Here is a 57,671-nt window from a genome sequence, read left to right as displayed (position 1 = left end):
TCAAAATTCTGATGTCCCGAGGAGAACCCCTTCACCCATCGTGCCGGAATTCCAATGGATCTGGCCATAACGACCATGGATGTTGAGAAATAATCACAGTACCCCTCTTTTATATCAAACAAAAAACCTTCCACCAGATCATCGTGCTTCTTTAATGACAAATCCGGTGTATTCGTATAATTAAAATTTACCTTGAGGTAGTCTTGAAGCAGCACCATCTTCTCATAGGGAGTCTTGCCTTCGGCGGTCACTTTTTTCGCCAGCTGTTTAACCCTGTCCGGAAACTCCGCGTTCAGCTGAGTATACTTGGCTAGATTAGCCCCTTGGTATAACGAGTCGTAGCTGGCTTTACTCAGCTCTTCAAGTGGGATGATGGGCATTTGGGAGACCACTTTGTAGGTCGTCGGATAGCCGTCGTGCTTCTGGGTTAGGCCGAATCCATTCCATGCCATAAATTCGTCGCGCCAATTCCATACGGCGTCTGGTCCCTTCTGACGTTCCTCTTCCTTTAACAGATTGATCTTGGAAATGGAATAGGCTCCAAAGAGAACCGGATACGTCCGTTTCCCCGCCATTACAAAGGTCTGCTCCACCCGCTCGGTCTTGACCTTCCTGCCCAGCTCGCTGCCCGGCTCGTTCACGCCTATGTTCTGGCCGAACTTATATCTTTGGTCATCTGGATTACTTGGGCTGAGCCACCCGGTACCGGTATAGAAGCTGCGGGTTTCGCCACGCCAGTAAGTCCTCTTGGGGGACGTTACCGTCATTACCGTACTGAAGTCAAAATTGAAGCCTCCGCCCAGCTTCGAATCATCCCTGCTGTAGCCTGAAGCTGAATCCTGAGGCTTGGATTCTGGCTCATCCTGCTTCTCATATTTGTTCCCCTGGATATTTTGCCAGGCTGAATAAGGATCGGTCAGAAGTGGCGACACTTCCGGCATACTGATCCCAAGCAGCAGGATACAGCAAAAAATAATCACAATATTCGTAACCACCCGGAACGGATACAGGCGCAAATGCCTCCAGCCTTGGGGGTATTTCATCTGGTACTTCCGGAAATGAAAGCAGACCAGCCAGCTCAAGCCAGCGAACACGGTCCAGGCCACCTGCGGCCACAGATAGTAAGAAGTAAATGAATCCAGAATGGCAAAAGCAAGAATATTCATTCCGGTAAAGAGCAGAATAAACCCGCGATAATCCGATAACCGGATAGCCAGCTCAAATAAACCCCAGGCGGGAAGCGAGAACCAAATATACGGCTCCACTTGACTTATGAACCGGATTATACCAACCGGCAGAAGCGGGCCATCTGAGGCAAGAACATTAAAGTTCTGCAGCACCCAATAGTGGATAAGAACCACCGCTGCTATTTTTACCCCCCACTTCAGCCATCTGCGGAAAGGAAGGACCACCTCAGCGGCCGCAGCAGCAATCAGGATATCCAGGACAAGGACAGAGGTCTCCTCATACCAAATCGGCTTCACAAAAGAAATCCATTGGGCAGACATAATAAGCACCCATACAATACAGCTGATGAAGTACCAGGAATATTGTATTTTACCGAACCGGCTATTCATTGCGTCCTCCTCTCATGGACACCGGGAGTTCCTGCAGGGAAGGAACTGCAACTCCCCTAAAGCCGTTGGAGCTCAATGCGGCCTGCCAGCCTCCATCCTTCGGCCTTTCACCAATAAGAATATGGTATGGAGTCATTCTTCTGCTTTTTGCCCACATCAGGGCTTCCAGCGAGTCCTTCCCCCGTCTCGGACTAATCAGCACGAAGAAGCTTCCAGGCGAGAAGAGAGCCTGTTGACCGCTAAGTCTGCTGGTAAGCTCTTCGTATCCGTCGGCTTTGATATCCACCAAATGCTGAAGCATCCGCTTGCGGTCCCCTATATGACTAGCGGGCATAAAATTCTCCACCGTAGCGCCAAGTGTGCAGAGACCGATGCTCATCCGCTCTCTTGTACTGTAATCCAACAGGGAGGCGGCTGTAGAGACAGCCAGCTCAAAAGCCGACGAGTCTGGATAGCCGCCCTGTCCGGCATCCAGGACCAAGATGGTCTTGGGAAGGGACTCATGCTCAAATTCCTTCGACTTCCAGCTCCCTGTCTTAGCGGTCGCATTCCAGTGAATCCGGGATAGACGATCGCCATATACATAGTCCCTTACCCCGTTAATCTGGGTGGTTTCCCGGCGGGACAAGGCCGGAGCATTCTCCGGCCCGGCAAACCTGGAATTCCGGTCAGCCAAATGCCAATAAGGAATGAACACCGTTCTTGGAAGGACGTAAAACTCCCCTTTGAAATCGAACAATCTTGTGTGCTTGATGAGACCGAAGATATCTTGGGCACTGCACTCCGTTTCCGCGAACGAGTAGCGTCCCCGTTCTAGAGGAGGAGTCTGGAATGAAATTTCCGCCCCGGATCTAAACCGGGGAATCATGCTTTCCTCAAAGGCCCAAGAGCCTCCGTTCTGTCTCTTCAGAATCTCCCGCACAATGATAAATGGATGGGGAACCCAGCCCCGCTGCTCCAGCCTGAGCTTGACATGAACCTGATCCCCGGCCTGCAATTGTCCCCCCTGCCCTCCTTCAATGGAGAGAGAGCGTGTTCCATGCATTTTTCTAAGACCAATCAAGCTGCATAACAGCCAGTACACCATTAATGCCGATACCATCATTAACAGCATGATCGAAGTCTTGCCGCCCTGGTAAACCACATACATCAGGCAAGCGATCCACAGCAGCGCCGGTCTCCAAAGCCTCTTCACGACTTTTCCCCCTCTTAAAGCCGACAAGCTATCCATCATAACCCTACCGCTCAACGGACACCGGAACATAGACCTGCCTAAGGATCGTCTGCAGCACGCCATCCGCATGCAGGCTGTCCAATCTCGCCTCAGGACGAAGCAGTATCCGATGACCGAGCACATAAGGGGCCAGCTGCTTAATATCATCCGGGAGCACATAATTCCGATCATTAATATATGCATACGCTTTCACCGCTTGTAGAAAAGCAAGTGATGCCCTTGGACTCGCTCCCAAAAGCACCCCTTCGTGCTCTCTTGTCCGGCGGACAATCTCCAGCAAATAATTCATCACCGCATCGCTAACATGAACCAGGCGGACTTCCTGCTGAATCCGCACAATCTCCTCCATACTGGTAACAGGCTTAAGGCTGTCCACCGGCTGGCCCTTCTGATGGGCGTGAAGCATCGTTCTCTCCGTCATCTCGTCAGGATAGCCGATCCGGATTTTCATCATGAACCGGTCAAGCTGTGCTTCGGGCAGCATATAAGTGCCTTCGAAATCAATCGGGTTCTGGGTTGCACACAGCATAAACGGATGCGGCAGGGCATAAGTCACCCCGTCTACCGTCACGTTTCTTTCCTCCATGACTTCCAGCAGCGCGGATTGAGTCTTGGTCGTTGCCCGGTTAATTTCATCCGCAAGCAAAATGTGGGTCATAACAGGACCCGGACGGAAGACAAACCGCTCCTCATGCGGATGAAACACCGACACTCCTGTAATGTCACTTGGAAGAATATCGGGGTTACACTGAATTCTGCGGTACTCCCCGTTCATGGACCGGGCCAGTGCCTTGATCAGTTGGGTCTTCCCGGTGCCCGGAACGTCTTCAATCAGCACGTGGCCTCCAGCCAGCAAAGTGGTCATTAAGAGCTTTATCTCAAAGGTTTTCCCCAGGATACATGATTCCAGATTAGTTCTGATTGTTGTGATCACTTGATCTGAATGTATTGTCACAAATGATTGCCTCCCCACAAAAAATAGTGCACTCATACAATATAAAATAAGAATGCATATATCTTCCTATTGTACATGATGGATCGGTCTGTCGTATACCTGTCTCACCTACCGAAAGTATTTGTATGAACCTCCAAGATTGCCCGGAAACATAATAAGGGGCCGCCTTCGATCATCCTTAGATGACCACAGGCAGCCCTTGAAGTTGGAGTGTACCATGTAGTTATGGGTAAATTGAGCATCAACCTTTTGGACGGACCAGCAAAGCGGCGAAGAATGAGAATATAATCGCAGAGGAAATTCCCGCACTCGTCACTTCAAATATCCCTGTAACGACGCCGATCCAGCCGTCCTTCTGAAGCTCGGTCAGCGCACCATGAACCAGCGAGTTGCCAAAACTTGTAATCGGAACAGAGGCTCCTGCACCCGCAAACTTAACAAGCGGCTCATACCAGCCAAAAGCGTCCATGATTGCGCCGATAACAACAAGTGTGCTCATGGTATGAGCCGGTGTAAGCTTGAGCACATCAAACATCAATTGGCCTACAACACAGAACAACCCCCCAATTATAAACGCCCATAGAAAAATCATATCGTTCACCTCCGGTTAAAATATCAATGCCTGCCGTTTAAACCGAATATGACATGCACCAATCCGACCAAAAAAGCCGCCACAACCCCGAATACGACAACTGAACCGGCGAGTTTGAACATCTTGGCACCTATCCCAAGCACCAGCCCTTCGGCCCGGTGTTCAATCGCGGAGGAACACATGGAATTGGCAAATCCGGTAACAGGAACAGCCGATCCGGCTCCCGCCCACTGGGCGATTTTATCGTAGACCCCAAGGCTGGTCAGGATCACGGAAATCAGAATCAGCACGGCAACCGTAGGGTTGCTGGCCTCCTGGGTATTCATATCAAACACCGAAATAAAAAACTGTTGAATAGCCTGTCCAATCAAGCAGATCAGGCCTCCAATCAAAAAAGCCTTTAAGCAGTTGCTCCAAATCCTTCTCGGGGGCTCGTGCTGCTTGGCAAGCTGCTTGTACTCTTCGCTGCTCATGGTGCCGGAAGATGAAGCAGCATTATCTCCTTGCCGGGGCTTCGCAGACAACATGAATTCCTCCTTCTCAAGCGTAGATCACATCTCATTCCCTTTCATTATTTGTAAGCGGGTGGGTTGTTATGATTGGTAAATCATCCATATGCGGAGCTGCAGACAGAAAAAAGCAGCTTCTGGTTATGAAGCTGCTCAAAATCGTCTAAGAATATGATATTCTTTTTCAAAAAAATAAAGCACAATCACAAGCAAAATAAAGAGCAGGAGCACAAGCAGCACCTTTTTCAACTGATCAACCGGCATCCATGTTCCTCCCCGATTCATTCTCCCCTTGCCCTTCTCATCGTATGCTAGCCGGTTGGCAAAGTGCGTGTTCCAAGGGAATAAATCATAAATGGGCACCTCGTTGGACAAGTAACAGCTTTGTAGTTCATACTAATAAATATGAAGAAAGGGGAGATACATAACATGAATCAAGCAACACTCGATTTGTTTCGCACATTGACCGAATTCCCTTCCGCTCCCGGTTTCGAGAGAGATTTGCGCGGCTTCGTGAAAGATCGTTTGTCTGCGTACACGAGTGAATTTGTGCAGGACCGTCTTGGCAGCCTGTTTGGAGTCCTAAGAGGGGATGAACAGGGGCCGAAGGTCATGGTAGCTGGACATATGGATGAAGTAGGCTTTATGGTTACGGGGATCAGCCCGAATGGCATGGTCTCCTTCCAGCCCCTGGGCGGCTGGTGGAGCCAGGCAGTTCTGGCTCAGCGCCTTCAGATTATTACTCCGAAGGGACGGATCGTTGGAGTAGTAGGCTCGATTCCCACCCACCTGCTGGATGAAGCCACCCGCAGCAAACCGGTGGATTTAAAGACCATGTACCTGGACATCGGGGCAGACAGCAAAGAAGAAGCTGAAAGTTTTGGCGTTCGACCAGGGCTGCAGATTGTGCCAATCTGTGAATTTACCCCAATGGCCAATCCTAAGAAAATCATGGCTAAAGCCTGGGATAACCGTTATGGCGTAGGCCTGGCTATTGAGCTTATGGAGGCTCTCCACAAGGAGAAGCTGCCTAACATCCTGTACTCCGGCGCGACCGTACAGGAAGAGCTGGGGCTTCGCGGCGCACGCACTTCGGCGAACCTGATCCAACCGGACATCTTCTTCGGTCTCGATGCAAGTGCGGCGAACGATATGACCGGGGATAAGAAGCAGTTCGGTCAGCTCGGTGAGGGTGCTCTGCTTCGTATACTTGACCCGACCATGCTGACCCATCGCGGGCTGGTCGAATATGTACAGGATACGGCGGATACGCACAAAATCAAATACCAGTATTTTGTATCCCCAGGAGGAACTGACGCCGGTCAGGTTCACTTAAGCGGCATCGGCGTTCCATCAACGGTTATCGGGGTCTGCTCCCGTTATATCCATACTTCTTCGTCCATCCTTCATACCGATGACTACGATGCGGCCAAAGAGCTGCTCATCAAGCTTGTACGCGGTCTGGATCGCACAACGCTGAACACGATCCTTGAACGCAGCTAGTCATTTTGCCGCCTGAACAAGTGAAGACCCGGCCATCTTCTAAGATAGCCGGGTCTTCTTATACACCCAGGGTTCTTCGTATTCTAAGGTTTCAACACAAAAGAATTCACCAGCTGACGGATCACATCGCCTCTGCTGATCACACCAACAATCTTCCGGTTCTCATCCACTACAGGAATCTTCTTGAAATGATGCTTTCCAAGAATTTCAATGGCTCTCTCCAATGGATCTTCCGGTGACACGGTGTACAAATTCTTATGCACCATTACGTGGTTAACTGTGGTTTGAAGTTTACTAATGACTGCAGTGTCCAGAGATTCTGTCTCGGTCTGGATCACATAAGTGAAGAAATCATACACTCGTCCAGTGCTTGGTTTGATGTATCGAATTACATCCCCGTCACTGATCATGCCGAGCAGTTTGCCCGACTCATCAACCACAGGGGCTCCGCCTATCCTCTTCTCTACCAGCTTCTGCAGGAGTTCCCTCAATGTCGTATCACTGGTAACCGTAACTGGGCTTGTAATCATAAAGTCTTTGACCTTCATACATGACCCTCCTATCAGTGTAGATACATGTTTATTATATTATATACCCTCTGTGTAAGCCTGTGCATTGGATCATAATCCCGGTAAGTATGAGTATGTCGCGGCTTTCTTATTCCTCCCCGCAAGGAAATTCATATTGGCGGACGAAGTTATACATAAGAAAGCAGGCAATTTATCGTAAAAGGAGGTTACCCGCATGGCCAAAGCTGATTACATGATGTCCATCCTCTGGATACTTCAGAATCGTACCATCATCACCGCTAAGGAACTGTCCGAGGAGCTCGAGATCAGTATCCGCTCCGTCTATCGGTATGTGGACGCATTATGTGCAAGCGGGGTACCGATCATTGCAGAGTCTGGACATAAGGGCGGCTACCGCCTGATGGAACGTTTTAAGGCGGCACCGTTAGTATTTGATCCTGATGAGCAAAGGACCTTGGCCCAAGCCGCACAGTTCGCACAGGAGGCCGGATATCCTTATCCGGACCACCTAAGCCGCGCGGTGTCCAAGCTCAAGACCTACATTGGACCAGAGCAGCTCGAGACGGTTCTCCTCCATGAAAAGCGCATGGGTGTTATCTTTCCTGAAGATCCTACCGCGCAGGAGCAGCTGCGCCAGCTCGACCACTCTGCTGCTGCAGGCATCACCATTCTAATGGAGTATTTGTCGGGTAAAGAAGCTAAGCCCAAAGAGCGCCGGCTGAATCCGTATGGCATTGTCCAGTGGAAGAACAATTGGTATGTGGTCGGCTACTGCCATGAACGTCAAGCGATCCGGAGCTTCCGCGTTGACCGGATTAAATCGCTCAGACTAACAGATGACACATTCGAGCAGCCCCCTTCTTTCTCCGCCGGAGCATTCTTCATGGACTCCCTTCTCCCAAGTTCTGCGGGGAACCTGCCCTCAGTGACTGTGCGGATTTCCGGACAGGAACAGGCCCTAAATGAGCTGTGCAGACACTGGATGTTCAGCCGTATGCTTGTCCACCGCTCAGATGGTGAGGCCGTCTTCAGCCTACCGGAAGATTCGGTCCGAACTTATGTGCCCTACTTCCTGCTGCCTTATGGCAAAGCAGTCTCTGTCCTGGAACCGCTCGAGCTGAAGCACAAAATGGTGGAAGTCCTCACCAGCTTGCTGGAGCATTACCGCCAATCTCTGGTTGACTGACAATCACTGTCAGTCAATGGACGTTATAGTGAGGGAGTACAGAATCCGTACATGATCTTCAATGACGCAAAGGAGGCAGCTGCCATGGATGAATTAAAGTATGAAATTTATATCGCAGGCTCTTTGGAGGAAGTATGGGGTGCCCTTACCGCCCCGCATCAAGTAGCAAAAATTTATTACGGGAGTGTCATCCACTCCACATTTAAAGAAGGCGATCCACTCGAATACATCGGACCTGGCAAGGATGGAGACCAGACCCTTCATGTCTATGGCACACTCTTGGAGTTCTCTCCGAACAGGGCATTCCGCTATACGCATAAGGTCGGCCCTTCCTATTTAGAGAATCCCAATGCAGACAGCCCAGAATCACGCATTTCCTGGCTGCTGGAGACCGTAGGCGGTTCAACCAAGCTTACTCTAATCCACGATGAGTGGAAACCGGGTGACCCCTCCTATAATGGAAGCAAGAGTGCATGGCCTATGATTATAAGCAACATCAAAACTCTGGTGGAGACGGGACGCACCTTAGACTTCAGCTGACAGGCCCAGTCGCGTGTGGTTCACACGCAATAAAGCTAGCCGCAGGGAAAGCCTCTTTCCACAATAATCACCGGATATCCTGATGTCTTGAGCTCACAAAATAAAAACCCGCAGGGCATAGGAACGCCTTGCGGGTCTTTGTTTATCTAAATTCTAGGTTGCTGGAGTATAGGTTACATTGTAGGTCAGTTCCGTCTTTTTCCCGAAGCTGTTCGTAGCCACGATTTTAAATGTGTTCAGACCTGGCTTGAGTGTGAGACGGGTACTATTGCTGTAAGAAATTTTCTCGTCATTAACATATACGGCGGGACTATAGTCATTCTCATCCTTAACGGACCAAGTCAGCGTGAATGAAGCAGAAGTTGTCGTCTCAGGTGCATACTCAAGCTTAAGATTAGGTGCCGGAGGGTCGAAGGTAATATTCTGGACAACCTGTGTCTCCTGACCAAGCTTGTTGACAGCCTTGACGGTAACCGTATTGGCTCCTTCTTTGAGCTGAACTTCAGTACTGCTGCTGTACGAGATTTTATTATTGTTAACGTAAACAACCGGGAAGCTGTCATTCTCATCAGTCACGGTCCAAGACACCGTAACCCTGCTTTTTGAAGTGGTCTCAGGAATGCTGCCCAGCTTCAACACCGGGCCATTGCTTACAAACTTAATCGTCTTGGTAACCACCGTGGATTTGCCAAGCTTGTTCACAGCCTTAACAACAATGGTGTTGGCTCCTTCTTTCAAGCTTACGGTGCGGCTGTTGCTGTACGAGATCTTTTCGTCATTAACATAGACCTGAGGGAATGAATCATTCTGGTCGGATACCGTCCAGCTGACCGTTACGGAATTCTTATTGGTGGTTTCCGGCAGGTCGCTTACCTTCAGTACCGGACCATTCGTCTGAAAGACAACATGCTTGGTGACCACAGCGGACTTTCCGAATCTATTCTCCGCTCTGACTGTAATGGTGTTGTCACCTTCTTTTAAATTTACAGTGGAGTTGCTGCCGTACGAAATTTTTTGGTCATTTACATAAATGACCGGATTCGGGTCATTCTCATCCTTCACCGTCCAGCCCACCGTCACACTCGACTTATCCGTAGACTCCGGAATACCTGTAACAGCTAAGCTAGGGGCGCCTTTTTCAAACTTGACCTGCTTGGTTACCGTCTGAGTCTTTCCACCAGGGAGTCTCGCGGATACGGTATACGTATAGGTCCCTTCCTCTTTCAGCTGAATAGCAACCCGGAATTTGCCTTGAACAACTTCAGCTTCCTTGTTATTAATAGACACACTTGCCCCTTTGGTAACATCGCCGGTGATGTAGAAGGTTGGGGTTGAAGTCGTCTCAGGAGCCTCCACATTTAGGCTCATCGAAGTCTGGCTTTCACTGGATGCGCTCTTAAGCACACGGTAGAGCAGCGAAGCAGCTTCCGCGCGGGTTACCGCCTTGTCCGGCTTGATCGTAAAATCCTCGTAGCCGGTCATCAGCTTTTTCTCAACGGCCAATGCCAGATATGTCCGCAAATTCGGTGAGACCTCATCCGAGTCTGAGTACCGTTCAAGGATATCCGCGTCTTTGAGGTCATCCGGCTGATAACCCAGGGTTTTTACCAGAGCTACAGCCACATCTTCCCGGGTGGCTTTGCCGGTCGGGTCGAAGAACGCTCTGCCATTGGGTGGATAATAACCGGTCAAGAAATCCTTGGAAGCTTCCACTGCGGCGAACGACCAGCGTGTCTTGGACACATCTCTATAGGTTTGTGTATCATCCGAAGGAATATCCAGGTAAAAGGCCAGGGTAATCAACTGAGCGAACTGCTCCCGGGTCACCGGGGATTCCGGTTTGAACGTCCGGTCTTCAAAGCCTTTCACCACACCAAGGCTAACCAGACTATCAATCGCATCTTTGGCCCAATAGGTTCCTTTTACATCGGTAAAAGACACGGTTTGTTCCGCGGCCGCAAAACCGGGGACTGACAGAAATACCGTGAGCAGAAGGGCCGAACACTTAACGATCCACTTTTTCATATGACTCTCCCTTGTTATGCAAATTTGACTAGAGAAGGTTGAATCTAGTACTCGATGAGCGATCTACCAAGCCATTCAGCCTATTCTCCTATCTGGGTACATTTTACTATGCATTTCGTAATTTGGCGATATGTGGAAGTGGGGAATCTTTGAAGATTTCTATGAAACTATATTCAGAGCATACGTCCTAAATTTTAAGGTCCTATATGTCGATATTTAACTAGCCGGGAAACAACAGCGCTTAAGTAGACTGGCATCAGTACACACATCAGGAGGGAATTTCAGACATGTCAATCAAAAAAGGAATGTCCGCACTGCTGGCTTTCACAATCCTGGCATCCGTTCAGCCTTGGACGCCTGCTCCGTCAGCACACGCCGAAGGGGCCACCGATCCTGCACCTTTCATCACTGGTAAGCAGGACCAGGCTTTTTCAGGGAAAAAGATTCTGTTCGACAATGCGCATGCCAACACATCAGGCAATGCAGATCCTGTCATTGACGGAGCGTTCTCGGATTTTGCCAACTCGCTTGTGAATCACGGGTTTTATGTCAAGGAGCTGAGAAAGTCGACTCCGATTACGAAGGAGGACCTCGCAGGTTTTGACGTATTTATCACTGCCAGCGCCAACAATCCTTTTACGAGTGATGAGCAGCAGGTAATCACGGATTATGTTGCTCAAGATGGTGGGGCGGTCTTCTTTATCTCCGATAACTACAATTCCGACCAGAACCAGAACCGCTGGGACCCCTCCGAGGTCTATAATGGCTACCGCCGGGGTGCATGGACTGATCCCACGCTCGGAATGGGTGCGGAAGAGAAGAATGCTGTTGCTAATGTGGGCTCTAACGATTGGCTCAGTAGTAATTTCGGGGTGCGTTTCCGTTATAACGCCATTGACCATGCGGCGGATGAAGCCACACCTTTGACCGCAAATAACATTGTGGCACCGGATCAATCCCTTGGCGTTACAGCGGGAGTCAGCAAGGTTGCCATCCACGGAGGAAGCACCCTTGCAATTACTGATCCAACCAAAGCGAAGGGAATTGTTTATCTGCCCCCACTGACCGGCGCCAACAAGTGGCCGGGAGCAGTAGATCAAGGTATATATAACGATGGTGGCTTCTTCGAGGGCGCCTATGCCGCTATTGCGAAGATAGGAAAAGGCAAGGCCGCTTTTCTCGGGGATATGTCCGTTGCTGAAGACAGCACACCAAAGTATCTGCGGGAGGATACCGGTGAATTTAAATCCGTCACCGACGGATTTCATGAATATGACGACCAGACTCTGCTCAGCAACCTGGTAAAATGGCTGGCCGTACAGGAACCGGCCACGTCCTTAGGGGAGTACATGGGAATGGGGCTGGATCCTCAAACTCAGCTGCTGAGCAGTGAGGAACCTTCGTTATCTACCGAACCGCAAGCAGAACCGACTGCTGTTCCCGCACCCGGCTACAAATGGTACGATACGTCCACATATAAGCCTGGCGCGTTTGGCGGAGCTGCTGTGCAGCAGCCGGCATCCAGCGAGAAATCTTTCACGGCCTTCGCCTGGGACGGTAACACCGGTACGATTGATGAAGCGAATAAGACAATTGAGGTCGTGTTCCCATATGGCACGGACATGACTCAGAACAAACTGGTCACCTTCCAGGTCACCCCGGGAGCTGCCGTCCTGTACGATGGCAGAACTTTCATGACCAGCGGCAGCTCCTTCCTGCCTCCGTCCGTGGCCCCGGCTAGTCTGGTAGTAAAAGCTGAGGATGGTTCTACGGTGTCTTATACGCTGAAGGTGAACATCTCCGCTCCAGTTGAGCTGATTATGTCACCAGCCTCAGTAACGCTGACTGTGGGCACTGCCCAGCAGATCAAGCTGCAGTTGAAATCTGGCAGCAGCAACGAGGATATCACCGGCCAGGCTGTTTGGGCTTCAGAGAATAACTCTATAGCCACTGTAGACCACGGGAAAGTAACTGGCGTATCCGCCGGAACCACAAAGGTGTCCGCCACCTACCAGGGCATCACTCAGAAGATCGATGTTACGGTTAACAACCCGGTTGTCACTACAGATCCGGGAACAGGCGGCGGGTCTGGCGGCACATCAGGTGGCGGTGGAGAAACTTCCAGCGGAGGCGGCTCATCTAGTGTTCCTGCCCCTCCTGTACAAACCATACCTACCACACCCTCCGTGCCTGCAACGCCTAGCCAGCCGGGTCCGGTTGTAACCACCCCGGATTCTTCTGGGGCAGGAGACATTTTCAACCCGGTCCTGGTTAAGGCGGACAGCAATTTGGTTGACAGCATTAAGTCTAAAGTAGAGGAAGCAAAGGCTTCAGCTGTGAAGGCAGCACTCTCTGATATAAGCGGACATTGGGCCGAGAAGACCATCGATACTTTTGCAAAATTAAAGACGGTCAACGGGTATGCGGATGGGGCCTTCCACCCGGACATGCAAATGACCCGCGCCGAATTTGCGGTAATTCTGTCCAGAGCCTTCAACATCACGGGCACGGGCGACGGAAAGAAGTTAAACCTGACCGATGTTGAAACCCACTGGGCCAAGAGTGCAATTGATCAACTCACCCAAGCCGGGGTACTAAACGGATATGGTGACGGTACCTTTAAACCAAATAAGGCGATCAGCCGCGAGGAAATGGTTGTTATTTTGACACGCTTGGTCAAGATGGAAAAGCTGCCTAAGGACCAGTCCAAAGGAACGTTTACGGATATCTCCTCTTCCTATGCCAAGGACCAGATCCAATCTGCTGCCCAGGCGGGTGTGATAAGCGGTATCAGCAAGACCAAGTTCGATCCAAAGTCAACTGCCACACGCGCAGAGGCTTTGACGGCTATCCTGAATACGTTGAATCTGAATCCGCAGATCAAAACACTGCTGGAGAGCTTAGGGAAATAAAATAATATCCCTTAGAATACCAAAACAGCCGGTCATTAATTGACTGGCTGTTTGTATTTTCCGCTGCCCGCAGCGATCTAACCGTGATTGCAGGCAAACACGTTACAGCGGAAGCTCAATCGATACTTCGCGTTTCAAATCCGCCGACCGCAGAACCCCGTCAATGATCGCCTGCTGGATCAGAATCTCTTCCCCTGGAATCGGGGCAGGTCTGCCATCTCTTACCGCTTCCGCAAAATCACGAATCTTCTCAAAGAACGGATCAATCTGGTGTTCAATCAAAGGCACTTCTGTAGAGGTATGGCCGCCGAAATCGTCATGATAAAGGGTCATTGAGCCCACTTTACCGTCCCACACACCGGACCAAGGGCCGCTTCCAAAAGGCTGCACCTTCAGTCCAGCATTCGTTCCAAGAAACATCGTGGCACCGAGCGTATCCATGTGCATAGCCCAGGATATTTTGAACTGGAGGATAAGATCATTCTCAAACCGGATCATTGCAGCCCCGAAATCCTCAACTTCAAACCTGCTAGCCTCATGGTGATAAAGCGGATTGCGCCCAAAGTGATTGGATGTGCTGGCATAGACAGAAACGGGCCGGGGATATCCCAGTGTATTAAGCGCCATATCCAGCGAATAGCAGCCGATATCTGCCATCGCCCCAGCTCCCGCCAGCTCCTTGCTGATAAATGTGCCGCCCGGCATCCCTCTGCGGCGGCCGCCGCCTGTCTCTACATAATACACATCGCCTAATCTTCCACTCTGCACAATTTCCTTCAGCTTCTTCATATTCGGATCGTATCTCGGCTGGAAGCCTATGGACAGCCACTTTCCTGTCTCTTTAGATACCTTGACCATATCCACCGCTTCATCAAGCCTGACCGACATCGGCTTCTCCAGCAGCACGTAGTTGCCTGCACGCAGGGCATCCACAGTTGTCTGGTGATGGGAAGCGTTCGGCGTACAGATGCTGACCGCATCCAAGTCCATCTTAAGCAGTTCCGCATGCCCGTCAAAAGCAGCCGTTCCTACTAATTCATGCTGTTCCACAAATTGCTGGGCACGCCCAGGAAGTATGTCAGCCACGCCGACAAGATCGACAAAGGGAAGCTTGCGGTAAGCTGCGGCATGGACGCCCGCAATGCCTCCACTTCCGATAATACCTATTCTAACCCGATCCATATCAAATCTCCTTTTTAAGTTGTGGGCCCGGGCTGGTGGCAAGGGACTGCTGGCGCCTTCTATATGCCGCGGGAGTTAGACCGTACTTCTTCTTGAATACCGGATATAAATAATTTACATTGGCATAACCATGTGCCAGGGCAATCGCTTCAATCGGCTTGTCATTGGTCGCCAGATCCGAGCAGATCCGGGTCATCCGGACCTCTTCCAACTCCTCCCGGAATGTTGCCTCTCCCTCTTTGACAAAGATGCGCTGAAGCTGGCGGGGACTGACCCCCGCAGACATGGCTACCTCTTCCAGCGTAATCGGCCGCGAGGCATTATCCTCCATATACTGCCTGGCCTGTCGGTAACGGTGGGCCGACATGTCCCGCTCAGGGATGGACACGGTCTGTTCCTCAGGTGCGAAGGCACGTACCGCTCTTAGCAGCATCTGGATAATAGCCTGCTTAAGCGAGGTATAGAAACCTACCCTCTGTTCATCATAGATCCGGTAAGCATCCAGGAAGCAGGCCATCGCGTTATAACGGTCTGCGACAGGCACAGCTGAGGAGGAGTCCAGAATGCGGATGCACTCCTCGGCTTCAGACATTTCTATGCCGTCCCCCCACTCCGTAGACTTGCCCGGTTCCTCCGGCAGGGGCGTAATATCACAATGAAGACAGAACTCATACATCGGGTCTGACTCATCGGACCACTGTTCATGAGCAACACCGGGACCTGTAATATAGAACATGCCTGCCTTAAGATCATACTCCCGGTGCTCGAACGCCACCTTCCCCCGGCCTTGTGGAATGAAATGAAGCTCATATTCCGAATGCTGATGAAATGGGACTACCTGTCCCGGAAGAAAGGCTGTCAGATGGCAGCGCAGCACCCGGATTCCATAACCGCCCCACCGAACCTGCAGGTCCAGACGGTCCAGCACATCCCACCGTTGATTTGTACGAAGCCGGGTGAATAGATCAGGCTGTCTAACCTGCTCCCGATCTTTATGCATAAACCGTCTCTCCCTTCCATTGTTATAGCTGTAATTTATCCCTTCAATTCGTTAATGCGGACAGCCCGGTGTTCCTGGGCTGAGAGATTAGCGGCTTCCATAAGCGACGTTAAATCTCTTGCAATTTCAAGATTAAGGTTAAGTTCCTTACCCTCTTGGATGTGTGTAATCCACTGGTCAAATGCGATAGGAAGCCGATCTCCTGCTTCCACCTCATCCCAGCCGCTGCCTTCGCTGCTGCTAACCAGTATCTTCTCCTGCGGCAGGCCGAACAGCAGGGAACCCTCTGTACCGTGAATTTCCACCGAGAATGGAGAACGGGCGTTCACGAATCCAGCCTCCACAATTCCTACAGCACCGCTGCCATAGCCGAGTATAACCACGGCGTTGTCTTCAACTTCCTTGCCTGTCACGTATCCAAACACCGCACTTACCTGCTCCGGCATACCCAGGAATAAGCGAACCAGGTACATCGGGTGACATCCGAGATCGATCATGGCCCCTCCGCCGCACTGTTCCTTCGAATAAAAGTGAGCAGGCAGCCACCCCGCGATTGCCCCATTATGGGACAGACGGACACGGGCCTCTGTGAGTTTCCCGAGACGTCCGCTGTCCAGCACCTCCTGAATAGCCAGCGTATAGGCCTCATACAGACGCGGCAGGGATACCGCCATTCTGACACCGGCTTTCGCAACTTCGTTCATAATTTCGTTCACTTCCTGAAGCGTTGGGGCAATGACCTTTTCCGTGAAAATATGCTTGCCTGCCCGGGCCGCCTTCACCATCACCTCATGATGCAGATTCGTCGGCGCATCCACTACGACGGCATCAATATCTTCCCGCTGCAGCAGTTCATCCAAATCCGCAATAAACGGCACACCATATTGGGCGGCCTTCTGCTCACCGCGTACCGGGTCCTCATCCCAGATAGCCGCGAGCTCCGAATGCGGGTTATCAAGCACCTGCTGGGTATATTCTTCAGCATGCACATGCCAGTAGCTGATTTTTCCAATGCGAATCATAGGTTCACTCTCCTATACAATTTTACGACACGGGTTTAAGTTATCACAGTAAAACATATAAATATATGCACTGTAACGCCAAAAAAACTATAAATTCACGACATCCAAGATTGGTCCGTCTGATTACTAGCAGTCCTAGGTGTCGTCTAATTGTAGTCCCTCATGCCGCATCTTTGAAATAGGCAGCGCCTTTCGCCCGTGGTACATTGACAGGGAACGCCGAACCTGGCGAAAACCACACAATGGAGGTCCACATCCTATGACACGTAAATACCGGATTGGCATTATTGGCTGCGGTGGTATTGCCAATGGAAAGCATCTCCCCAGCCTGGCCAAGCTGCCAAACGTGGAGATTGCCGCATTTTGCGACTTAATCCCTGAACGTGCGGAGCAGGCACAGAGCAAGTATGGCAGTGATGACGCCAAGACGTACACTGACTATCGCGAGCTTTTGAGCGATTCATCCATAGAGATTGTACATGTGTGTACACCAAATGATTCGCATGCAGACATCTCCATTGCCGCACTTGAAGCGGGCAAGCATGTGATGTGTGAGAAACCGATGGCCAAGACCGCTGCGGATGCCAAGCGGATGCTTGATGCCGCAGAACGCACAGGCAAGAAACTGACCATTGGATATAACAACAGGTTCCGCCCCGACAGCCTTCATCTGAAGCAGATTTGCGAAGCTGGCGAGCTTGGGGACATTTATTATGCCAAGGCTCATGCGATCCGCAGAAGAGCTGTACCAACCTGGGGCGTATTCCTCGACGAAGAGAAGCAGGGTGGAGGCCCGCTGATTGATATCGGAACCCACGCCCTTGATCTGACCCTCTGGATGCTGGATAACTACTCCCCGAAGATGGTGCTCGGCACGGCATACCACAAGCTCTCCCAGCGCGAGAACGCTGCCAACGCCTGGGGACCATGGGACCCGGCCGCCTTCACAGTAGAAGACTCCGCATTCGGAATGATTGTGATGGAGAACGGGGCCACCATTATGCTGGAGTCCAGCTGGGCACTGAACAGCCTTGAAGTGGACGAAGCCAAATGTACATTAAGCGGGACCGAGGGCGGCGCGGATATGAAGGATGGCCTCCGCATCAACGGCGAGAGCCATGGGCGCTTGTATGTCAGCGAGATTGACCTCAAGTCAGGCGGTGTTGCCTTCTATTCCGGCGCATCGGAAGATGCTCCTGACGTGGAAATGAGAATGTGGCTGGAAGCGATCGAGCAGGATAAGGAGCCAGTGGTTACCCCTAAACAGGCTTACGTTGTCTCGCAAATTCTTGAAGCCATCTATGAGTCTGCCAAAACAGGGCAGGCCGTCTATCTGTCCGGGCGCTGATTCCAGCAATAGGCGCCAGAACCCTGGATTACCCGAATCTGCCCATATATAAGAAAGACCGTTCGCCCAGGCAAATGCCTAGGTGAACGGTCTTTTAAAATATAAATAGACCCTCTGATTTCTCCACAGAGCGGGGTATCCGCTAACGGTCTATCCTCTATACTTCTCCAGCTTTTTGCTCAGCGCCTGCGTATTAACATATACCTGACGGTACAAATCAAACAGCTCCTCGTAAACTTGAACACGCTCCTTATTCGGGGATGTGACACCCGCCCGCCGGACAAAAGCATCGGCACAGTCCTCCAGCGAGGCATACCATCCCAGTCCACAGGCAGCCAGCATCGCCGCGCCCAGAGCGGGACCCTGCTCACTCTCCAGCCGGATCACCCCAGCATTGAAGATGTCCGCCTGAATCTGGAGCCACGCTTCATTTCTTGCGCCGCCGCCTATCGAAATGACACTCTCCACCTGCTGCCCCGATTCTCTGAGAATGCGAATGGACTCGGCCAGGGAAAAGGTAATTCCTTCAACCACAGCCTTAACCAGATGATCACGGGTATGTCTGGAATCAAGCCCAATGAAGCTGCCGCGAATGGACGCGTCTCCATGAGGTGTACGCTCTCCGGGCAAGTAAGGCGTGAACAGCAGCCCTCCAGCTCCAGGTGGAATTTCATCTAGAGCCTCAAGCAATTCATCAAAAGAGCTCTGCGGCGCAAAGGTGTCTCTAAACCAAGTCAGGCTGTTCCCCGCCGCCAGGGTAACCCCCATGGCATAGAAGGCATCCGCCCGGCCGTGGTTGAAGAAATGCAGCCTGCCGCCGTAATCCGCATCAGGGTTATCCTCATAAGAGAGGATAACTCCGGAGGTACCGATGCTGCACAGCGTATCCCCCGGCCTAAGAGCGCCTGCCCCAATCGCTCCACATGCGTTGTCCGCGCCTCCGGCGAACACTTTAACCAGGCTGGTTAGCCCGGCAGCCGCAGCGATTTCCGGCAGCAATGTGCCCGTGCCAGCGTCAGATGGAACAAGCGGTGGGCAGAGCTCTGGCGAAATGCCAAAGGCCGACAAAATTTCCGGGCTCCACGCCTTGGCTGGAACATTCAGCATTAAGGTTCCTGCCGCGTCCGAATAATCCATGGCGATTTGGCCGGTAAGGCGGAACCTCAAATAATCCTTAGGCAGCAGGAATACCGCAGCTTGCCGGAACAGCTCCGGCTCATGCTCGCGTACCCAGAGCAGCTTCGGCAGGGTGAACCCCTCCAGAGCCGGATTTCTGGCATATTTGAGAAGATCTTCGCCCAGTTTGGCTTCAATTTCACGGCATTGCGCCGTTGTGCGGGTATCGTTCCAGAGTATCGCATGGCGGAGAACCCGGTGCTGCTTATCCAGCAGGACGAGGCCGTGCATTTGCCCGGAGAAGCTCATCCCGGTCACAGCTTCCGGGTCTAAGCCGGAAGCCTCGATCAATCTGCCTAGGGCTTTTATTGTCATGTTGATCCAAAGTTCCGGGTCCTGTTCGCTGTACCCGGATCTCAATTGAATTAATGGGTACGCTTCTGCGGCTTCACCGCATATGCTCCCCTTTTGGTCTACCAACAAGGCCTTAACCGAGCTGGTCCCGAGGTCAATCCCTATTACATACTCCATCCGATAACCTCCTTACTGTTACAGAAGACAAATTCCAAGGCCTTTCCCTTATCCGGGAATTAGAGATCACCGAGGATATATTGATTGAATACCGAACGGATCAGCTCCAGACGGCCGGATTTGTTACGAACAGGATTATTTTGCAAAGCATGGGCCTCAAGAGATTTCAGAGTCGCCCGGCCGGATACGATCTCCTGTCCAATTCCCTCCTTAAAGCTTGCATATCTTTCATCCAAAATGTTCTCAAACACACGGTCCTCTATCATCTTATAGGCAACTTTAAGCCCTTTCGCATACGCGTCCATTCCAGCAATATGGGCATAGAACAGGTCTTCCGGCTCAAAGGACCCGCGGCGCACCTTTGCATCAAAATTCACTCCGCCCCGGCCCAGGCCGCCGTTCTTAAGCACCTCAACCATTGTGAGTGTAGTCGTGTACAGATCTTGCGGGAATTCATCAGTGTCCCATCCAAGCAGCATATCCCCCTGGTTCGCGTCCAGTGACCCAAGAACCCCGTTGATCCGGGCAACCCTGAGCTCGTGCTCGAACGTATGGCCTGCAAGTGTGGCGTGATTCGCTTCAAGGTTGAGCTTGAAGTGATCCTTCAGACCGTACTTGTGCAGAAAAGCCAGCGTGGTCGCGGCATCGAAATCGTACTGGTGCTTGGTCGGCTCCTTCGGCTTCGGCTCAATCAGGAACTGGGCGTCAAAGCCGATTTCCTTCGCATAGTCTATCGCCATATGGTAGAGGCGGGCCAGATTGTCCAGCTCAAACTCCATATCCGTATTCAGCAGTGTCTCATATCCTTCACGTCCACCCCAGAAGACATAGTTCTCCGCCCCAAGCTCCTTGCCCACTTCAAGTCCCTTCTTAACCTGGGCCGCGGCATAAGCGTACACCTCAGCATTGCTTGTGGTGCCGGCGCCATGCGTGAACCGCGGATGGGTGAACATATTGGCAGTATTCCACAACAGCTTGGTGTCACTGGTCTTCATGTATTCCTTAATCATATCTACAATAACATCCAGATTCCTGTTCGTCTCCTGCAGGGTCTCCCCTTCCGGAGCAATATCCCGGTCATGGAAGCAGAAGAACGGTACCTTCAACTTGCTGTAAAATTCAAACGAAGCCTCAACCCGAGCCTTGGCCAGATCCAGGCCGGAGTATGTATCCCATCCGCGGATAGCTGTGCCCGAACCGAAAGGATCAGTTCCATTTGCCGTAAAGGTATGCCAGTATGCAACTGCAAACCGAAGATGCTCTTCCATCGTCTTGCCGCCAAGCTGTTCCTTGGCATTATAATACTTAAAAGCAAATGGATTCGTTGATGATTGCCCTTCGTAAGCGATTTCATGAACATTTGAAAAATAACTCATTGTTCAGCCTCCCTAAACCCATAATGTTGTTCATGCCACTATAATACTCCTGTCTACTTAGTTTGTCTATTGGATAAACTAAGTTATTGATTATTTTTATTGTCCGTTCTACACTGGGTACAATGAACGTATTTCAGCAATTGAGGTGTATCCATGCAGCAGCTTACTGGCGACCAGTCCCTGGTCAAACAAATCAACAGCTCCATTGTGCTTGATCTTGTCCGTACCTATTCTCCGATCTCACGTGCAGAGGTGTCGGTGAAATCAGGTCTGAATAAAGGAACCGTCTCCAACCTTGTGAATCAGCTTATTGAGAGTGGCCTGGTGCGGGAGCTTGGACAAGGAGAATCAAGCGGCGGAAGAAAGCCCGTGCTTCTGGAATTCAATCAGCAGGCCGGATACGCCATCGGCGTGGATGTCCGCGTGGACATGGTGTCTCTGGTCCTCTGCGATCTTCACGGCAATGTGGTCGACCAGGCCGAACATACCTTTGATTCGAGAGCTCCTGAACATGTATATCAGGTGCTTGCAGGTGCGGTGAGACACTTCATCCATACCGCCCCGAAGAGTCATTATGGCATAGTAGGGATTGGGGCAGGAGTTCCCGGAATTGTGGACGGTGAAGGGAACGTCTTGTTCGCGCCTAACCTGGAGTGGCGGGATGTGCCGCTCGGCCGCTGGCTGCGGGAGGAGTTCTTGCTTCCTGTTGCCATTGACAACGAAGCGAACGCCGGAGCTTTAGGAGAACGGCAGTACGGTGCCGGGCAGGACAGCAATCATTTGGTCTACTTAAGCGTCAGCCATGGCATCGGTACAGGGATTGTCATAGGCGAGGGAATTTATAAAGGGGCCTATGGCTATTCCGGGGAGGCTGGACACACCACTATTGAGGTAGACGGCAAGCTGTGCAGCTGTGGAAATTATGGCTGCTGGGAGCTGTATGCTTCCGAGCGGGCGCTCATGGAGGAGGCAGGCCGGTCTGGCAGCTTGATGCAGGCGTTCCCTCCCGGCAAAATTACTGCCGAAGGAAGCAGGAGTGCGATGCGGCTTGAGCACCTTATTCAGCTTGCCGAAGGCGGTAATCCCGAGGCCGAGACTCTGCTGAAGAACAACGGGCGTTATCTGGGCATCGGAATTGCCAATCTAATCAATATATTTAATCCGGAACTGATTATCATCGGGAACCGGATCGCCCTTGCCGAAGCTTGGATTGCTGATGAAATTAAAAACACTGTCCAAGCCCGGGCTCTCCCCTTCCACAAGGACAAGGTCCGCATTGAATTTTCCCATCTGAGCATGGGAGCCGTGATGCTTGGGGCAGCCTCCATGGCACTCAACCATTTCTTCGATAAAATGAGGGTGTCTGTCGAGAAGGTACATCGGTAGCAGCAGACAGAGTCAAATCCAATCTCATTAGCGAATCAAACTCCATTAATTGGTTATGTTAATAGTAAGTATCGATAAAAGGGGCTGATATGGATGAGTACGTTATATGAGAAGTTTGGCGGTGAGGAGAGCATTGCGAAGGTCGTTGACTATTTCTACGATCTGGTTATGGCAGATGAGACGGTAAACAAGTTTTTTGAACATACCGATATGAAAAAACAGCGTGCGCATCAAACCAAGTTTATCAGTTACGCTTTAGGCGGCCCGAACCAATATACCGGTGGTGCCATGTCCAAGGTTCATACAGGCATGAATTTGCAGCCTGTCCATTTCGATGCCATTGTCAAACATCTCCGCGAAGCCCTGCTGCATTTTGGGATCAGTGAAGCGGATGCCGGACAGGCGCTTGAGAAGGTTGAAGCTCTGCGTGGGGACATTATTTATAAGTGATGGTGGCTCAACCCGTTCAGGAATTTTAAAATCAGCACGAGTCATTAAAAGAATCAGGGGCCGTCTCAAAAGACGGCCCCTGATTCTTCATAGGAATTCGGTTTGTGCCCAAAAGGCTTCCAGCTCAAACGCCGCTCCCGTCGCTGTTGGTTGTGGATTTCTTGAATTTGCTAAGATGACATCCAAAACCAAAGGAGTCCGCTAGCGTTTGCCCATAGTCTCCTGACGAAGCAAACACTTATATCCTTCTATAGGTCCAAGCCTGCTTCAATAAACACAGTTTTAATTTCGTAAGGCAAGAACTTTAAAGTGATTCGATCTTCTGTCACTGGAATTTCTTCACCGGCTTCTTCCAGAGCATTGGAGTCATATACCCGGTTGATGGAATACGGCCAGCGAAGTGAAATCTCTTCCCGGCCACCTGCGGATTCATAGAACCGGAGGATGAAGCCCTTTCCATCTTCTGCCGGCTTCACGGTGTCCAGCACAACATGCTGGCTTCTTAGCTCCAGAAGTGATCCCATGACTGGAAGTTTCCCTGTGCCTGGAACTGTCCTGCGAACGGGAGCCTCAAGGTTCAGCTCGGCAGCCGCCCGCAGCGTATGGGACTCGCGCCAATCCCCTTCATGCGGAAGCAGCGAATACGTAAATTCGTGCTCTCCCTGGTCTGCCGTCACGTCCGGCCATTTAGGGGCACGGAGCAGCGACAACCGGATTGTGCTGCCCTGAACATCATAACCATATTTGCAGTCATTCAGCAGGCTGACGCCATACCCGTGTTCAGACACATCCGCGAACCGGTGCCCGCAGACCTCATACTGAGCTTGCTCCCAGCTCGTATTCCGGTGAGTTGGCCGCTCTAACGAGCCAAATGGAATCTCAAATGTGGCCTTGTCCGCTACCACGTGGACTGGAAAGCCCACTTTGAGAAGCTTATGGCTTTCCTTCCAGCTAACCCGGGTCTTAAAATCAATCCGACGGTTCTGATGATAGAAAATTAAATCCTGTTCAATTTCGGACTCGTGTATCCGCCAGCGGAATCTGAGAACATCCCTGACAGCTCCCTGAACGAGAACCTGCTTCTCAAGCAGCTCCGGTGTTCCTGCTGGCTGCTCCTCATACCGGTCGTCAATATCCCAGGCATCCCAGAGCGTCGGGCGGTCATGGAAGAAGCCAAACCGGTTCGCACATTCGCCCGGCTTTACGACCTCCCGCCCAGCAGTCTTGTCATACAGGCTGGTGATTTCCCCCAGCTCATTAAAGCGAACCTTATACAGCCCCGTCTCCCAGATATCCTCAAGGGTGGATGCCGCCAGCTCAGCAGGTGCTGCCGTTCCTTTCGGAACAAGCCAGAAGGCTGCATATCCGAATGCCGGGATATCCGGTACCCGAATAGCTATTCCACCTTCTTCAGGATCGGATTGAAGCTCTGTTCCGTTCCAGCCGTACGGAACAAATTGTTGACCCGCATCTATATCCAGATGAATGACTGCACTGCGGCTCCAGCCTAGACTGTTGAAGACCACATAAGGTGTGCCTTCCCGGGCTGGATCTATGTCAACCTGCCCCGCCAGCAGCCCGAGCCCCGTATCCAAGGCAGAGTTCCCCTTGGCGAAGATCGTCTTATACTCTTTCTCTGACGTCTCATACGCTTCCGTGATAGCTGAACCCGGAATAATATCATGGAACTGGTTCAGCAGAATCAGCTTCCATCCATCATGCAGATCGCCTCTAAGCTGCGCCTCCTCCGGCTTCTCCATCCATGGCAGGGCCAGCGAATTCCAGACCTCAGCCTCACGGTAGAGAACCTCGGCCCGGCGGTTATGACGCTTATTGCGCGCATGTGTTGTATAAGTTCCACGGTGAAGCTCCAGATACAGATCACCATGCCAGCTCGGAAGCTTCGGCCGGGACTGGTCAATTCTGTTGAAGAATTCGGCAGCCGTGCTGTGGACAGAAGCGGGCTGTCCGACCATCAGGTCTGACCGGTCGATATACTCAAGCATTTCACGGGTCACGCCGCCTCCGCCATCCCCATGCCCGTACAGGAGCATTTGCTCGGGATGCCGGTCTTTCTCCCGGTAAGATTGCCAATGATCATGTATATCCTTCGGCAGAGTATTTTCGTTAACGCCGTGATTGAGATAGGACAGGATGGGAGTACCATCGATCCCTACCCAGTAAAACAGGTCATAAGGGAACCGGTTCGTATCGTTCCACCCCAGCTTGGTCGTCATAAAATAGTTCACGCCGCCATGCTTTAGGATTTGGGGCAGAGAGGCGCAGTAGCCGAACGTGTCTGGCAGCCACTCAATTGCTGAGGTTCTCCCGAACTCTTCCTGATAGAACCGCTGCCCGTACAGCATTTGACGGATCAGGGATTCCCCGCTGGGGATGTTCAGATCAGGCTCCACCCACATGCCTCCAACCAGCTCCCAGCGCCCTTCCTTGATCCTCGCCTTAACACGCTCATACAGATCTGGGTCGTTTTCTTTCAGAAAAGCGAACAGCTGCGGCTGGCTCTGAGCATACAGATAACCCGAATACTCCTCCATCAGCCGGTCCACCGTTGAGAAGGTCCGACTGGTCTTGCGGACGGTCTCCCGGACCGGCCACAGCCAGGCAACATCAATGTGAGACTGTCCGACCATATGCTCCAGGCCCTCCGCATTGCCCCCTATGTCTTTCACTTCCCGGCGGAGTACAGCTTCAATTTCCGTAATTGCGGCACCTTCCCGGATTGCATCGGAATTCAGACCTATAAAGCGGTCCATCGAGCGGTAAAGAGCCTGGATCAGACGGGTGCGGCGGAAATCCCCCTCGCCCAGCAGCTGCGCCGTGTCTCTAACGACAATCACGGTGTACATGAGGCTTCTTACGGGCTCGTTAGGAAGCACAAGAAGACTCGTTACGGCGCTAATCGGAGGCTGAATAACTGCCTGGCGATTCAGCGGGTCAACCGGCTCAGGTACCGGATCGAACAGTTCAATCTCAAGCTCGGGAGACCTTCCGGTTTGGACAGGGTCCAACGTTACATAAGTATGATTGCGGTCCAGACCTTGATACGATTCACGATTCACCCGCAGCAGTCCTTCACCGCCGGACTCGAACACCAGCCCAAACGGGCCGTCTCCCCATTCGGCGGGAAGCGTAGGCTGGGTCCTGAAGAAATATGTGGTCCCCTGTGTACTGGGGAAAGGATTCAAACTTTCCCCTTCAGGATACGGAAGCTTGTTCTCATACACTCCAGGCAGCTTGTAATAGGCCCGCGTGATCTCCCAGCGAAGCTCGCGTTGATAGAGCCACTGGCATTCCGACAATTCCCGGATAAAACGCCTGATTCGTTCCATTCCCATCAATTCTCCTTCCGGACCCTGAATTCCGCATATAGGGTATCCATTACATTACGGCCAATATGGACCCGGAACATTCCCGGTTCCACTACAGGCTTCATATCCAACCCGATAAATTGGAGATGCTCGCTTCCGATCGTGAAGACTACGGTCCGGGTCTCACCCGGCTTCAATTCAATCTTCTCGAATCCTTTAAGCTCCTTCAGCGGGCGTGTTACCGAGCTGACTACATCCGAGATATACAGCTGAACCACCTCAGCCCCTTCCCGGCTGCCTGTATTCGTGACATCAACTTCAGCCCTTACGGTATCCCCTTCGGAAATCTCGGAAGCAGACAATCTCAGATTGCTGTAGCTGAATGAAGTATAACTAAGTCCGTAGCCGAACGGATATCTTGGGCTTGAGTCCGTCTCCAGATAGCGTTTCCCTCTGGACCGCTTGCCGTTGTAATACACCGGAAGCTGGCCTACATGCTTCGGTATAGAGACGGTCAGCCGTCCAGACGGGTTCACATCCCCGAATAGAATGTCGGCGATTGCATACCCGCCTTCCTGCCCAGGATACCAGGCTTCGAGTATCGCATCCGCATGTTCATCCACCCAAGGCTCGGCGATCGGGCGGCCATTGATATAAACCACAACAACGGGCTTGCCCAGCTTGTGGATTTCCTGCATAAGCTCCAGCTGGACCCCGGACAGCGTAAGCGTCATCCGGTCGATTCCTTCGCCGCAGTCCATATCGCTCCAGGACTCATCCGAAACGGTGGAAGCCCCTGTTCTCAGGTCAATCGTTCCTTCTCCGAAATCCCGGGCACTTGATCCGCCAACCGCCATCACAACGATGTCCGCCTGGCTTGCACAATGGAGTGCTTGCTCGAATCCTTCCTTGGATCCTCCTCTGATTCGGCAGCCTGGCGCGTACAGCACACGTTCCTCATCATCTGGGAACTTGCCGAGAATTCCCCTCAGCAGGGTGGCCACCTTGGATTTCGGCTGAGGTGACGTATAATCTCCCAGTTGGTTGTAACCCTGGTCTGCGTTAGGGCCGATCACTGCAACTCGTCCCGCCGCCTTAGACAGCGGTAGAACACCCTCATTCTTCAGCAGTACTGCTCCCTCCGCAGCGAGCTGCCGGGCCAGCCGAATATGTTCCGGATGGCCGATTACCTCTTCAGCACGCTTGGGGTCTGCATAAGGCTGCTCGAACAGCCCAAGCCGGAATTTCAGCGCAAGCACCCGCCGCACAGCCTGATCAAGCACGTCCATCTCAAGCTGGCCGTCATTCACCGCATCGACCAGATACTTGCCGAACATTTCCCCCGACATTTCCATATCAATTCCCGCGCGTATGGCCTGGATCGCCGCATCCGGTCCGTCTTCAGCAGTATCATGGCCATCTGCCAGCATATTGATCGCTCCACAATCCGTGATAACCATACCATCAAATCCCCACATCTTCCGGAGGACTCCGTCCAGCAGCCCGGTATGCACAGTACATGGAATTCCGTCTATCTCGTTGTAGGCCGGCATAATTGACGCGGCTCCGGCTTCAACTGCCCGTTGGAACGGATACAGGTCCTTCTCCAGCAGCTCCCGCCAGCCCATTTGCGCGGGTCCGGCATTTCTGCCGCCTTCCGGGCTTCCGTAACCCGCGAAGTGTTTCAAGGTAGCCGCTACACTGTTCTGGCTGTCCAGCCCTTCCCCTTGCAGACCTTCAACGGCTGCCGCCGCGAATTCACCGATGAGATACGGGTCCTCCCCGAAGCACTCCTCTGTTCTTCCCCACCGGGGGTCACGGACCACATCAAGCACCGGGGAATACGTCACGGCTCCTCCCTGTGCGCGTGTCTCCTTCGCTACAGCGCGGCACATTTCGCGGTACAATGGAACGTTCCAGGTGCTGCCCAGCAGCAGCGGCACCGGGAACACCGTTCCGTCGATCGCCATATGCCCATGCGAGCACTCTTCCCCGATCAGGATCGGAATGCCCAGCCGGGATTGTTCCACGGCATAACGCTGAATCAGGTTGACCGCCTCGGCACCTTCACGGGCAGACAGCCCGTTCTCTAAGGTTACTCCGGTCCAAGGATCGGCGCGAAGAACACCATACAAGGAACCTACACCGCCTTGAGCCACCTGTTCCTTAAAGGAATCGCTTAACGTAACCGTTCCTTCTCTATTCTCATAGGTTAGCCAGCCAAAAGGCTGCACAAGCTGGCCCACCTTTTCTTCCGTAGTCATAAGCTTGAGCAGATGCTCCACCCGCTCTTCAACTGATTTCGTCTTGTCTTTGTAAGTCAGCACCTGGTTTCGAACCTCCCCGCTATCCAATAGTTTAGTATTTTCTCTATTCTTTGACTGCTCCAACTGTAAGGCCTTGAACAAAGTAACGTTGGAAGAACGGATATGCAAATATAATCGGCAGTGTCGCCAGCACGACCATCGCCATCCGGGATGTATCCTGCGGAATCGATTGAAGAGCCGTCATACTCAGCGAGCTGTTCTGAGAGTTCTGTTGGATGAACTGAATGCTTGACTCGATACGCATCAGCATGGATTGCAGCGGCACCAGGTTCGGGTTCTCAATGTAGAGAAGCGCGTTAAACCAGTCATTCCAGTAGCCGAGTGTACTGAACAAGCCAATTGTGGCAAGTCCCGGAAGGGAGAGAGGAAGTACGATTTTCAGGAAAATATAAAAGTCTCCTGCCCCGTCAATCCGTCCCGACTCAATAATCGCATCCGGCACACTCGTACTGTAGAACGTGCGCAGAATCATAATATAGAAGGCGTTCACCGCGAGCGGCAGCACAAGCGCCCAAATCGTATCTTTAAGACCAAGAAGCTGGGAGACCACCATATAGGTAGGAATCATACCGCCGTTGAACAGCATGGTCAGAATCGCATATACCGAGAAAAAACGGCGGTAGCGGAAGCTCTTTCTTGAAATTGCATAGGCATACACCGAAATCAGCATCAGACTGATTAAGGTTCCCAGCAGCGTAACGAGGATCGTTACCCCGTAAGAACGAAGCAGCATATCTCCAGTCTGGAACACGAACCGGTAAGCCTCCAGACTCCATTTTGCCGGAAGCAGACGATACCCGTCCCGAGCAAGGGTCTTCTCATCGGTTAAGGAAATAATGACAACAAACAAGAACGGGAATACACAGAGAAAAGCAAACAGTCCTGCGATGATGTTCAGCACCACATTCCAGCCGCGCGACACGTTGTGGAAATCCCGCTTTCTTTTAATAACCTCGGCCATAATAGAGCACTCCTCTCATCAAAGTCCTAGAATAAGGCACTGTCTTTATCAATTTTGCGGACCACGAAGTTGGACACCATGACAAGAACGAAGCCTACAACAGACTGGTACAGACCGGCTGCGGTGCTCATTCCAATCTCACCGGTTGTTTTCAAGCCGCGGTATACATAGGTATCAATAACGTTGGTCACAGAGTACAGCGTTCCTGAATCCCTTGGCACCTGATAGAAGAGTCCAAAGTCTGCATAGAATATACGCCCAACTGCCAACAGCGTCATAATGATAATGATTGGCGACAGCATCGGGATCGTGATGCTCCGGATCTGCTGCCATTTGCTTGCACCGTCAATCATAGCAGCTTCATAAAGCGACTTATCGATACCCATGATGGAGGCCAGATATACGACACTGCTGTATCCAACGGCTTTCCACAGATTCACGAGTATCAGAATGTAAGGCCAATACTTGGCTTCCGAATACCACTGAATCGGTTCGGCTCCGAACCAACCCAGAATCTGGTTGAGCATTCCCCGATCCAGGCTCAGGAAGCTGAACGCGAAATAGCCGACAATAACCCAAGATAGGAAGTACGGCAGGAACATCCCCGTCTGGTAGATTTTGGCCATTCTTTTACTCACCAGCTCAGACAGCAGGATGGCCATCGCAACGGAAAGGACAAGGCCTAAGAAGATAAATGCGATATTATAAAGCAGGGTGTTGCGCGTGATGATAAAGGCATCATCCGTAGTGAACAGGAACTTGAAGTTCTTCCAGCCAACCCACTCACTCTTGGCGATACTGGCCCAGAAGCCCTCCCGGCTGAACCGGTACTGCTTGAATGCCACGATGGTACCTACCAAGGGTAGATAGGAGAAGAAGAAGAACCAGATGGCTCCAGGCAGTACCATGAACAGCATGACTTTGTTCTTTACCAGATTCTTGAAAAACTGAACCATAAGTTTCCCTCCCGAAGTGATAATGAAAAGGACCGGGCGACCATTCACCCGCCCGATCCTTCATATGCTCTGTATTTAAGATTTACTTCCCGCCGTTCGCTTTCCAGGCATCAAGCTGGCTTTGGGCTTCAGAAATTACTTTATCAAGTCCGGCCTCTTTGAATTTCGCGATAGCTTTATCCAGATTTGTAGCAGGATCCAGCGTACCGGTCATCAATGCTGCCCAGAACTGCTCTTTCACGTTCTGTACTGCGGCAAGCTCAGAAGAAACCTTGCTGCTGTCAAAGTTAAAGCTGAGGATTGGAGAATTTTTACCTGCTGCATTAAACTTCTTGAACTCATCCCATTTGTTGTCTGGATCGTTCTGGTTCAAGTAGAGCAGCATGTTGTTACCAAGAGAGTAAGATGGCATGTCATAGCTCTTAGAAGCTGGCAGGTTCTCGATATGCTTGTCATTCACTTTCTTGTAATGCTCACCTTCGATACCGGAGTCCACCATGTTGCGAAGAACCGGATCTGTATTAAGCAGATTCAGGAATTCCATCGCCTTCTCCGGATGTTCGGAGTTCGCTGAGATCGCCATAATCGAACCTTGAACAGAAGTGTTTGTGATAATCGCATCACTTGCCGGTGTGGAAACTACAGGATATCCATAGCTTTGAGACCATGCGTTGTCCGCCAGCGGCTGGGTCTGTGCACGGTCAAGGAACCATTTGCCGGAAGTCGTCAAGTCATTGGTTGAGCCTGTAGTTGCTGCTTCTGCAGACACATAACCGGCTTTGTAGTACTTGTGCATCGTTGTCAAAGCTTCCTTCATTTCTGGAGTTTCCAGAATGTTGACAATTTTGTAGTCCTTGGTGTCAAGCTTCACTGCCATTGGAAGATTCTGGATGATGTAGTCATATGGGACATAAGGAACGTACTGCTTATCCATCGAGAATGGCGTTACACCGTTCTCTTTTTCTTTAATAGTTTTAAGCAGTGGCTCCAGGCTGTCCAGGGAGCGGACATTCGAGATATCCAGCTTGTATTTATCAAGCAAATTCTTGTTGAAACGCCATACCTCTTGCTGAGGAAGCTCCTTGTTCGCTGGAATACCATAGTTGTGGCCGTCCACTTTGGAACCGCTCAGGAATGCCGGGTCAATCGTCTTCTTGAGATCCTGACCATACTTCTCGATCAAATCGTCCAGCTTATAGAACGCGCCTTTTCTCGCATTTTGCACATAGTCGAAACCGCCTGCCGAAGTGAAGATAATATCCATCGGTTCACCAGATGCGACATTAACCTGCATTTTCTGAGCATAGTCGCCCCAGTCAATCATCTTCATCTTGATCGTTGCGTTAATTTTCTCTTTGGTATATTTGCTGACCTCCGCCATAACCTTGTCCACATCTTTCTGTGGAGTTCCGATGGTATACCAGATCAGCTCGACCGGCTTGCTATCCGCAGAGCTTGAGCCGCCCTCCGCGCTGTCCTTGCTTCCGCCGCAAGCACTAAGTACAAGCGACAGTGACATGAGAGTCGCCAGTACAAAAGAAAATCTTTTTTTCATCTTGCCCATGTGTGAATCCTCCTTTAAGTTATACATGACTCCCCGTACTTCGTTGTAAAAACCCTGCTGCAGCAAGGCTGCCGCCTCTGTGGTGTTCCCGCAGCAGCTATCTTAACCTTATCGGATGAAAGCATTTTCAAAAAGAAGATAAAATTAATATAATCGGATATAAATTAAAGGAAAAATAAAAACGCTACCAATCATCTCCTAAAAAAGAGGGATACGCTTACATTAATTTATCTGCCCGGAAGTAAAAAAGCATTCCCGGACTGCCTCCCTTGTCAGTCAAGCAGGGAGCCTGCCGGAAATGCTTTCCCAAGTCAGGATAGACCTTTATAATCCGTTGGGGATATCCCCACGTATTTACGAAACTGCTTGTAAAAATACCCTGTCTCCCAATATCCCACATTCCTAGCTATTTCATGTACCTTCATCGTGGTGTTTTTGAGCTGCTCCTTAGCCTTTCCGATCCGGTACCGGTTGATATACTCCGCAAAGGTCTCCCCCGTCTCCTTATGAAACAGCTGGCCCAAATACACCGGGTGAAGATGATAATGCGCACCTAACGTCTTCAGGGACAGCTCGTCAGCATAATGCTCTTCAATATATCCCAGCACCTGGCTGACAATGGGATTCTTCATATCCTTAAGAAGCGAATTTACCGTTTGGCGGGCAACCTCCTTAAGAACTCCTATCAATTCTTCAAAGGTAACACAGCTTCTGACCCGCCCGAGCCCTTCCTGGAACAGCGCCGATTCATCGGTATGTTTAATACCCTCCAGCTCCATCTTAAAGCGGATGATCAGCTCCAACGCCGCATGATGCAGCTCGATTGGCTGAATGCCTTCTTGTTGCTGGAGCTGCTCGAAATCCACTACAATCTGCTCGTCCAGAGCCTGAATGTCCCTGGCTACAATCAGTTTGGCGTAATCTTTCCACTGAATCGGAAATTTCGAGTCCCCGCGGGCATCTCCAGAATCAAGCGTCTGATAATCAATTAGGCTCCGGTCGGGAAATATCATAAAATACTCCATGCATTTCTTCGCTTCGGCATAACAGACCTGAGCTCCCTCAGGCAATCTCCCGACCCGGCTGACTCCCACCTGCGCAGGCTTTCCTTGAGCCGATAACTCCTGTGTATATTCATTCAGCAAGCTGATCCACGTCTGAATCTCTTCCTCCTGCTCAAAAGCAGTGACCAGCACAATATCCCCGTCTACATCATGAAGGACGAACGTCCCGGCTAGGGCTTTAAACTTACGGTTCGCTTCCTCAAACAAGCCGGCCTGGTCTTCAATTCTGCGAAGCGCGGCAACCGCCATATAGGGCCTTTGCAGTGTGATACCGAGCAGTTCCGCCCTCTGGTCAAATTCAGGGTCTGCGATTTGGCCGGTTAGCCACCGGTATAGAGTATTGTCCTTAAGAATCTGAACACTGTATTCATCATACAGCTGGTCAGATTGTGTGCTGTCCAGCTTGGCTACCGTGTTGCGAAGGGTGGATTCCAGTTCCTCCACATTGATCGGCTTGAGAAGGTAATTCTCGATGCCCAGCTGCATGGCTTCTTTCAGGTATTCAAACTCATTAAATCCGCTTAGGATAATGACCTTCAAATCCGGGTGAAGCTTTCTGGCCTCCCGGATTAGACTTAAACCGTTCATGACCGGCATGGAAATGTCTGTGATCAGCACATCTACTGGCCTGGCGGACAGAGCTTCCAGCGCCATCTGCCCATGATCGGCCTGTCCCACAATCTCCATCCCGAACAAAGACCAGTCCAGAATATCGTACAGCCCCTCCAGAATGAAGGGCTCGTCGTCAACGATAAATACTTTATACATGATTACCATCGGCTCCTTCCTGCCCGGGATAATTAACCTCAATCATCGTCCCATCCCCAGGCTGGCTGGTGATAACGATCCCGTACTCGGGTCCATATAGGAACTTAAGCCGGGTATGCACACTGCGAAGGCCGAACATCTGGCCTGTCTCCTCCGGCTGATTGAGCTCCGACATAATTTCACTCATCCGCTCAGGTGTAATCCCCTTGCCATTGTCGGTTACCTTTACCTTGAGCATATTTTCGTGCATCGTAACCTCCATTATCAGCAGATTGTCCTTCCGGTCAGTCCTAAGTCCATGAACGATATAATTCTCAACAATCGGCTGAAGCGACAGCTTCATCACCGTAAGATGGCTGAGCTCCGCCGGAAGATGGATCTCGTAATTGAACTTATCCTTATATCGGATCCGGAACAGCTCCAGATAGAGCCGGCATGCTTCAAGCTCATCCTTCAGTGTGTAAATCTTTTTCTGCTGGACCAGGCTCTTGAACAGAACAGACAGACTATAGATCATGTCGCCTACATCCTTAGCCCCCTGGGACACCGCCCGCATCCGGATCACCTCAAGCGTATTGTACAGAAAATGTGGATTAATTCGTGCCTGAAGAGCAACCAGCTCGGTCTCCTTCTGCTTGATTTCGGCCTTGTACACCCGCTCAATATATTGATTAAGCTCGTCCAGCATCGCATTGAAGCTTCGGGAGATCTGTCCAAGCTCATCGTCCCTCTGGTCGTGAATACGAGCCGCAAAGTCGCCGTTCCTTACTTTCCGGGTGAATTTCACAATCCGGTTTGTACGTTTGGCAAAGTTAACCACGAAAAGCGCCGGGAAGACGACAGCGATCAGGATACAGATTGCAGAGATGGTGATGATTGTATTACGGATTCCCAAGTAAGCCTCGGCTATTTCCTCGCGCGGCGCTGCCCCGATAATCATATAGCCCTCATCAGCGGACACCAGCTTGTTCACATACATGTTCTGGTTCGATCGGAACATTCCCAAGCCGGCGTTGCCTGAGCTGGTGTTGTCGAAGACGGCCTTCGTCTCACTCTCATAGGGGTATTTCTTACCGTAATAACGCCCTTTGGAATCAAACAGTACGTCCCCGTTGGCTGACAGAACCACAATCTCCCCCTTCAGGCTGTTCTGATAATTCGAGAGAGCGCTGGCTATGCTGGTGGAATCCAGATATACCAGCAGCTGACCGTCATTTTTATAGGACCGCTTGTTGTTAATAGGTACACGAATGGCATAGAGGGAGGGGTCCCACTGATCAATTGCCCGCCGAACCCACGCATTCGGGGAAGAGATATTCTTGCTCTCCAGGGCCATGACATCCGGGATATAAGAATGGGCCTGATTGGCCGACAGCTGCCGGAACTGCTTATACTGGTTGAGATTGGACAGGTACTGGCGGTTCGCACTGTACAGCATCAAATTGCGGATATCCGGATTCTGGTCAATCCAATTCTCGAAATACTTCAGCACATCTGTCGAGTAATCATTGCTGTCCCCATAGAACTGATCCATTCTGTACTGGACATACTCGAAATAGGCGTGATTAATGAAGAAGGACACATTCGCAGATAAAGCCTCATTGGTGTACATGTTCCTAACAAGATCTTGAACCGATTGGTACCGCCCATGGATATAGCGGTCAACGCTTTCCATGGCCGTCTTCTGAACATCCAATTCCCGCTGAATGGTCGATTGGGAGATAGATTGAAAAATAAAATAAGACAAAGCTATAATCGTAAGAACGACGATAATTGAAAAGAACAAGAACATCCTCATAAACATGTTGTTCTTGAAATAGGACCTGTACATCATGCCGAATCTCATGCTGGGCCTCCATATATAATATCGGGTAGACAACAGTCTGCACCCGTGAGCGGCGGGCTTCCCGGCGAAAGCGGATTCAAACCGCACATCCATTGTACTCCTTAAGCCCTCGCTGGATAACCACCCGGAATATTTTTCTATAATCTGTACCTGATATCTTTAATTTGAACATATCTCAAACGCCCTTTCTCCCCTTAAAGTAAAAGAAATAAAAAAGCAAGCCTGGACGGTTCTTCCATACTTGCCGGATAAGGTAAAAAGCCCGGGATCAACTCCCGGGCTTCTAACTAATCTATTGTTATATGTCTAACTTGTACCTTGAATAAGCTCCTTCGGACTAAGCGGAATTTCCACCTTGAAGCAGGTTGTCTCGCTGCCGCTCTCTACCTGAATCCGTCCGTTGTAGCCTTCAACCAATTTCTTGACGATAGCAAGGCCCAGTCCGCTGTTGCTGGATTTCGGTTTCGTGGAGAAACCGCGTTCGAAAATCCGCGCCTTCAACTCATCAGGAATCGGTTCGCCGTTGTTGAGTACCTGTATAGTCAGGGTCCTCTGTTCTACCTGGGCCAGAATCGCGACTTTACGGTTGTCCTCAGCCGTCTCCTGCAGCGCATCAAAGGCGTTGTCGATCAGATTGCCCGTAATGCGGACCAGATCGGTAATTTTCAGAATATCCAGGTTCAGCTGATCAAAGCCTTCAAAGTGATATTCCAGGTTGATCGAACGCTCCAGAGCCTGCGCCGATTTCGCCTGGATCAGACCGTTAAAGGCTGGAATCCGGATATCCACAATGTCGTTCAGCGATTTATTAATATGGGTCAGACTGCGCAGATAAGCTTCCAGCTCATCATACTTCTTGATCTTGGCCAATCCGCTCAGCGCAAAGATATGATTGATAAAGTCATGACGGTACTCCTTAACCGTCTTGAACAGGCTGTCAATGTTGCGGAGGTACATGCTCTGAACATCGTCAACGACCTTGGTGTGATTCTTAAGATACCTGCCTACCGCCATAATCATCAGTCCACCTATAATCAGGATGATCAATGCAACGATGGATATCCTCAGTTCCTTCCGGGTCAGGTCCGCGGTCAGCTTATCCATATCAGAGGACACAATGATGAGCATCCGGTCAAACCCTTTATTCACATTGTCCTGGAGGCTGATGGGTGAATACGTTTTTAACACAGAACGGCCGTTGACCTCCATTACCTGATGCACCTTCTCCATCCTGGAGAAGGCCACCTTGGCCATAGCCAAATCATCCTTGGTGCTGTAGTTGTATTTACCGTACAGAAGCTTGCGCTCTGAATGCCACTCCGGATTAGCCTTGTTCGGCGCTTTCCACTCGCCCTGGAGGACTTTGTCGTTCAGAATGCCGATTTCCAGAATCAGGGGATTGCTCCGCTCCTGCTCCTCAATGTTGGACTCTACGCCTGCTTTGTCGCGGAACCGGTTAATAATATTTTCCGAAATGTAGGGGTCAATCAAATAATCTGTGGTCCCGTCGTTATAGTACCCCCACTTGCTGATTCTCTTCGGATCAGAAGTCGAGGTGTCAAATGGCCCTGCCCAGAAGTTGGGTAAATTCTCCCCGAAGTTCTTGATCGGGGTCGCATTATGGTTCTCCATCAATTCCTTAAATACCTGGTTCCATTTCCCTCTGCCCCATTTCTCCGTGGTCATCCCCACTTCCTTCGGATCACTGGACTTGGCGGCAATAAAATTGTTCTCTTCCTTTAAATGCTTGAACAAGGTCAAATTCTCTATCCCTACCTTGTCTCTAACCTTCTGCAGCTGCTCCGTCGTCACGTCTTCAAGCCTAGGAGGCAGCATGTTCTGTGCAGCGATGGCCGCAACCCGCAGCCGCTCAGCCAAGGCCTCTTCGAACAACATTTCTCCCCGTTGGGTAATTTCGAGCGAAGATTTAATGTGGGACGTCATATTCTCTATGCTTTGCTTCTGCCCATCCAGCAGGGCATCCTTCATGGTATAGTAGTAGATGCCGTTCAAAAAAATGAGCAGGAACCCCATTACCAGTATGTATACAATCATTAACCTCTTGAATCCTATCTTCATTTAAACAGTCCCTCTCTAATCTCACCCGGATCATACTACTATATTAATCGACAAATTTCATCTAAATATGACACAAAAGTTACAAACCTAAAAACTTCATCAAACTGCCTTTTTTAGAGACGTTTACTGTGTATACATCCATCGTATTATGTCTTTCCAGGAAAGAAAGGTATAAAATTCTATACTCGACCGATCCATGCACGGGAGGCCGATGGGCCAAACTTCAGCTGTACTGATTGCTTCCCCTATGTTCTGAACCCCTCTCTACAACGGGTCTTTCGGGTTACTTCCAGATATATCTGTAACAAAAGACCCGGACCAAAGAAAATGGAGTCTTAGGCCGGGTCTTGCGCAGACTGACTATGAAGTTACGGCTTATTTCCCTATGAAAAATATACCATAGATGGGGGTGAGTTGATAGAAAAAGAAAGAGCGCGAGCTGAACCAGCTTACAATATTTTATTTGGTACTGTTTGACAAACCCAACTACCTTGCAATACAATATAGCTACACTATTATGCATTGCAAAGTAGGTGACAGGACTGAACGACAAATCACAATTGTTAAAGGGAACACTTGAAGGATGCATCCTTAAAGTGATTAGTATCCGCGAAACGTATGGTTACGAAATATCTGAGAAGCTTACCGAGCATGGGTTCCCCAATATTTCGGAAGGAACGATCTATCCACTCCTGATGCGTCTTGAGAAGAATGGGTTCATTACTGCCAATTACAAGCAGTCTTCTCAAGGTCCTAGACGAAAATATTTTAATTTGACCGAAGCAGGTTTGCGTGAGCTGGATGCCTTTTGGGAGAGATGGATACTACTTGAGCATGCAATTCATCAATTATTCAATCTAAAGGAGGGAATGTCTAATGATAGCTCCAATTATCACCAAGCTGAGAAAAAGTAATAACGAGCTGGACCATAAATTGACCAGTACGAACAAAAAGATATTAACTGACATGATCGTCTACCTGCGTGTCAGCCGCATTCCCGATCGGCAGGTTGAACACATCCGGCAGGATTTGCTGCACATGATCTTGGATGCGCAGGAACGCGGCCAGGACATATCATCTGTGATCGGAATGGATTACAAAGTGTTCTGTGACGAGATTATTGCCAACGCCGCATCTAAAACCCTTATGGACAAAGTAAGGGAATCCATTGCTATTATTTTTAGCTGCATCGCTGTGCTTTTGTTTATCCAGCTTATTTTTTCCGGATTTCTAGTTTCGTGGGTACGCAGCGGGTTTTCTCTTACAGAGGTTGATTTTAATATTCCGATCAGCTTGGGATTCGTGTTGTCCGTCATCGTTTTCTTATCTGCAGCCTGGATTATTGTCATATTCATTGGGAAGCATGCATTCGGGCTGACAGAAATGGAGAATAACAACAAATCCCAATCGAAAGCATATTATAGAAAAAGAATTCTCATAGGCACCACCATTGGTCTTGCCTTGGCCATCTTCTTCTTCGTTCAGTTCAAGCTGAATGAAATTACTTTATTCTCAGTCCATGCATTTGTCCTGAGATCTGCTTAGGACAAATATAAAATTATAAATCCTCAACAGTTTCTTCAAATGTTTTAAAATAATCATAAATAGATCCAGAATTAGGATAGTCCAAAAAGCTTCTAACTATTTTATAAGGATTTTTTTTGAAAGCTTCGTGTCCTCCGATTCTCTTGATAATCGGCAGTCCATTTTCATCCTTTCCCCATTCCCCTCTCAAATGCCGAACTATTATCTCCCCAAAATAATAAGATGAATAAAGGATATATTCTTCTTTTGGGTCCCGCAGCAATATGTTTTCTAAATCTTTTAACGATTCTAGAATAGCCACATTTAACCCATTTTTCTCAATAAACTCTTTAGATTGCTTTATCATCTCTTCACTCAGCAGTTCGCTAAGCTTAGAACCTCTCCGGTCTTCAGGTCTGTTCATCTCGAACCAAGGAAGAGCCTGATTAATAGTGATGTCCAAAATTAGATTCAGAGTATTTCTTAGCGATGTCTCATCCTCGTAGAAGTGCCATTCCTCTCCACGGATTCCGATCAACCGGAAACTACTGATGCTATCGCTACCATTATAGTAGGAAGCTCTAATGGCATTCTTGTTCCAATTGCTTTTATCAATAGCTATATACTCTTTGTAATATTCACATTTTCGAATATAAAGCCACTCATCCGGTTCTTTGTGATACTCAAATCCTCTCTTTTGAAGCGGTTCAGAAAGTACTTGTTGAATTACTTTACCTAGTTTCATTATTAAAGGGTCTCCTTTACAAACTACACTCTCGCTTAATCTCTTATTTTATTTAGTAAATTAGCTGCTGTGTTTCCCAGTTCTTCAAGTTCTTCATCTTTTGTTGGATCAAATTACTATTAGGTAACCTATTTACTAATCCTTCTAGTAAAAAATACTTCCATTGCCCATCATTTGTTTGAAGCACTTTGTGAATATGAGGTATTAGCTCCTCATCAAATCTGAGTAAAATATTTTCAATTGAATGAGAAATTCCTTGATATATTTAAGTTCCTTAGCTCTAGGTTTGTTTAGCGTACAACTAAATATCTCTAAAATTAACAGCGGCCGAAATTCCTTAATGGCACAATCAATTCCACTCGAAAAAACCACCTGGAGTTGTAACATCCCATGTGGCTCATAGAGAATTTATCGTTTATGAGGGTTGCAACCAACATGTAGATCCATGAACTTTTCTTGCTTTCTACAACTTTATGGAACGAAATTATTCTTAATTGGCGGGCTTGCGTCCCATTTTATCAGTTTTATGCTGTATTCCTCAAGCAGCTGCCTTTCGGTTACTAGTCCACTAGTCGTGATTTTACCCTCTATTGTTTTATATAATGCATCAGGAAAACTGCTATCATTCCTTCCATGACTTGAATCAGAATTACTAGGATGAGAATCACCCATGTAATATTCCGCACTTCCAGGGAAAAAGAATATCTCCGTTGAGTCACTCGGTTGTATTAGTGTTATCTCTTCTTTCCCGCTTGCTAATTTCTCTTTCCATTTGCGAAATTTCCCACGACCTTCATCAGAACCAACGCCATCATATTCACATATTAAAGTATCTTGAATAACCTTTCGCTGCCCATTAATTTCGTATTCCAAACGAAATGGAAATTCCCCATATTTGATCGCAGGTTGAGGCGGATTAGGTAAAGAATTAATTCCGACAAATAAGAGTGACCAGGGCAATACCAAAAAAAATAATAATGTAACCACCGACAAAACTATGAGACCAACCACACTGACGAATATTTTTTTCAATGACACTCCGCCCCCGAGAGCATCCTTAAAGTGATTTTGAGAAAGTTTATTCATAACTTTACCTCTCCCTTTTATAAACCCAAAAACTGATTTATATTACGTCAATATATATCCAGTTCTTCTTGCTGACAGCACTTCTTAGAATTGAATTTAGTAGTAGTATTTAAACATATTTGAAAGAGCAACTTTATTATTATCGTTCAACTCAATCATTTTGGAAACGGGTGTTTTTTGTCGAAATTCAAAGAATTCCTCACCTCACTTTAACCAAAACAAAAACCACCCCCGACGAACCTGACGATTCGTCGTGAGGTGATTGATATAACCAAATTAAGCTTGTTCAGAATTCATACAACTGCATTTGGAAAATCCGAATTACTTCAGCTGCCACAAAGCAGGCACATTGGCCGGTTCCCAGCCAACCAGGGAAGTATGTGACTGGCGGCAAACGTAAGTTTTGCCGTTGTACGTTACTTCGTCCCCGGTCTTGTAGCTAACATTTGGTGCCCAAGCCCCGGCACCGCTCTGGGCATCCGTAGTCACGCTGACACTGGTGCCTGCGGATACATTCCCTGCAGCATCCTTGGCAGTCACGGTGAACTGGTAGCTGGTAGTTGGTGTAAGCCCGTTAATTACTGCTGTTGTGCTGGTCACATTCAGCGATTGATTACCATAGCTGACGGTGTACCCGGTAACACCGACATTATCTGTAGAAGCAGTCCAGCTTAAAGTAACGCTGGTTGCGGATTTCGCTGTTACCTGCACATTGCCCGGTGCGGACGGAGCAGTCTGATCGCCGCCTGGGCTTGCCGCATTTGTCTTTACGGTAAGCGGCGTGCTAGCCGCGGATTGGTTGCCCTTCGCATCCTTCGCCTTTACGGTGAAGACATAGGAAGTATCCGGAGTAAGTCCAGTAATGGAGGCGCTTGTGCCCGTCACATTCACCGACTGATCACCGTAGCTGACGGTGTACCCGGTAACGCCCACATTATCTGTGGAAGCAGTCCAATTCAAATTAACACTGGTTGAGGTTTTGGAGACAGCCACTACGTTAGTTGGAGCGGTTGGCGGCTCCGTGTCCTGCCCCGGAGAGGTCATATTATCCAAATATGCACGGTGCGCATTGGAGAATTCGAAGTTGTTGAACTTGTCCCAGTTAATGGACCAGGTCATTACACCCCGGAAGCCCGGGTAGCCGGTCGTGCTGCCGCGGGTCTTATAGCTGGAGAGCTGGATACCTTTCGTCAGGGCGTCCAGTGCTTTTTGCACCTCAGCAACAGAAGTGAAGCCTCCGCCCGCATTCGCATTTGCCGGCAGTCCAAGCAGCACCTGATCCGGGCGCAAGGCCGGGAAAACACGGTTCGGATTCTTGGCAACCGGGAAGCCGGTCAGCAGCATATCCGCCATTGCAACGTGGAAGTCGGCTGTTCCCATGTTGTGATACTGGTCATCTAGTCCGGTAATTGGCCCGGAGTTATAATTCTGCACCTGCAGCCAATCGAGGATATCGCGGGTCGCATAGATGACCGGAAGGTAAGATCCCGCACGGGTATCACAGCTCAGGCAGCTGCCGCCGTAGAAGGAATAACCCAGCTGCACGAAGAAGGTCTCCGGCGCCATGGTCAGGTAGAATTTGTCCGAACCAAAATGGTTGTTGATCGTACGCAGAGCCGAGATCAGATTCACAATAACCGGAGTTGTCGGGTTTTTGAAATCACTGTCTCCCGAGTTCAGGAACAGAGAATGGCCTTCAAAGTCCACGTCAAGTCCGTCGAAGCCGTATTTTTCAATAATTGCGGTTACGGAATTTACGAAATTATCCCGGGCTGCCGTGTTAGGAAGCTGAACCTGTCCATTGGCTCCCCCGATTGAGATAATGACCTTCTTGCCCTGACTCTGCAGATATGCCACATCCGCCTTGAAATCGGCATCCGTATAATTGTACGGTGTGAATCCAATCGTTCCGTTCGTAACACCAGAAGTTGGCTCGGCAAAAGACACATTGATTACATCGAACTTAGGCGACACATCCCGCAGCTTGATAAAGCCTGAACCGTTGTCGAAATTATGCCAGTAGCCTACTATGGTCTTGCTTGCCACAGCGGCTTCCGCTTTCGAAGTGCCCACACCCGCAAATTGAACCAGCGACAGGATCAGCACACCCATCATGACCGTTATCCATGACTTGCGCGTAGTTATTCGGTTGACATGCATTCTCGTAATTCTCCTCCTTTTATATAGAAGCTATATGAACCAGAAACAAGTTATATCTGCACTAGACAGATATCCGGCACCACCTCCCTTTGAAATTGTATTTAATGCAGGCGTAGGAATAAATGACTTAGCGGCTGTCCTTACAACTATATGAAACCGCTTTCTTATCTATCATTATCAAGAATACGGGAACTAGATATAAGGGGGAATATATCACAATCGGGGATAAATTCCTCTACAATTGGCGTGGCACCCTATTCCTCTCTTCATCTGCCTCCAAGTCCGAAATTTAAAATTAGATTTTATTGCATGCGGTATAAAAAAGATGCCTTACTTCCCACTATGCCGGGAGGTAAAGCATCTTCTAAAAGGCGTTTGAAACCCTTACAGCTGTCTCATCTGGGCTCTTCACCCGCTTGCTGACTTCTTCTTTGGCAAATTCTTCGCCTTCTCTGAATTATGGCGTATGGCGTCCAAAATACTGAATCGTGCCTTTAGGGAAAGAATTCCACTCTCCAGCAAGACTGTAAGACGAAGATCCGGTTCTTATGCCTGATTTACGAATAATAGTTCCGTCATTGGGCATAAACTGGGTTTTGCCATCCGGGTCTCCCAGCACATCCATAGTTACGCCATTCTTCTTAAGGACATAACCTGTAGTTACATTGGTGTTCGTCTGGGCCAAGCCCCGCGGATCTGTCCCAAGCTCTACGTTGTAATAAGCTACGTTAACGAGATCAAAAAAGTCATAGAAAATGGGATCAATAAATATAAAGGGCATCCCCTTATAAAACTTGTCAATAGGCTGGGACCAAATTTTAGGTGTACCTGTCGCTGTATTATACTGATGAACCTCAAGAGAGTATCCCGCATTTTCTATAGGCACAGACGTGTCTCCTACCGGATTATAGAAAAGCTCTATAGCCGTACGGGTTTTATCCAAGGACATATACTGTGAGAAATACAGCTCTTCTGGTCCTTGAGGGCTTGCGGACACTTGGAATACAGCGGCAGTACCGTTCGCCCCGATTACCCAATAGTATTGAAGAGGATCGCCGTTCCAGGTCCACATCGTGCCGTTAAGCGGAATCGGTCCCACAAATGTAGAGTCTGCCGTACCCGAATAGACTTTAAATGAGGTTTCCCCCGGAAACACCGTTGACAAGTCATAAGTAATTGGATCGTTGACCCCCTGCTTCGTTCGGATTTGAACAATTCCATTAGTCGCAAGAGGAGCATTCGTTACTCGAAAATCATAAGCGGCTGTTCCACCATTTCCGTCATCCGCTGTAATCGTTACCTTGGTGCTTCCCGCTTGGGTACCTGGGGTAAGGTCCAGCATTCCGCTATGAACCGCTGCGTTCACCACACTTCCTGATTCTGACACAGCAGTAAAGGTCATGGCATCCCCATCAGCGTCGCTGAACAATTGAGTTAAGTCATACGTTCTTGGGTTAGTAACCCCAGTAGTCAGCACTTGTTCATAAATTGACGCCTGAACCTCTGGCGGATGATTGGAGGACGGAGTGGATGAACCTGCTGATTGGACGTTTATTTTGAAGGAAGTTGAAGCTTCCCCTCCGTGACCATCCACAGCCTTAACACCAATGGTTGCTGTTCCTGCCTTCAGAGCCTGAATCTTTAATTGAGCTCCATCCACTTCTGCTGTGGCAACCAAAGAATCCGAAGAGGATGCCTCATAAGTTAGTGGGTCTCCGTCAGGGTCCGTAAACACGGAGCCAAGATCAAGAGAATAAACCGGATCGCCTACTGTAAGCGTCTTGTCTGCCGGCTGAATTTCGACTGGACTCTGATTCAGCTTGGCTTGATCCGTAACAACGGCCTGGAAGCTGACTACAGTTTCCCCTCCCCGGCCATCTGCAGCTTTGACAGATACCGAAGTACTGCCCGTCATTAACGGTGTAAGAGTAAGGACATCGCCATTGACAGCTGCCTTCATAACATTCGGGTCGGAAATTTCCTGCACACTATAAGTTAAGGTATCGCTGTCGGGATCCGAGAAATATTGATTTAAGGATAATTGGATATCGCCTGTGTTTATTTCTTTGGTCTGATTAGGAATCACTACAGTGGTCGGAGGTTCGTTGACCGTTATATCAAAATCAGTCGAAGCCTCGTTTCCTCCACCATCCGATCCTTTCAAAGTGATTTTAGCTGTTCCTGATGAAAGAGCATGAACCACAGCTTGGTTCCCGTTAACCGATACAGTCGCAACAGATGAGTTCGAGGATTCCGCTGTAATATGGACGGGATCGCCATCCGGATCAAGGAATACCTGTGACAGGTCAAGGATGTAATCGGCATCGCCTACAGTAATGAGCTGGTTAGCAGGCTTCTGATTAACTACCGGGTCTCTGTTAGCGGCAGACGTTACCTCCAATTGAAACGGCTGATTCGTAATGCCTCCCCATCCATCAGATGCCTTGACTGTAACTTGGGCTTGCCCTGTCTTTATCGGAGTGATGACCAATTGATCACCAACCAGGGTAAATGTGGCAATGGATGGATCATTAATAGCAGCTTCATAAGTCAATGGATCATTCTCAGAATCCGTGAAAAATGCTCCTAAAGATAAAGTGAGGTCGCCGCTCCCTAACTGTTTCGTCTGAGCAGGAATGCTTGACGACACTGGGGGCTCATTAACGCGGACCTTGAAGCTTGTTCCCGCCTTTTTCCCAGCCTGGTCATCCGCCGCTATCGTAATCGTAGCCGTTCCTTTGCCGACCGCTTTTATATATAAGTCTGTCCCTTCTAATCTCACGGAACAAATGCTTGAACTTGAAGATACCGCCGTATATTTAAGTACGGATTGCTCCGCATCTACGAAATGTCCCAGCAGATCGACCAGCAGTTCTGGCTCGCCTGTCGTCATCGCTTGATCACTGTATTTCGTCTTTAAGACAGGTGCCGTATTCGTCACAACTGGTGTTGACGAGCCTTGGGATGCACCCGATGTTGTACCAGATGCACTTGGGCTGCCAGTCACAGTTGCCGAGGAAACACCTTGTGCTAATGAAGTATTCACAATCTGACTAGATGAGCTTACGCTGATATTTGCAGAAGGATTGTTTACTTGCAGGTTAGAAACGGTACCGGACACTCCCAAGGTGATTGGAGAAGCATTATTTACAACCATAGTATTAATAGAGGCTTGTCCTGTAAGAGTCAAAGGCTGATCACTGTTGACTGACAATTGCTGAATATTCCCCTGTAATTTGACTTGCTGAGCACCGCTAAGGATGCTCACCTGCTTCAGCGCAGAGGATGAATCGTTCTCTATCGTAGCGTTTGAAGTCAATGTCATGTTGGCAACGTTCGAACTGCCTTGAGTAACCACATGTACATCTTGTTTAGAAACCTCAACATGGCTCAGCTCAGATCCGTCAAACAGCACCGTGTCTTGGTCGCCGCCCTGAATAGATGTTTTCCCAAGGACCGTCAGCTTGGAGGCATAGAAATCATGCCCCAGATTTTTCGTAATTGTCAGATCCCTCTTAACGTTCAGGTTACGAATGGAAATATAATCGCCGTCAACGATCAGATCTCCATTCACCACTGCATCGTGTCCCTCTAACACCAGATTTCCGCTGAATTCAGAGGCTTGCCCTGAAGCGGCTCGTCCGCTCGCATGAATCACAAGTTTGGAGATTGATTGAACAGTGCCCTTCGAGGCCTCAAATTGGATTTCGGCTCCCTTCAGAACATCCTGGTTAGAGGCTTGCAAAATTCCTTTTACTGAATCCGCAAGTCTGTATTCAATTCCGTTAATCAAGACCTTGCCGTCCTCCACTTTCTGGAGCTGGGCCAAGTGGTTCTCCGGGAAAAAGGTAGCCATCAAAAAACGGGCGATATCTTGACGCTGCACGGGAGATCCGGGCTTGAATACGTTCTGCTCCGCAGCCATAGAACCTGATTGTAAGGCTAGATTTACGTAAGGCCGGGCCCATGAACTGACACGGCTCCAGTCGGTAAGCTTAGCAGATTCGGTGGCCTCCACTGTGACAGTTAGCCCCGCGGCACGCATAAGCAGTACCGCTGCCTCCTCCCTGGTCACTGCGGCTTTAGGTCTGAATTTGAGGCTGCCGTCTCCATTCATGAGTCCCGCGCGATGAACCGCTTCAATGTATGGACTGGACCAGCTCTTTGCATTAACATCCGAAAAGCTGCTTTTAGCTGCTTTGGAAACAGGAAGATGAAGGGCCTGGGTCAACAGGACGGCCATCTCCTGACGGGTTAACAAATCCGTCGGGCGATATGATCCTGCAGGGTCGCCATGCAGAAGCCCGGCTTCAACGGCCTGCAGGATGCTTGTTCTTTGCTCTGCAGCCAGACTGCTGATGTCGTTAAATGGCAAGTTGGCCCCGGCCGCTCTGCTCGATGAACCACTGGCTGCCTGTGCAATCGGCTGCAAAGCCGTCGGGGCTACAAGAGCGGCTATAGCTAATGCAGCCAGCCATTTGTTTGTTTTTGAATTCATGGCGTTCCCTCTATTCTATTTATTCATTCGACCCCATTATAGGAATTTAGACCGTCCGTATAATCCGTTCCTTCATCAGTCCACTCCGTTGCCTCGTATTGGCCGGCGTTCCCGTGGGTAAGATTAGAGATTCTGGTCTTGCTCGTATGAGGCGTGTATACTGCAGTATCTACCAATTGACCGTCATAGTAGAGTGAAAGTGTAACTGGGTTTGAATCATCGTTGTAGAAGCCCATATCTGTATAGTAATCAACATGGACGTCTACGTCGCCAAAATACATGGTTTCCCCAATCGTGAAGGTTGCTCCCCCCGGAACATAAGCTCCAGACTGAGGACTAATAACAATCGGTTCACCGCCGTCGCTGCGCTCAATTCTGATTTTGGAGGCATCTATGGTCTCGGAAGTGGGATTATAGATCTCTATGATTTGCAAATTTGCCTCACTTTGCCCCCAGACTAGCTCGGAGAAGAAGATCCCTTTTTTCTCCTGCACCGTGACCTTGAAGTTGGTTTGAACGCTTCCCCCATGGCCATCACTCGCTGTAACCGTGACTGTAGTGCTTCCCGCTACAAGCGGTGTAATGCTCAACTGGTCATTTGTAACGGAAACTGTAGCTACGCCTGCGTCTAATGAAACTGCAGAATAGGTGAGTACATCCTGATCCTCATCACTAAAAATGGAGGAAAGTCCGATGGTTTTGTCTTGGGCGCCTGTTTCAGTACCAACATCACTGATCGTATTGCTAACAACAGGCTGGTGGTTAACAAGAGGAGCCGGAGTCAGAGTAAGTGTAAAACTTGAGCTTACCTTACCGCCCTTTCCATCGTCTGCTGTAACTTTAATGGTTGCCGTACCCGCATTCACTGGTGTGAGGGTCAGCTCGCTGCCATTTACCGCTACCGTGGCCACACCGGTTACCGACGATTCCGCGGTGTAGGTTAATGCATCTCCATCTTCGTCCTGGAATACATCCGCCAGGCTGATTTTCTTCACTCCATCCGTGACATCTACAGTGACCGCGGCCAGGTCATTCTTCACCACGGGATCGTGGTTAGAGGAGGACGGAGGTGCAAATTGAACTGTAACAGAAAACGTAACTGCCATGGCATGTCCATGTCCATCATTTGCCGTTACTGTAACTACAGCCGTTCCCGAGTTAACGGAGAATAAGTTCAACTCGTCCCCGTTGAGCTTTTTCGTAGTAGTAACACGAACAATATCGCTATCCGAAGAAACTGCTGTAAATGATAAAGTATCTCCATCAGGATCAGTAAAAACATTTGACAAATTTATTGTTTTGAGTTGATCTCCTGCACTGAACAAAACATCGTCTATCTTTGAGATAACACTAGGCTCATGATTAACTTTTGGGGCTTCTGGTGTTGAGCCTATTTCAGTTGTATTGGGGATAGACGCTGCAGGAGGCTTTTCTGTTACCCCGTTCCCATTCACATCCTGTACCTGCCCGATCTGTTGACGTACTTCATTGTAATTTTGGATCACTTGGGCGACCAATGTGTCCTTAGGCAGCTGAACTACATCGATCTTCAAAGCAGGATTTAATATTAATTTAGCGTTTGAATTACTAACCTTAAGCTCTTTAATTGAACCATTTCCTTTGATGGAAATTCCCTTGCTAGAGTTCACCGTGAGATGATTTACGTTTCCGGATAACTGAATATTCGAAGCGCCTTCCTCAAGATCAAGCTGCCCCTTAATATCCCCTTTAATTTGGACATTGTCGCCAGAAATCTTAAGCACACTGGCTTCAGTCAGGCCATTCGTATCCAGAACAACATCTTTCCGAATAATCTCGAGCTCCTTCAAGCCATCCACACGGCGGTTGCGCGAGTTAAACTTCAGTTTTGCTCCGACTAATGCCTCTTTATTGGAATTGCCAATGAAAGCCTTCAACTGCCCGTCAATAAGATATGGAACCTGATTTATGGTGACGATATCTCTATCGACGCTATCAATTACTGCGGTCTGCTCTTGGGTATTAAAAATATCCAGAAGATAAGCCGCAATATCTTCCCTTTTTACTAATCCCTGCGGATTAACCTTACTATCTTTATGATCAATCAACCCTAGACGAAGAGCAGCTTTAACAGATTCCGCCGCCCAATTGCTTACTAAGAACTGATCCTTGGGATTGATGATTGATCCACTCTTCGCATCCGTACCTCCAACCGCACGAACAAACACAGCGGCCAGTTCTTCCCTGGTAACCGGCTCATTCGGACGGAAATTTCCAGCTCCATCCCCTGACAGAAGGCCCGCTTTTTGTGCGGCTTCTATATATGGTGCAGCAAATTGATTATCTTTCACATCTTTAAACATCGAATGATCCGAGCTGGGCTCCAGTTTTAAGGCTCTTACCAGTAACACCGCGAGTTCTTGTCGAGTTAACGATGCTGCTGGACGAAAAGTCCCCTGGGGATCTCCCGATAACAGCCCCCGGCTCACAGCCTCTTGTATTGCAGCTTTTTTATCGCTTGTTACCTTTGAGATATCTGAAAAAGTGGTGTTAGCAGACGCATCAGCATAGGCAGTAGCCCCTAGCATCGTCTGAAGTGAAACGAGGACAACTGCCCATTTCAGTGAGTATATTTTCAACTGTCGTACCTCCTGATGTGTAATTGATTAATAAAAGCCATGCTTAATTTTACAAAAACACCCATCTTTTAAAAAAAGATATAATCTTACAACATATATCGACAATTTACTCTGTGTATTTATAATAATCTGTCATTTTATGTCGAATATTTTATTTCTATTCTATCTCCAGCCTCTGAACCGATTCTAAACCAGGTATTTCAACCGGTTAATTTTAGTAGACGCAGGTAAGAACTCAAGCTTTTATTTGCCGTAAATTTGCTTTTTAGACTTAGAGTCGTATTTCCCTAGTATGCTTTAAAAAAAGAATAAGCCTCATCCGGGGGGATGAAGCTATAGATGTGAACAACAAAGAAAGGGGGCCGTCTAATGGGACAGCCCCGGGGTAAACAGATGCAAATTTAGTTAGCTTAATTTTCTAAAAATTCAACTGAAAATTCGTTATATTCAGCTTACCCGCAGATACAGCTTCACCATCACCGGCGTATACCTTGAACAGGATGCCTCTGATGTTAGTTAGATCAGATATAACCGCTTTATTCACCCAATCTGTCTTTGCGGATTTCCATATTGGGGAATTCAGAGGATACACAACATCAACCGACTCCCCAGGGCCGATTACTCTTTCAACCGAAGGATCAACCCCGGTCTGTCCCCCTGTTTCCTCCCAAAGCCAGCCGACGCCTACTCTTAATACCAGCGATACACGGACGGGTGTACTGCCGGTATTCGTTAGGGTAGACGAGACGCTGGCATACTTCGACCAGTCATCTCCAATACCAAGGCCTGGCTTGGTTTCTGTACCTACACCGGCAGATACCGTGCTGCTAAGAGTAGATGCATAATTAACATAAATTGTATCCCCGTTCAGGCCTTTTGAGATATTTCCAGCAAACGATGACTCTTCAAAGTCCCATGGGAAATAGCTGGCTGATTTGGGACGGTTCATCTCCGCAATAGTAGAAGCATAAGCATCGCCCGCTAAATCAAAACTGAGAGTATGCAGCTGAATACTACCCGCCACGCCGTTCCCGCTTTGAACCCTCAGAATAATCCGGTTTACATTCTTATTCTGCAAGCCTGATAAAGGAACTGTCGCCATCATGGTTGTTTTTGGTGGTATTTTAATGTATTGGCCCAGTTCAACCCATTTCCAATCCCTATCTTTAACAATCGGCTGCAGCTGAACTTCAGTGGTATTTGGATTCGTTACAATGAGGTTCATGTTTGTATACGCACTCCAATTCTCAGCCTGACCCGGGTCTACCTGGAAAGCTGGATAATTCTCCGCTTTAAGGTCAAAGGTCATATTTAACCCACCATTACTAAGCGGGGAAAGGGAAGCAATGGTTGGATTTGCAGGCTTGTCGGCACCATTGAGGCCAACATACCAGGTAGAATAATTATCTATGACACCCGGGTCAATCTCCTGAGGATGACCTGGATCGCCTGTGGTCACCGTAACCTCATTGCTCGCATCCGATAGATTCCCCGCATCGTCAAAAGCTTTTACCATGAATGTATAAGATGTCCTGCCCTTCAAGCCTGCAGCCGTGTAGCCTGTCGTTGTGCTTGAACCGATTTTTTCGCCATTGTTGTATACATAATAGCCTGCCACACCTACATTATCTGTCGAGACAGACCATGCAAGTTTAGCAGTTGTGATGGCTGCCACCGCAGTCAGACCAACTGGCGCCGTTGGAGGCGTAACGTCATTGCTGTCCTTCGTTGTAATGCTTACCGCATTGCTGGGAGAGGAGACATTTCCTGCAGCATCAATAGCTTTTACAGTAAACACATAACTGGTACTGGCCTTCAAGCCGGTTACTGTATAACTTGCTGTCTGGCTGATATCGATTAATGCCCCGTCCTTGTACACGTTATAGCCAACCACTCCCACGTTGTCAGTCGATCTGGCCCATGTCAGCTGAACCGTAGAGTAGGTCGGTGATGTGCCCGTAAGATTTACCGGGGCTGTTGGGGCCTGATTATCGGAAGTTCCGTTAAACACAGTACTGATCTTGGACGTGGCTTTGATCCCGTTTGGACCGTTAATAATCGCGTTCCCTTGCTCCGTATAGCTGGTTCCGGCCCAGTCGCTGGACATATCCAGGTATTCCAGGCCGGGGCCGTTTCCTTTCCAGGACCACCCGAGATAACCTACTCCCTTTTGCTGGCTGTAGCTCATGATGGTAGCCTCATCAACATCCCCACTTGTATGTTTAATGCCAAATTCACCGATCACAAGGGCCAAGTTTTTGTTCAGAACATTGTCGATGTTGCTTTTCACAGTTGCAGCATTTCCGCCAGCATATTCATACATGTGGATAGAGAACATCGTATTTTTCAGAGGATCAGCATTAAACACCTGGGTCCCATAGTCAAAAATGGATTGAGGATACTGCCCCCATCCTGCACCGTCAACCATGATTGTGTTCTTAATACCGGCATTCCGCAGCTTGGGAATAACCGATATGTAACCGTTGGCCCAATCCGCTCCGCTCCAGGTTCCGTACCATTCATTCGCGATGTTGAGGATCACGGTTTTCTCTTTGCCGATTAATGCATTTTTCATTTCAATCCAGTAATCCGCGATTTTGTTCAAAACAGCAGCACTGTCAGAGCCTGTTCCGTCATGCACCTCAAGAACGGCTACCAGTTTATTTTGTTCACACAGGGTGATCAGGCTCTGAATTGCGGACAAACTGTCCTTGGTCCACTGCTGGCCATCCGAGAGAACAATTCTGACCGTATTCGCGCCTGTCTTGGCAATGGCAGGTATCGCAACGGACTCCTGGCCTTTGTACCAAGTGTAAGCGTGGTTGATCCCTCTCATCACAAAAGGATTCCCATTGGCATCATAGAGCGTGGTTCCATTAATATAGAACCCCGTATGAGTTGAAGCTGGAGCAGTCGTTACACTTAAGGCGCTGCTTGCTGCGGACACGTTGCCTGCTGCATCCTTCGCTTTTACAGTGAAGCTGTAGGCGGTGCCTGGAGATAGACCCGTTACCGTATAACTTGTTGTTGTGCTTGATCCTGCGAGCGTAGTTCCTCTGTAGATGTCATAACCTGTTACGCCGACATTGTCCGTGGATGCTGTCCATGCCAGGGTTACGGTTGTGTCCGTCTTAGACGGGCTTGTTAGGTTGGTTGGGACTGTAGGTGAGGTGGTATCAGTTGGTGTCGCTGTAACTTCGGTGAACTTCCATTTCTGCTGGCTGTTCCCGTTATCGGCCCATTGCTGCACACTCGCTCCATCGGCTGTTGAGCCTCCGGCCACATCGAGTGCTTTGCCGCTGGATTGGGAGATCAGCTTATAATATCCGCCGCCTACATCCGTGATTTTCCACTTTTGATTCGGTTGTCCGTTATCTGTCCACTGTTGGACTTTGGCTCCATCATGCGTGTATGCTCCCTCTACATCGAGCGCTTTGCCGCTGGATTGAGCGAGCAGCTTGTAATATCCGCCGCCAACGTCAACCACCTTCCATTGCTGCTGGGCTCGCCCGTTATCGGACCATTGCTGCACTTGGGCTCCGTCTGCAGTTGAACCGCCAGCAACCTCAAGGTTCTTGCCGCTGTGGGAGGCAGTCAGCTTGTAAATTCCGCCGGATACAATATCCGTCTGCCCCGGATTGGTTGGATTTCCATCAGCAGCGTACACTTCAAAATCCCAAAGGGAAAAACCGTAATTCGTCGCTCTTTGTATGCCATACATTCTTACATATCTTGCACTGTTAGTTGCAAAAGAGATTTCGTCAATTCCCCCCTGACCTGTTGTTGTGGAATACACAGTAGTCCAATTGCTGTTATCGCTTGAAGTCTGAATCTCATAGGATTTCGCATAAGCCACCTCCCAGTTCAGCTTCACGCCACTTATCTTTGTTATTGTACCTAGATCAACGCTAATCCACTGCTGATCAGAATAACTCGAGGACCACCGGGTTGAAGAGTTTCCGTCAAAAGCCATCGCAGGTGTTTTGGATGAATCTTCAGTTGAGCTTGCCGCGGCAGCTTTGTTAAGGGCAATATTCACATTCGACGCTGCCTCAGCATTTGTAAGCGGTATCAAACTAATAAATAGAGCAAGTATGGTTAAGCACGATAACATTCTTTTCATTAACATTAACCTCCGTAATTTAGTCATGGAAACAGATCCAGTTACGTCTTAGGTTTGGTTGTGTTAGAATGCTTGATTTAATCATGTCTTAACATGTTGGTCAGCAAGGGTGGGATCAAGAGAAGACTGTAAAAAATGAGGATTGGGCTTGCCGCATGGCGCAGCAATTGGCGTGGAGTGTGTTGTGTCGATTATTGAAAGAGATAAAACTTCCTGCTTCTGTTCATGAACTCCCTCCCTTTATGACGATGTATTAGCTTATCGTTAAGCTTACAAATCACTATAAATTGTAAGCGATTTCGTGTCAACATATTTTTCCAGATGATGATCTATAAATTCAGGGCCTTACTAGGGCGATTATGGTAAAAGTCTGCATTGGATCGATAAAAAATGCGTGTATGTCAGCTAATATTATATTAATCGATAACTTATTATTTATTGGAAAATCACAGGATGTTACCTATACATTTCACAGATGAACAAATAAATGCAAAAGCCCTATCCCTCTTATCGGGACAGGGCTAAACTAATGTTCACTTTTAACCAACTAAAGCAGCACGTATATTCAAAACGGACTAACAGCTCACTTATTCAAGAATCTTAGATGCAATATACGCAAGATCCGTAATATCAATCTTGTTATCGCTGTTCATATCTGCAATCTTTGCTGCTGCCCATTCTGCGCCAGTAGAATTCTTGCCATAGTGGTACGCCACAATCGCAAGGTCGCCTACATTGATGCTGCCATCCTTGTTCAGGTCTGCAGACATCTCCTTAATTACTGCGGCCTTGAAGGTATTTACCGCACTGCCTAATGCTGCTGTGGCACTGTCCACTTCGGACTGCGCCGCGCTTTGGTTGTCTTTTACAGCTGCCGCCGCTTGGATGGCGGCTCCGAGTGCATCCTTGGCTTCCTTCGGATATTGACCTGGCAATGTGCCCACGACAGCTCCGTCATACAGGTTCTGCGCATTCGTAATCGCGGCTGTCAACGCTGTCTTGTCTACGCCCGGCTGCTCCTGATCGCCTACCGCTATGCTCTTGCTGTCAAGTGCAGCCTGAATGACGGTTCCCTCAGGAGCCACACCGAGCTTGGCCTCGGTAACCGCAATCGTTCCGGTCCTATTTTGTACATCCGCCTTTACCTTGAAGGTTAGATCCAGTACTTGAGCGCTGGCTCCGGTTATCCCTCCAATATTGGCGGTAATGAGTCTAACTTTTCCGGCAGTCGCCTTGTCCTCAGTTACGAGCTGAATGTTGTTATTTGCACCAGCCGCACTCACGTATTCAAATAGGTTCGAATCATAGGTCAGGGTGATGTCCTGGGCATACACACTTTGTGACAGCTTGTTCAGGCCAACTGCCACGTTAAAGCTGCTCCCAGGCTTCACACGGCTATCTGCTGAAAGCACAATTGCAGCTGCCTTGGACACAACTGTCACATGAGTTACCGCTGTCTTGCCGCCATCTGCCGATGTCGCGGTAATAACTGTTTTGCCTGCTGCTATCGCATTCACGGTCACACTTGTTGTACCAGATACAGAATCATAAGTTGCGCCAGTGACCGTGGCCACACTTGTATTGCTTGATGAGAAGGTTACTTCCTTGTTAGCTGCATGTGCGGGGGTGATTGCTGCGGTCAGTATTGCGGTTGAACCTTCCTCAAGGCTGAGCGAAAGGGTTACCCCTGTCACCTCTATTGGATCGTCGTCTGCGAAGGATACAGATGAAAATATAGTCGATAAAGTAAAGATCAAAATTAAGAAACTTAAGACTTTTTTCATGAACAAATCCCCTCCCCATAGAAATTTATCAATACATTTGGTAGGGGCTGTGGACGGTGGATGAAGAATCCCCGTCCACAGCTTCACATTTGATAGGTTTAGTCAGTAATTTGAGATGCAATATACGCGAGATCCGTGATATCAATCTTGTTATCGCCGTTCATATCCGCAATCTTCGCTGTCTTCCAATCTGCGCCAGTGGAATCCTTGCCGTAGTGGTAAGCTACAATTGCAAGGTCGCCAACATTGATGCGACCATCCTTGTTCAGATCCGCAGACCCGGCCTTAATCACCGCTGACTTGAAGGTATCTACCGCATTACCCAATGCTGCTGCGGCCCTATCCACCTCAGACTGCGCCGCGGTTTGATTGTCTTGGACCGCTCTTGCCGCTTTGATAGCCGCTCCAAGGGCATCCTTGGCTTCCTTCGGATACTGACCCGGCAATGTGCCCACGACAGCTGCATCATACAGACTCTGTGCATTCGTAATCGCAGCCTTCAGCGCTGTCTTGTCTACAACTGGCTGCTCATCACCATCGCCTACCGCTATGCTCTTACTGCCAACCGCCGCCTGAATGAGGGTCCCCTCCGGAGCCACGCCCAGCTTCGCCTCGGTAACCGCAATCGTTCCAGTCATATTCCGTACATCGGCCTTAGCCTTGAAGGTTAGATTTAGAACCGGCGTACTGGCTCCGGATACTCCTCCGATATTGGCGCCGATCAGTCTAACTTTTCCGGCAGCCGCTTTGTCCTCGGTCACAACCTGAATGTCCTTGTTCGCACCTGCCGCACTCACATATTCAAATAATTTTGAATCATAAGACAAGGTAAGATCCTGAGCATACACACGTTGTTCCAGATTGTTCAGGCTAACTGCCACGTTAAAGCTGCTTCCTGGCTTGACACGGCTGTCTGCTGATAGCGCAGCTGCGGCTCCTTGTGCTTGCTTGTTGATACTTACGGTATATGCTTTCTCAGTTACTCCATCTTCGGCTACCACTCTAACGTTCAAAGTAGTCGTGTCAGATTGTAAAGTTACTTTTCTTTCTACTGAATCATCAATTAAGATGTTATCAACATATACGAGAGCATTCGCGTTCTCAGGAGTGAATTTAACTAAAGCTTCCGTAGAATCTTGAGGAAGAGAAATTGAATACTTATTATCCTTTAGTGTTGCGGACGCCCCGCCTACAGTAACACTCTTAAGATTCGGGTCATTATTATAGTCTTTCAAAATGGAAACCGTTCCGAAAAGTCTGCCAAC

General features: G+C 49.3%; 38 protein-coding genes (2 of these 38 cut by a window edge). 9 read left to right on the top strand and 29 right to left on the bottom strand.

Annotated elements, in window-relative coordinates; all coding sequences use genetic code 11:
* From BN6628_RS07650 to spoVAC, 5 genes are all read right to left on the bottom strand, one after another.
* Positions 1–1,577: the 5' portion of a DUF4129 domain-containing transglutaminase family protein gene (locus BN6628_RS07650; RefSeq protein ID WP_068616139.1), read on the bottom strand. 640 nt of this gene lie to the left of the window's left edge; only the first 1,577 of its 2,217 coding nucleotides appear in the window; its start codon is at positions 1,575–1,577; its stop codon lies beyond the left edge, outside the window.
* Positions 1,570–2,772: a DUF58 domain-containing protein gene (locus BN6628_RS07645; RefSeq protein WP_235847597.1), complete on the bottom strand. Its 1,203-nt coding sequence runs from the start codon at positions 2,770–2,772 to the stop codon at positions 1,570–1,572. Before BN6628_RS07645 ends, BN6628_RS07650 begins: the two co-directional genes overlap by 8 nt.
* A gap of 43 nt (positions 2,773–2,815) precedes the next feature.
* Positions 2,816–3,802 carry an AAA family ATPase gene (locus tag BN6628_RS07640; RefSeq protein WP_068616137.1) on the bottom strand — a complete coding sequence of 329 codons (987 nt, stop codon included), beginning with the start codon at positions 3,800–3,802 and terminating at the stop codon, positions 2,816–2,818.
* A 205-nt stretch (positions 3,803–4,007) separates the two neighbouring features.
* Complete coding sequence (gene spoVAE, locus BN6628_RS07635; protein ID WP_068616135.1) at positions 4,008–4,358, bottom strand: stage V sporulation protein AE; 351 nt, start codon at positions 4,356–4,358, stop codon at positions 4,008–4,010.
* Between the two features lie 23 nt (positions 4,359–4,381).
* Complete coding sequence (spoVAC, locus tag BN6628_RS07630) at positions 4,382–4,885, bottom strand: stage V sporulation protein AC (RefSeq protein WP_082926837.1); 504 nt, start codon at positions 4,883–4,885, stop codon at positions 4,382–4,384.
* A gap of 411 nt (positions 4,886–5,296) precedes the next feature.
* Between spoVAC and BN6628_RS07625 the strand changes: the two genes are divergently transcribed.
* Positions 5,297–6,370: a M42 family metallopeptidase gene (locus tag BN6628_RS07625; RefSeq protein WP_068616134.1), complete on the top strand. Its 1,074-nt coding sequence runs from the start codon at positions 5,297–5,299 to the stop codon at positions 6,368–6,370.
* 83 nt (positions 6,371–6,453) lie between these two features.
* Here BN6628_RS07625 and BN6628_RS07620 read toward each other — a convergent pair whose 3' ends face one another.
* On the bottom strand, positions 6,454–6,918 hold the full coding sequence (locus tag BN6628_RS07620; protein WP_068616131.1) for a CBS domain-containing protein: 465 nt from the start codon (positions 6,916–6,918) through the stop codon (positions 6,454–6,456).
* 196 nt (positions 6,919–7,114) lie between these two features.
* On the opposite strand from BN6628_RS07620, the gene BN6628_RS07615 reads away from it, so the two are divergent.
* Positions 7,115–8,086, top strand: a complete 972-nt coding sequence (locus tag BN6628_RS07615) for a helix-turn-helix transcriptional regulator (RefSeq protein ID WP_068616130.1) — start codon at positions 7,115–7,117, stop codon at positions 8,084–8,086.
* An 84-nt stretch (positions 8,087–8,170) separates the two neighbouring features.
* A complete protein-coding gene (locus BN6628_RS07610) occupies positions 8,171–8,626 on the top strand; it encodes an SRPBCC domain-containing protein (RefSeq protein WP_068616128.1) in 456 nt (151 codons plus the stop codon).
* Between the two features lie 153 nt (positions 8,627–8,779).
* Here the strand turns inward: BN6628_RS07610 and BN6628_RS07605 are convergent, their stop codons facing one another.
* On the bottom strand, positions 8,780–10,651 hold the full coding sequence (locus tag BN6628_RS07605; protein ID WP_068616126.1) for an S-layer homology domain-containing protein: 1,872 nt from the start codon (positions 10,649–10,651) through the stop codon (positions 8,780–8,782).
* Between the two features lie 287 nt (positions 10,652–10,938).
* On the opposite strand from BN6628_RS07605, the gene BN6628_RS07600 reads away from it, so the two are divergent.
* Positions 10,939–13,563, top strand: a complete 2,625-nt coding sequence (locus BN6628_RS07600; protein WP_068616123.1) for an S-layer homology domain-containing protein — start codon at positions 10,939–10,941, stop codon at positions 13,561–13,563.
* Between the two features lie 102 nt (positions 13,564–13,665).
* Here the strand turns inward: BN6628_RS07600 and BN6628_RS07595 are convergent, their stop codons facing one another.
* Genes BN6628_RS07595 through BN6628_RS07585 form a run of 3 tightly spaced genes read right to left on the bottom strand, consistent with a single transcriptional unit; the run spans position 13,666 to position 16,767 of the window.
* Positions 13,666–14,745, bottom strand: a complete 1,080-nt coding sequence (locus BN6628_RS07595) for a Gfo/Idh/MocA family protein (RefSeq protein WP_068616121.1) — start codon at positions 14,743–14,745, stop codon at positions 13,666–13,668.
* Position 14,746: 1 nt separating this feature from the next.
* Positions 14,747–15,745 carry an AraC family transcriptional regulator gene (locus BN6628_RS07590; RefSeq protein WP_068616119.1) on the bottom strand — a complete coding sequence of 333 codons (999 nt, stop codon included), beginning with the start codon at positions 15,743–15,745 and terminating at the stop codon, positions 14,747–14,749.
* A 35-nt stretch (positions 15,746–15,780) separates the two neighbouring features.
* Positions 15,781–16,767 carry a Gfo/Idh/MocA family protein gene (locus BN6628_RS07585; protein ID WP_068616117.1) on the bottom strand — a complete coding sequence of 329 codons (987 nt, stop codon included), beginning with the start codon at positions 16,765–16,767 and terminating at the stop codon, positions 15,781–15,783.
* A 259-nt stretch (positions 16,768–17,026) separates the two neighbouring features.
* Here BN6628_RS07585 and BN6628_RS07580 point away from each other — a divergent pair, with 259 nt between their 5' ends.
* Positions 17,027–18,115, top strand: coding sequence for a Gfo/Idh/MocA family protein (locus BN6628_RS07580; RefSeq protein ID WP_068616114.1), 1,089 nt, complete (start codon positions 17,027–17,029; stop codon positions 18,113–18,115).
* 150 nt (positions 18,116–18,265) lie between these two features.
* On the opposite strand, the gene xylB is transcribed toward BN6628_RS07580, so the two are convergent.
* Both xylB and xylA read right to left on the bottom strand, forming a co-directional pair.
* Positions 18,266–19,762: a xylulokinase gene (xylB, locus tag BN6628_RS07575; protein ID WP_068616112.1), complete on the bottom strand. Its 1,497-nt coding sequence runs from the start codon at positions 19,760–19,762 to the stop codon at positions 18,266–18,268.
* Positions 19,763–19,821: 59 nt separating this feature from the next.
* Positions 19,822–21,138 (bottom strand): xylose isomerase, encoded by a 1,317-nt coding sequence (xylA, locus tag BN6628_RS07570; protein ID WP_068616110.1) that lies wholly within the window; start codon positions 21,136–21,138, stop codon positions 19,822–19,824.
* Between the two features lie 153 nt (positions 21,139–21,291).
* Here xylA and BN6628_RS07565 point away from each other — a divergent pair, with 153 nt between their 5' ends.
* Together BN6628_RS07565 and BN6628_RS07560 are read left to right on the top strand one after the other, a co-directional pair.
* Entirely contained in the window at positions 21,292–22,524 is a 1,233-nt protein-coding gene (locus BN6628_RS07565; RefSeq protein WP_068616108.1) for an ROK family transcriptional regulator, read from the top strand.
* A 93-nt stretch (positions 22,525–22,617) separates the two neighbouring features.
* Positions 22,618–22,974, top strand: a complete 357-nt coding sequence (locus tag BN6628_RS07560; RefSeq protein WP_068616106.1) for a group I truncated hemoglobin — start codon at positions 22,618–22,620, stop codon at positions 22,972–22,974.
* Between the two features lie 248 nt (positions 22,975–23,222).
* Here BN6628_RS07560 and BN6628_RS07555 read toward each other — a convergent pair whose 3' ends face one another.
* The 8 genes from BN6628_RS07555 to BN6628_RS07520 all read right to left on the bottom strand — a co-directional run bounded on the left by BN6628_RS07555 (position 23,223) and on the right by BN6628_RS07520 (position 37,868).
* The gene (locus tag BN6628_RS07555) at positions 23,223–26,324 is read right to left on the bottom strand and encodes an alpha-mannosidase (RefSeq protein ID WP_068622074.1); all 3,102 of its coding nucleotides are present in this window, start codon (positions 26,322–26,324) and stop codon (positions 23,223–23,225) included.
* A gap of 5 nt (positions 26,325–26,329) precedes the next feature.
* A complete protein-coding gene (locus BN6628_RS07550) occupies positions 26,330–28,630 on the bottom strand; it encodes a glycoside hydrolase family 3 N-terminal domain-containing protein (protein ID WP_235847595.1) in 2,301 nt (766 codons plus the stop codon).
* Between the two features lie 43 nt (positions 28,631–28,673).
* Positions 28,674–29,591 carry a carbohydrate ABC transporter permease gene (locus BN6628_RS07545; protein ID WP_068616104.1) on the bottom strand — a complete coding sequence of 306 codons (918 nt, stop codon included), beginning with the start codon at positions 29,589–29,591 and terminating at the stop codon, positions 28,674–28,676.
* A 26-nt stretch (positions 29,592–29,617) separates the two neighbouring features.
* Complete coding sequence (locus BN6628_RS07540; RefSeq protein WP_068616102.1) at positions 29,618–30,547, bottom strand: ABC transporter permease; 930 nt, start codon at positions 30,545–30,547, stop codon at positions 29,618–29,620.
* Between the two features lie 82 nt (positions 30,548–30,629).
* On the bottom strand, positions 30,630–32,111 hold the full coding sequence (locus BN6628_RS07535; protein WP_068616101.1) for an ABC transporter substrate-binding protein: 1,482 nt from the start codon (positions 32,109–32,111) through the stop codon (positions 30,630–30,632).
* Positions 32,112–32,422: 311 nt separating this feature from the next.
* The gene (locus BN6628_RS07530; RefSeq protein WP_068622070.1) at positions 32,423–33,943 is read right to left on the bottom strand and encodes a response regulator transcription factor; all 1,521 of its coding nucleotides are present in this window, start codon (positions 33,941–33,943) and stop codon (positions 32,423–32,425) included.
* On the bottom strand, positions 33,936–35,789 hold the full coding sequence (locus BN6628_RS07525; RefSeq protein ID WP_068616099.1) for a sensor histidine kinase: 1,854 nt from the start codon (positions 35,787–35,789) through the stop codon (positions 33,936–33,938). Before BN6628_RS07525 ends, BN6628_RS07530 begins: the two co-directional genes overlap by 8 nt.
* Before the next feature lie 306 nt (positions 35,790–36,095).
* Positions 36,096–37,868 carry a sensor histidine kinase gene (locus BN6628_RS07520; protein ID WP_068616098.1) on the bottom strand — a complete coding sequence of 591 codons (1,773 nt, stop codon included), beginning with the start codon at positions 37,866–37,868 and terminating at the stop codon, positions 36,096–36,098.
* Positions 37,869–38,410: 542 nt separating this feature from the next.
* Between BN6628_RS07520 and BN6628_RS07515 the strand changes: the two genes are divergently transcribed.
* Positions 38,411–38,782, top strand: a complete 372-nt coding sequence (locus BN6628_RS07515; protein ID WP_068622068.1) for a PadR family transcriptional regulator — start codon at positions 38,411–38,413, stop codon at positions 38,780–38,782.
* Positions 38,745–39,413, top strand: a complete 669-nt coding sequence (locus BN6628_RS07510) for a hypothetical protein (protein ID WP_068616096.1) — start codon at positions 38,745–38,747, stop codon at positions 39,411–39,413. Before BN6628_RS07515 ends, BN6628_RS07510 begins: the two co-directional genes overlap by 38 nt.
* A gap of 13 nt (positions 39,414–39,426) precedes the next feature.
* Here BN6628_RS07510 and BN6628_RS07505 read toward each other — a convergent pair whose 3' ends face one another.
* From BN6628_RS07505 to BN6628_RS07465, 9 genes are all read right to left on the bottom strand, one after another.
* Positions 39,427–40,137 (bottom strand): hypothetical protein, encoded by a 711-nt coding sequence (locus tag BN6628_RS07505; RefSeq protein WP_068616094.1) that lies wholly within the window; start codon positions 40,135–40,137, stop codon positions 39,427–39,429.
* A gap of 52 nt (positions 40,138–40,189) precedes the next feature.
* On the bottom strand, positions 40,190–40,378 hold the full coding sequence (locus BN6628_RS26935) for a DUF5071 domain-containing protein (protein WP_392397657.1): 189 nt from the start codon (positions 40,376–40,378) through the stop codon (positions 40,190–40,192).
* Positions 40,379–40,608: 230 nt separating this feature from the next.
* Entirely contained in the window at positions 40,609–41,223 is a 615-nt protein-coding gene (locus tag BN6628_RS07495) for a hypothetical protein (RefSeq protein WP_235847594.1), read from the bottom strand.
* 321 nt (positions 41,224–41,544) lie between these two features.
* Positions 41,545–43,383 carry a fibronectin type III domain-containing protein gene (locus tag BN6628_RS07490; RefSeq protein WP_068616090.1) on the bottom strand — a complete coding sequence of 613 codons (1,839 nt, stop codon included), beginning with the start codon at positions 43,381–43,383 and terminating at the stop codon, positions 41,545–41,547.
* 457 nt (positions 43,384–43,840) lie between these two features.
* Entirely contained in the window at positions 43,841–47,881 is a 4,041-nt protein-coding gene (locus BN6628_RS07485; protein WP_068616088.1) for an S-layer homology domain-containing protein, read from the bottom strand.
* Positions 47,882–47,904: 23 nt separating this feature from the next.
* On the bottom strand, positions 47,905–50,499 hold the full coding sequence (locus BN6628_RS07480; protein ID WP_068616086.1) for an S-layer homology domain-containing protein: 2,595 nt from the start codon (positions 50,497–50,499) through the stop codon (positions 47,905–47,907).
* Between the two features lie 418 nt (positions 50,500–50,917).
* Positions 50,918–54,622 (bottom strand): cellulase family glycosylhydrolase, encoded by a 3,705-nt coding sequence (locus tag BN6628_RS25560; RefSeq protein WP_082926835.1) that lies wholly within the window; start codon positions 54,620–54,622, stop codon positions 50,918–50,920.
* Positions 54,623–55,209: 587 nt separating this feature from the next.
* Positions 55,210–56,406: an Ig-like domain-containing protein gene (locus tag BN6628_RS07470; protein ID WP_068616084.1), complete on the bottom strand. Its 1,197-nt coding sequence runs from the start codon at positions 56,404–56,406 to the stop codon at positions 55,210–55,212.
* A 98-nt stretch (positions 56,407–56,504) separates the two neighbouring features.
* Positions 56,505–57,671: the 3' portion of a beta-L-arabinofuranosidase domain-containing protein gene (locus tag BN6628_RS07465; protein ID WP_082926834.1), read on the bottom strand. Its footprint extends 3,315 nt past the window's final position; only the last 1,167 of its 4,482 coding nucleotides appear in the window; the start codon falls outside the window, past its right edge; it ends in the stop codon at positions 56,505–56,507.

Source organism: Paenibacillus tuaregi, from assembly GCF_900086655.1.
GTDB lineage: Bacteria > Bacillota > Bacilli > Paenibacillales > Paenibacillaceae > Fontibacillus > Fontibacillus tuaregi.
The sequence above is the reverse complement of the archived record's forward strand: the minus strand, read 5'-3'. Positions and strand labels throughout refer to the sequence as shown.

Bases quoted from the DNA above. Each gene is read 5' to 3' on its own strand.
- BN6628_RS07640 (WP_068616137.1), bottom strand. From the start codon at position 3,802: ATGAGTGCACTATTTTTTGTGGGGAGGCAATCATTTGTGACAATACAT.
- spoVAE (WP_068616135.1), bottom strand. From the start codon at position 4,358: ATGATTTTTCTATGGGCGTTTATAATTGGGGGGTTGTTCTGTGTTGTA.
- spoVAC (WP_082926837.1), bottom strand. From the start codon at position 4,885: ATGTTGTCTGCGAAGCCCCGGCAAGGAGATAATGCTGCTTCATCTTCC.
- BN6628_RS07625 (WP_068616134.1), top strand. From the start codon at position 5,297: ATGAATCAAGCAACACTCGATTTGTTTCGCACATTGACCGAATTCCCT.
- BN6628_RS07620 (WP_068616131.1), bottom strand. From the start codon at position 6,918: ATGAAGGTCAAAGACTTTATGATTACAAGCCCAGTTACGGTTACCAGT.
- BN6628_RS07615 (WP_068616130.1), top strand. From the start codon at position 7,115: ATGGCCAAAGCTGATTACATGATGTCCATCCTCTGGATACTTCAGAAT.
- BN6628_RS07610 (WP_068616128.1), top strand. From the start codon at position 8,171: ATGGATGAATTAAAGTATGAAATTTATATCGCAGGCTCTTTGGAGGAA.
- BN6628_RS07605 (WP_068616126.1), bottom strand. From the start codon at position 10,651: ATGAAAAAGTGGATCGTTAAGTGTTCGGCCCTTCTGCTCACGGTATTT.
- BN6628_RS07600 (WP_068616123.1), top strand. From the start codon at position 10,939: ATGTCAATCAAAAAAGGAATGTCCGCACTGCTGGCTTTCACAATCCTG.
- BN6628_RS07595 (WP_068616121.1), bottom strand. From the start codon at position 14,745: ATGGATCGGGTTAGAATAGGTATTATCGGAAGTGGAGGCATTGCGGGC.
- BN6628_RS07590 (WP_068616119.1), bottom strand. From the start codon at position 15,745: ATGCATAAAGATCGGGAGCAGGTTAGACAGCCTGATCTATTCACCCGG.
- BN6628_RS07585 (WP_068616117.1), bottom strand. From the start codon at position 16,767: ATGATTCGCATTGGAAAAATCAGCTACTGGCATGTGCATGCTGAAGAA.
- BN6628_RS07580 (WP_068616114.1), top strand. From the start codon at position 17,027: ATGACACGTAAATACCGGATTGGCATTATTGGCTGCGGTGGTATTGCC.
- xylB (WP_068616112.1), bottom strand. From the start codon at position 19,762: ATGGAGTATGTAATAGGGATTGACCTCGGGACCAGCTCGGTTAAGGCC.
- xylA (WP_068616110.1), bottom strand. From the start codon at position 21,138: ATGAGTTATTTTTCAAATGTTCATGAAATCGCTTACGAAGGGCAATCA.
- BN6628_RS07565 (WP_068616108.1), top strand. From the start codon at position 21,292: ATGCAGCAGCTTACTGGCGACCAGTCCCTGGTCAAACAAATCAACAGC.
- BN6628_RS07560 (WP_068616106.1), top strand. From the start codon at position 22,618: ATGAGTACGTTATATGAGAAGTTTGGCGGTGAGGAGAGCATTGCGAAG.
- BN6628_RS07555 (WP_068622074.1), bottom strand. From the start codon at position 26,324: ATGGAACGAATCAGGCGTTTTATCCGGGAATTGTCGGAATGCCAGTGG.
- BN6628_RS07545 (WP_068616104.1), bottom strand. From the start codon at position 29,591: ATGGCCGAGGTTATTAAAAGAAAGCGGGATTTCCACAACGTGTCGCGC.
- BN6628_RS07540 (WP_068616102.1), bottom strand. From the start codon at position 30,547: ATGGTTCAGTTTTTCAAGAATCTGGTAAAGAACAAAGTCATGCTGTTC.
- BN6628_RS07535 (WP_068616101.1), bottom strand. From the start codon at position 32,111: ATGGGCAAGATGAAAAAAAGATTTTCTTTTGTACTGGCGACTCTCATG.
- BN6628_RS07530 (WP_068622070.1), bottom strand. From the start codon at position 33,943: ATGTATAAAGTATTTATCGTTGACGACGAGCCCTTCATTCTGGAGGGG.
- BN6628_RS07525 (WP_068616099.1), bottom strand. From the start codon at position 35,789: ATGAGATTCGGCATGATGTACAGGTCCTATTTCAAGAACAACATGTTT.
- BN6628_RS07520 (WP_068616098.1), bottom strand. From the start codon at position 37,868: ATGAAGATAGGATTCAAGAGGTTAATGATTGTATACATACTGGTAATG.
- BN6628_RS07510 (WP_068616096.1), top strand. From the start codon at position 38,745: ATGATAGCTCCAATTATCACCAAGCTGAGAAAAAGTAATAACGAGCTG.
- BN6628_RS07505 (WP_068616094.1), bottom strand. From the start codon at position 40,137: ATGAAACTAGGTAAAGTAATTCAACAAGTACTTTCTGAACCGCTTCAA.
- BN6628_RS07495 (WP_235847594.1), bottom strand. From the start codon at position 41,223: ATGAATAAACTTTCTCAAAATCACTTTAAGGATGCTCTCGGGGGCGGA.
- BN6628_RS07490 (WP_068616090.1), bottom strand. From the start codon at position 43,383: ATGCATGTCAACCGAATAACTACGCGCAAGTCATGGATAACGGTCATG.
- BN6628_RS07485 (WP_068616088.1), bottom strand. From the start codon at position 47,881: ATGAATTCAAAAACAAACAAATGGCTGGCTGCATTAGCTATAGCCGCT.
- BN6628_RS25560 (WP_082926835.1), bottom strand. From the start codon at position 54,622: ATGAAAAGAATGTTATCGTGCTTAACCATACTTGCTCTATTTATTAGT.
- BN6628_RS07470 (WP_068616084.1), bottom strand. From the start codon at position 56,406: ATGAAAAAAGTCTTAAGTTTCTTAATTTTGATCTTTACTTTATCGACT.